The 57671-nt window shown below is 63.5% G+C and carries 47 protein-coding genes (2 of these 47 cut by a window edge); 24 read left to right on the top strand and 23 right to left on the bottom strand.

Annotation, left to right across the window (positions count from 1 at the left end; all coding sequences use genetic code 11):
• On the bottom strand, positions 1 to 212 hold the 5' end (the start) of the coding sequence (locus ACLFKU_RS09690) for a GlcG/HbpS family heme-binding protein (RefSeq protein WP_410848925.1). 520 nt of this gene lie to the left of the window's left edge; only the first 212 of its 732 coding nucleotides appear in the window; the start codon lies at positions 210 to 212; its stop codon lies beyond the left edge, outside the window.
• A gap of 297 nt (positions 213 to 509) precedes the next feature.
• On the opposite strand from ACLFKU_RS09690, the gene ACLFKU_RS09685 reads away from it, so the two are divergent.
• The 4 genes from ACLFKU_RS09685 to ACLFKU_RS09670 all read left to right on the top strand — a co-directional run bounded on the left by ACLFKU_RS09685 (position 510) and on the right by ACLFKU_RS09670 (position 2971).
• Entirely contained in the window at positions 510 to 905 is a 396-nt protein-coding gene (locus ACLFKU_RS09685) for a tautomerase family protein (protein WP_368582908.1), read from the top strand.
• Positions 906 to 968: 63 nt separating this feature from the next.
• Positions 969 to 1901: a hypothetical protein gene (locus tag ACLFKU_RS09680; RefSeq protein WP_410848924.1), complete on the top strand. Its 933-nt coding sequence runs from the start codon at positions 969 to 971 to the stop codon at positions 1899 to 1901.
• Positions 1902 to 2047: 146 nt separating this feature from the next.
• Positions 2048 to 2476, top strand: coding sequence for a YybH family protein (locus ACLFKU_RS09675; RefSeq protein WP_410848923.1), 429 nt, complete (start codon positions 2048 to 2050; stop codon positions 2474 to 2476).
• Between the two features lie 93 nt (positions 2477 to 2569).
• Complete coding sequence (locus tag ACLFKU_RS09670) at positions 2570 to 2971, top strand: GFA family protein (protein ID WP_152852128.1); 402 nt, start codon at positions 2570 to 2572, stop codon at positions 2969 to 2971.
• Positions 2972 to 3039: 68 nt separating this feature from the next.
• Here ACLFKU_RS09670 and ACLFKU_RS09665 read toward each other — a convergent pair whose 3' ends face one another.
• From ACLFKU_RS09665 to ACLFKU_RS09640, 6 genes are all read right to left on the bottom strand, one after another.
• Positions 3040 to 4035, bottom strand: coding sequence for a spore coat protein U domain-containing protein (locus tag ACLFKU_RS09665; protein WP_410848922.1), 996 nt, complete (start codon positions 4033 to 4035; stop codon positions 3040 to 3042).
• Positions 4026 to 6386, bottom strand: coding sequence for a fimbria/pilus outer membrane usher protein (locus ACLFKU_RS09660; protein WP_410848921.1), 2361 nt, complete (start codon positions 6384 to 6386; stop codon positions 4026 to 4028). The genes ACLFKU_RS09665 and ACLFKU_RS09660 overlap by 10 nt, the downstream gene beginning before the upstream one ends.
• A complete protein-coding gene (locus ACLFKU_RS09655) occupies positions 6337 to 7089 on the bottom strand; it encodes a molecular chaperone (RefSeq protein WP_410848920.1) in 753 nt (250 codons plus the stop codon). Before ACLFKU_RS09655 ends, ACLFKU_RS09660 begins: the two co-directional genes overlap by 50 nt.
• Positions 7090 to 7164: 75 nt before the next feature.
• Positions 7165 to 7677 carry a spore coat U domain-containing protein gene (locus tag ACLFKU_RS09650; protein WP_368582749.1) on the bottom strand — a complete coding sequence of 171 codons (513 nt, stop codon included), beginning with the start codon at positions 7675 to 7677 and terminating at the stop codon, positions 7165 to 7167.
• 35 nt (positions 7678 to 7712) lie between these two features.
• Positions 7713 to 8048, bottom strand: coding sequence for a hypothetical protein (locus ACLFKU_RS09645; RefSeq protein WP_410848919.1), 336 nt, complete (start codon positions 8046 to 8048; stop codon positions 7713 to 7715).
• A gap of 297 nt (positions 8049 to 8345) precedes the next feature.
• Positions 8346 to 9332, bottom strand: a complete 987-nt coding sequence (locus ACLFKU_RS09640) for an alpha/beta hydrolase family protein (RefSeq protein ID WP_410848918.1) — start codon at positions 9330 to 9332, stop codon at positions 8346 to 8348.
• A gap of 239 nt (positions 9333 to 9571) precedes the next feature.
• Here ACLFKU_RS09640 and ACLFKU_RS09635 point away from each other — a divergent pair, with 239 nt between their 5' ends.
• The 8 genes from ACLFKU_RS09635 to ACLFKU_RS09600 all read left to right on the top strand — a co-directional run bounded on the left by ACLFKU_RS09635 (position 9572) and on the right by ACLFKU_RS09600 (position 21142).
• The gene (locus ACLFKU_RS09635) at positions 9572 to 10684 is read left to right on the top strand and encodes an AI-2E family transporter (protein WP_368582751.1); all 1113 of its coding nucleotides are present in this window, start codon (positions 9572 to 9574) and stop codon (positions 10682 to 10684) included.
• 17 nt (positions 10685 to 10701) lie between these two features.
• Entirely contained in the window at positions 10702 to 12252 is a 1551-nt protein-coding gene (locus ACLFKU_RS09630) for an efflux transporter outer membrane subunit (RefSeq protein WP_410848917.1), read from the top strand.
• On the top strand, positions 12249 to 13385 hold the full coding sequence (locus ACLFKU_RS09625) for an HlyD family secretion protein (protein WP_368582753.1): 1137 nt from the start codon (positions 12249 to 12251) through the stop codon (positions 13383 to 13385). The genes ACLFKU_RS09630 and ACLFKU_RS09625 overlap by 4 nt, the downstream gene beginning before the upstream one ends.
• Before the next feature lie 7 nt (positions 13386 to 13392).
• Positions 13393 to 14406: a DUF2955 domain-containing protein gene (locus ACLFKU_RS09620; RefSeq protein ID WP_410848916.1), complete on the top strand. Its 1014-nt coding sequence runs from the start codon at positions 13393 to 13395 to the stop codon at positions 14404 to 14406.
• Between the two features lie 52 nt (positions 14407 to 14458).
• Complete coding sequence (locus ACLFKU_RS09615) at positions 14459 to 14839, top strand: potassium channel family protein (RefSeq protein WP_368582755.1); 381 nt, start codon at positions 14459 to 14461, stop codon at positions 14837 to 14839.
• Positions 14840 to 14962: 123 nt separating this feature from the next.
• Positions 14963 to 17653 (top strand): AAA family ATPase, encoded by a 2691-nt coding sequence (locus ACLFKU_RS09610; protein WP_410848915.1) that lies wholly within the window; start codon positions 14963 to 14965, stop codon positions 17651 to 17653.
• A gap of 220 nt (positions 17654 to 17873) precedes the next feature.
• The gene (locus tag ACLFKU_RS09605; RefSeq protein ID WP_410848914.1) at positions 17874 to 19610 is read left to right on the top strand and encodes a SulP family inorganic anion transporter; all 1737 of its coding nucleotides are present in this window, start codon (positions 17874 to 17876) and stop codon (positions 19608 to 19610) included.
• A 77-nt stretch (positions 19611 to 19687) separates the two neighbouring features.
• A complete protein-coding gene (locus ACLFKU_RS09600) occupies positions 19688 to 21142 on the top strand; it encodes a DUF2252 domain-containing protein (protein WP_410848913.1) in 1455 nt (484 codons plus the stop codon).
• 39 nt (positions 21143 to 21181) lie between these two features.
• On the opposite strand, the gene ACLFKU_RS09595 is transcribed toward ACLFKU_RS09600, so the two are convergent.
• From ACLFKU_RS09595 to imuA, 7 genes are all read right to left on the bottom strand, one after another.
• Positions 21182 to 21649 (bottom strand): DUF4440 domain-containing protein, encoded by a 468-nt coding sequence (locus ACLFKU_RS09595; RefSeq protein ID WP_410848912.1) that lies wholly within the window; start codon positions 21647 to 21649, stop codon positions 21182 to 21184.
• Positions 21650 to 21766: 117 nt separating this feature from the next.
• A complete protein-coding gene (gene glgX, locus ACLFKU_RS09590; RefSeq protein ID WP_410848911.1) occupies positions 21767 to 23863 on the bottom strand; it encodes a glycogen debranching protein GlgX in 2097 nt (698 codons plus the stop codon).
• Positions 23853 to 26348 (bottom strand): glycogen/starch/alpha-glucan phosphorylase, encoded by a 2496-nt coding sequence (locus ACLFKU_RS09585; protein WP_410848910.1) that lies wholly within the window; start codon positions 26346 to 26348, stop codon positions 23853 to 23855. The genes glgX and ACLFKU_RS09585 overlap by 11 nt, the downstream gene beginning before the upstream one ends.
• 286 nt (positions 26349 to 26634) lie before the next feature.
• Positions 26635 to 27594 (bottom strand): SOS response-associated peptidase family protein, encoded by a 960-nt coding sequence (locus ACLFKU_RS09580; protein WP_410848909.1) that lies wholly within the window; start codon positions 27592 to 27594, stop codon positions 26635 to 26637.
• Positions 27595 to 27642: 48 nt separating this feature from the next.
• Positions 27643 to 30792 carry an error-prone DNA polymerase gene (locus ACLFKU_RS09575; RefSeq protein WP_410848908.1) on the bottom strand — a complete coding sequence of 1050 codons (3150 nt, stop codon included), beginning with the start codon at positions 30790 to 30792 and terminating at the stop codon, positions 27643 to 27645.
• A gap of 32 nt (positions 30793 to 30824) precedes the next feature.
• Positions 30825 to 32294 carry a Y-family DNA polymerase gene (locus ACLFKU_RS09570; protein ID WP_410848907.1) on the bottom strand — a complete coding sequence of 490 codons (1470 nt, stop codon included), beginning with the start codon at positions 32292 to 32294 and terminating at the stop codon, positions 30825 to 30827.
• Positions 32224 to 32931, bottom strand: a complete 708-nt coding sequence (gene imuA, locus ACLFKU_RS09565) for a translesion DNA synthesis-associated protein ImuA (RefSeq protein WP_026228047.1) — start codon at positions 32929 to 32931, stop codon at positions 32224 to 32226. The genes ACLFKU_RS09570 and imuA overlap by 71 nt, the downstream gene beginning before the upstream one ends.
• 82 nt (positions 32932 to 33013) lie before the next feature.
• On the opposite strand from imuA, the gene ACLFKU_RS09560 reads away from it, so the two are divergent.
• Positions 33014 to 33298 carry a hypothetical protein gene (locus tag ACLFKU_RS09560; RefSeq protein WP_410848906.1) on the top strand — a complete coding sequence of 95 codons (285 nt, stop codon included), beginning with the start codon at positions 33014 to 33016 and terminating at the stop codon, positions 33296 to 33298.
• Positions 33299 to 33328: 30 nt separating this feature from the next.
• Positions 33329 to 33736, top strand: coding sequence for a GFA family protein (locus ACLFKU_RS09555; protein ID WP_410848905.1), 408 nt, complete (start codon positions 33329 to 33331; stop codon positions 33734 to 33736).
• Positions 33737 to 33745: 9 nt separating this feature from the next.
• On the opposite strand, the gene ACLFKU_RS09550 is transcribed toward ACLFKU_RS09555, so the two are convergent.
• From ACLFKU_RS09550 to ACLFKU_RS09535, 4 genes are all read right to left on the bottom strand, one after another.
• Positions 33746 to 34156 carry a GFA family protein gene (locus ACLFKU_RS09550; RefSeq protein ID WP_368582769.1) on the bottom strand — a complete coding sequence of 137 codons (411 nt, stop codon included), beginning with the start codon at positions 34154 to 34156 and terminating at the stop codon, positions 33746 to 33748.
• Positions 34157 to 34255: 99 nt separating this feature from the next.
• A complete protein-coding gene (locus ACLFKU_RS09545) occupies positions 34256 to 34570 on the bottom strand; it encodes a high-potential iron-sulfur protein (RefSeq protein ID WP_368582771.1) in 315 nt (104 codons plus the stop codon).
• Positions 34571 to 34661: 91 nt separating this feature from the next.
• Positions 34662 to 35936: a c-type cytochrome gene (locus ACLFKU_RS09540; RefSeq protein ID WP_410848904.1), complete on the bottom strand. Its 1275-nt coding sequence runs from the start codon at positions 35934 to 35936 to the stop codon at positions 34662 to 34664.
• Positions 35937 to 36052: 116 nt separating this feature from the next.
• Positions 36053 to 37780 carry a methanol/ethanol family PQQ-dependent dehydrogenase gene (locus ACLFKU_RS09535; protein ID WP_176119980.1) on the bottom strand — a complete coding sequence of 576 codons (1728 nt, stop codon included), beginning with the start codon at positions 37778 to 37780 and terminating at the stop codon, positions 36053 to 36055.
• A gap of 439 nt (positions 37781 to 38219) precedes the next feature.
• Between ACLFKU_RS09535 and ACLFKU_RS09530 the strand changes: the two genes are divergently transcribed.
• The 4 genes from ACLFKU_RS09530 (at position 38220) to ACLFKU_RS09515 (ending at position 41765) form a co-directional block, all read left to right on the top strand.
• Entirely contained in the window at positions 38220 to 40205 is a 1986-nt protein-coding gene (locus ACLFKU_RS09530) for a sigma-54-dependent Fis family transcriptional regulator (protein WP_410848903.1), read from the top strand.
• Positions 40186 to 40494 carry a pyrroloquinoline quinone precursor peptide PqqA gene (pqqA, locus tag ACLFKU_RS09525; RefSeq protein WP_368582774.1) on the top strand — a complete coding sequence of 103 codons (309 nt, stop codon included), beginning with the start codon at positions 40186 to 40188 and terminating at the stop codon, positions 40492 to 40494. Before ACLFKU_RS09530 ends, pqqA begins: the two co-directional genes overlap by 20 nt.
• 86 nt (positions 40495 to 40580) lie before the next feature.
• Entirely contained in the window at positions 40581 to 40862 is a 282-nt protein-coding gene (gene pqqD, locus ACLFKU_RS09520) for a pyrroloquinoline quinone biosynthesis peptide chaperone PqqD (RefSeq protein ID WP_368582775.1), read from the top strand.
• Between the two features lie 153 nt (positions 40863 to 41015).
• Positions 41016 to 41765, top strand: coding sequence for an SDR family oxidoreductase (locus ACLFKU_RS09515; protein ID WP_410848902.1), 750 nt, complete (start codon positions 41016 to 41018; stop codon positions 41763 to 41765).
• A gap of 26 nt (positions 41766 to 41791) precedes the next feature.
• Here ACLFKU_RS09515 and ACLFKU_RS09510 read toward each other — a convergent pair whose 3' ends face one another.
• The gene (locus tag ACLFKU_RS09510) at positions 41792 to 42241 is read right to left on the bottom strand and encodes a VOC family protein (RefSeq protein WP_410848901.1); all 450 of its coding nucleotides are present in this window, start codon (positions 42239 to 42241) and stop codon (positions 41792 to 41794) included.
• 12 nt (positions 42242 to 42253) lie between these two features.
• Positions 42254 to 43243: a glutathione S-transferase family protein gene (locus ACLFKU_RS09505; RefSeq protein ID WP_410848900.1), complete on the bottom strand. Its 990-nt coding sequence runs from the start codon at positions 43241 to 43243 to the stop codon at positions 42254 to 42256.
• Positions 43244 to 43351: 108 nt separating this feature from the next.
• Between ACLFKU_RS09505 and ACLFKU_RS09500 the strand changes: the two genes are divergently transcribed.
• The gene (locus ACLFKU_RS09500) at positions 43352 to 44269 is read left to right on the top strand and encodes a LysR family transcriptional regulator (protein WP_368582778.1); all 918 of its coding nucleotides are present in this window, start codon (positions 43352 to 43354) and stop codon (positions 44267 to 44269) included.
• Between the two features lie 236 nt (positions 44270 to 44505).
• Positions 44506 to 46710, top strand: a complete 2205-nt coding sequence (locus tag ACLFKU_RS09495) for a TonB-dependent receptor (RefSeq protein WP_410848899.1) — start codon at positions 44506 to 44508, stop codon at positions 46708 to 46710.
• Positions 46711 to 46803: 93 nt separating this feature from the next.
• Here the strand turns inward: ACLFKU_RS09495 and ACLFKU_RS09490 are convergent, their stop codons facing one another.
• Positions 46804 to 49608, bottom strand: a complete 2805-nt coding sequence (locus ACLFKU_RS09490) for a bifunctional YncE family protein/alkaline phosphatase family protein (RefSeq protein WP_410848898.1) — start codon at positions 49606 to 49608, stop codon at positions 46804 to 46806.
• Positions 49609 to 50066: 458 nt separating this feature from the next.
• Between ACLFKU_RS09490 and ACLFKU_RS09485 the strand changes: the two genes are divergently transcribed.
• Positions 50067 to 50909, top strand: a complete 843-nt coding sequence (locus ACLFKU_RS09485) for a helix-turn-helix transcriptional regulator (protein ID WP_410848897.1) — start codon at positions 50067 to 50069, stop codon at positions 50907 to 50909.
• An 83-nt stretch (positions 50910 to 50992) separates the two neighbouring features.
• Positions 50993 to 51370: a cupin domain-containing protein gene (locus tag ACLFKU_RS09480; RefSeq protein ID WP_410848896.1), complete on the top strand. Its 378-nt coding sequence runs from the start codon at positions 50993 to 50995 to the stop codon at positions 51368 to 51370.
• A gap of 9 nt (positions 51371 to 51379) precedes the next feature.
• Here ACLFKU_RS09480 and ACLFKU_RS09475 read toward each other — a convergent pair whose 3' ends face one another.
• Positions 51380 to 52126, bottom strand: a complete 747-nt coding sequence (locus ACLFKU_RS09475) for an SDR family oxidoreductase (protein WP_410848895.1) — start codon at positions 52124 to 52126, stop codon at positions 51380 to 51382.
• 73 nt (positions 52127 to 52199) lie between these two features.
• The gene (locus tag ACLFKU_RS09470; RefSeq protein ID WP_410848894.1) at positions 52200 to 53027 is read right to left on the bottom strand and encodes an SDR family NAD(P)-dependent oxidoreductase; all 828 of its coding nucleotides are present in this window, start codon (positions 53025 to 53027) and stop codon (positions 52200 to 52202) included.
• Between the two features lie 96 nt (positions 53028 to 53123).
• On the opposite strand from ACLFKU_RS09470, the gene ACLFKU_RS09465 reads away from it, so the two are divergent.
• Together ACLFKU_RS09465 and ACLFKU_RS09460 are read left to right on the top strand one after the other, a co-directional pair.
• Positions 53124 to 53990, top strand: a complete 867-nt coding sequence (locus ACLFKU_RS09465) for a helix-turn-helix transcriptional regulator (protein ID WP_410848893.1) — start codon at positions 53124 to 53126, stop codon at positions 53988 to 53990.
• A gap of 107 nt (positions 53991 to 54097) precedes the next feature.
• Positions 54098 to 57671, top strand: partial view of a PQQ-binding-like beta-propeller repeat protein gene (locus ACLFKU_RS09460; protein ID WP_410848892.1) — the 5' portion only. It continues 716 nt past the right edge of the window; 3574 of the gene's 4290 nt are visible here — the first part of the coding sequence; its start codon is at positions 54098 to 54100; the stop codon falls past the right edge of the window.

The raw sequence follows: 57671 nt of genomic DNA, 5'->3' as shown, positions 1-57671 counted from the left end.
ATGGCCGCCCACATCCGATTGGGTGTGAAGATCCCGCCGTTGCCATCTGGCAGGTTCACGACCGTACGCAACTGTCTTTCCACCAATGCGACCGTACCTTGCGGTAGCGTGCATCGGGCTTGTGGGACGTCATCGTCGCCAGTCGCGCGACTTTCGTGCGAAAACGACGCAATGCAAAACGCTGCGACAGCGAGGGTAAGCATCTTACGCATGACGATTCTCCTGACGATCGATTTGACAGCAGGCACGCTGTAGGCGAGAGGGTGCGCAAACAGTAGGACAGCCAATGAAATAAACGACTCATTGCTGTTGAATGCGGGCGCGAGCTCATGAGAGCGAACTCGTGTAAATAGTGAAGACCATCATGCAAAGCTGAGTGGCCAAAACAAAGTCCACCTCGGCCACGCGGCACGTCAGTAACGTAATAAGTGATGGCGATGGTTTTGATCGATTTGATGGTGCGGCATATAGTTGGCGCGTGCGAAACACTTTTCCCGGAGATCGACGCGATGCCTTATCTGCAACTTGATGTAAACGATCACTACTCTGTCGAGAGTAAAAGACTGCTCGCGGCGAAAATGAGTGAGACCTATGCCCGGATGATGTCGGTCGATGTCAGGCGAATCAGCGTAGCCATACGAGAGCTCGGTCCGGGCGGCGTGTGGCGCATTGCCGAGGAGAGCGGGGAGCCGGTGCCCGTTGCCTTGATGATGCTCGATATCAGAAGAGGGCGGCCGCCGGAGTTGCGCATGGAGTTGGCCAAAGCCCTTTGCTCGCTCTGCATCGAGATTCTGGGCCTGCGCGAAGACCGACTCAACGTCGAATTCACGCAGCACTCGGGCGACGAGATGTATCACCCGGCGCTCGGAGGTTATAGTCCGGAATGGGAGCCGGGCCAGAGATGAGTGTTCGCAGGATCGGATCTACGCCGGTTGCGCCACAACCTGATTCGAAATAGGAGAAGGGCCATGAGCAGGCTTGCCACATCGCTGGCAAAGAATCGGCGGACGCGACCGTGGTGGATGGTCTTGATCGCCACGGTGTTCTGTTTCCTGTGCCACAGCGTCGTCGCGCAAGCGGACGACAGCGCGGCTCGCCTGCGCGAGAAATATCAAGGTCTGACGCAGCAACTCGCGCACAACCCGTTTCATCGGCCGCTGTACCTCGAATCGCAGGAGCTGCCGTCGGCGCTCAAGGGCGATATCTACGGTGTGCTCAACTATCCTTTCGCGGTGGTCAGCGGCGCGCTCAGCGACCCTGCTCAGGGCCCGGCCAACTGGTGCGACGTGCTGATCCTGCATCTGAACACCAAATACTGCCACGCGTCGATCAGCGATAGCGGTACGGTCCTCACCGTGAACATCGGCAAGAAGACAGAGGAAACTCTTTCGTCGTCGTACCGCGTGCAATTCAACTTTAGCCCGGTAGCGAGCACCGCTGACTATTTTCGCGTCGAGCTCTCCGCGGCCACGGGTCCGCTGAGCACGAAGGACTACCGTATCGTGCTTGAAGCGATCCCGGTCGGCGATAACCGTACCTTTATTCACCTGACCTACGCATACGGATACGGCACCGCGGGACGGATCGCGATGAAAACCTATCTGGCGACGATCGGCAGCGACAAGGTCGGCTTTTCGTTGACGCCCGATTCGTCGCCGAGCGAGCCGCAATACATCGGCGGCGTGCGCGGCCTGGTCGAACGCAATACGATGCGCTATTTCCTCGCCATCGATGCCTATCTTGGCGCGCTTTCCAGCCCGCCCAACGCCCGGCTCGACAAACGTCTGGCCGACTGGTTCGATGCGACCGAGCAGTATCCGCGGCAATTGCACGAGGTCAGCCGCGCCGACTATATGCAGATGAAACACAACGAGTATCAACGTCAGCAGACCGCCCAGTGACGAGCGCGGCGTCTGATCAATGCAAGGCCATAACGCGTTGAAGATTTTTTTTCGCCTGGATGTCGATCGGGTGGTGCGTCGATCGTCGTTAGCTGGTAAGGCAATCGGTCAGGAACCCCTCGTAATCCGACTCAGGAGCACACACTGTGAACAGACTCGACAATCCAATCCTGCAAGTTCTGGAAGGCTACACAGCCGCGGTATGGGCCAAAGACGTGGACGCGTTCGTCGCGCTCTACGACCGTGATGCGGTGATCTTCGACATGTGGGGTACATGGTCGTACAACGGCATCGCATCGTGGCGTGCGATGGCGGAGGGCTGGTTCGGTTCGCTGGGTGCGGATCGCGTGATCGTGGATTTCAGCGAGGCGCAAACGATGGTCGCCGCGGACCTTGCCGTCATTCACGCCTTCGCGACATACAAAGCCGTCGACGCCGGCGGCGCGGAACTGCGTGCGATGGACAATCGCCTGACCATGACGCTGAGGCAGCAGCCCGACGGATGGAAGATCGTCCATCAGCACACCTCTTCTCCGATCGAGGCCGGCACGGCGCAGGTGATTTTCAGGCGCTAGCGGTTTGGCGGTTCGACAGCGCGCTTCGACTCGCGAATAATCATGGCTGCGCGACTTTCCCATTAGCGACGTACCTTCTGTCTGACAGCAGCCATGAAACCATTGCTTGCCGGCCAATGCCTTTGCGGTGCCGTCCATTACTCGGTAAAGGACGAATTCGTCTATGCGTTGAACTGCCACTGTTCAAACTGTCGGCGCGCAACCGGCTCGGCGTTCAAACCCTTCGCGGGAATCGAGCGCGGCAAGCTGCGTATCACTGAGGGCGAACACAGCCTGCTGATTTTCGGCGATCAGCGCGCGTCGCACGATGTGCGCTGCAAAATATGCGGAAGCCTGATGTTCTCGGTGGTTCGAAACGGTGAATACGTTCACGTCACACTGGGAACCCTCACGGACTCGCCTACCATCTCTCCCACTGCCCACATTTTCGTGGGTTCCAAGGCGCCGTGGTATTCGATCACTGATCAACTGCCGCAACACGACGAATTCGGGTAACCCGGCGCGGTCTTGCGAGTGGCGCGACCGCCTGCTCGTCATGCCCTATGAGAAGGATTTTTTCTCTCCTAGTAGTACAGCGTGACGACGATCGTATCGATGTAATCGCCGACCGCGAGATTGGGTTGCGCTGGCACGAGACCATAAACGGTCAGCGAGGCCGTGTTGCCGGCAACGTCGGTCGTTCCCGCCACCATGCTTGCATCATCGTTACCCCACACCTGCGTAGTGCTGGCGTCCTGATACAGCTGGTAGCGGACGAATCCGCCCGGTCCGGACATGCGGCGCATGGAGCCATCGAAATTCAGACCATTGTCGAGGCCCACGCGCCAGGACGTGCCCGGAGCACATTGGACACGGATGTTGCCGTTCTCGCGCAACTGGCTTTGAGGCGGCGCCACAGCCCCGAAGTCGATGTCGGTGGCGGCGACCCAGCAGCCGTATTCGAAGGTCGCGTTGACACCCGACGAGCTGAACGTGATGGAACCGCCGCCGGTCCCGCCGGCGCTGCAGTCCGCCGAAGTGGGAAAGCCCGTGGTGCTGTACCGGTAACCCAGAACGCCCGTTATGCCGGTCTCCTGGAACGGGTAGGTCGCGGGAACCGCCTGCCCCGGGTACACCCAGCCGTAGACGGAAGCATTGACGGTCTGTGGCGTTGCGGGTGGCGTCGCAATATGCACCTGATAGACGGGCGTGGTGCCCGGTGCGCCGATGTGTTGGGTATGGGCGGCATCGGAAAACAGGTCGTAGTTGAGATAAGCGTTGTTGTAGTTGCTCATGCGCCGTGTCGGCTGCCCGACACTCCAGTCACCCGGGTTCAGATAGAGGCAGACCTGGTAGTAGTAGGTCTGGCCGCCCGAATAGTCTGGCTGGCAGTTCACGGTTATCGCGGACGTGGCCGCGCGGCCGCTGCTGCTGACGGTGCCGAAGCTCATCCCGAACGCGCCGCTGACATAGCAGGACTGCGAGTGAGCCAGCGGCGCATGAAGCGCGAGAGCCACGACGATCACGAGCCAGAACATCAGTGCGGTCGGCTTGCGCGGCGAAGCGCGGGCTATCGGCATGGCTGATCTCCGAGGTCGATCCGGCCGTGTTGGGGCAGTTGGGCCGGCAGGGTCACGACGCACTGACCGGTGCTCAAGGGCACGGAAAGCCGTGCGTCCGCGGGCGGATTCTCGAGGAACACGCGGCCGTCATAGCCGATCGTCACAGGGACGTTGCCGGGGTCGAGCACGGCTTGCGTGCCCGCCGGAATCGCCTCGCCGGCGACGCTGTGCACGGAGAAGTCCAGCATCAGCATGGTCTGGATCTCGAAGCGCGCCAGCATGCCGCTTCCTGTCGAGGGTACCGCCTGCATACGCACGCGCTCCACGCTGACATCGGCCGGAAGCGCTCGCGGATCTATGGACAGATCGTTGTTCTGCCATGCGTTCAGTGGTGTGACCAGCAGCAGGCCGTGATCGTCGGTGCTGCCGACCAGCCGGTTTTCCAGTTTGACCGGGACACCGGCTATGCCATCGGTCGATACCAGCGCGAAGGCATCGTAGACTCGGCGCATGGGGAACAGATGACCTTGCATCAGCAGCAGCCCGCCGGTGACGTCGGCATACGCGGTACTATTGCCCGCGCTCTGGTTCGCCACGTACTGGCCGCCGACCCGCCATTCCCCAAAGCGGGTGAGCTGGCTGATCTCGGCCTGGCCGCCCGCATCTTCTCCCGCGCTGCCCTGCACGCGCCAGCCCCAGCCGTCGGCGTCGCCGGGCACATCGCGCGCGGCGCCGACCGTCGCGGTGTTGCCTCGACTCTGGTGCACGGCGCTGGCCCAGGTTTGAACCCGGTTGCCGAGGGGCAGCGACCAGTAGGCAAAGGCCGAGGTTCCGCCATGGCCTTCGAGGTCACGGTTCGCGCCCACGCTGAAATAGCCGAAGCGCCCAAACGACTGCGACCAGCTCAGGCCCGCATAGCTCGCGCTCGGGAGGTCCTGATATGACTGACGTACAAAGCTGGCGCCCAATTGACCCCGTCCCACGTTCCAGCCGACGAACGCCTGGGAACTGCTCAGAGGCAAGGTCGAGCCCTCGAGCGTGCCGATATCGACGAACGCGTCGTTGCGGCGCAAGGTCGCGAGATTGATGCTGAACCCGTAGCCTTGCCATTGATAGCCGGCGCCGTATTGCTGCCCGCGCTGGTGACCATAGTTGCTGGCGGCGAAGGACGCGCTCACCACGCCGGCCTGGCCGAGCCGGACGGCCGCGCCGACACCGCCCATGGTCAGGCCATGAGAGGTCTCGCCATGCGCTTCGAGCGTCAGATAATCGGTCACGCCATAGCGGCCGCTGCCGCTGAACATCGCGTTGTCCGCGTAGGAGAACGAGCGAATGCCGTAATCGAGGCGCAATGCGCCGACCTCGAACGACCAGTCGCTGAGACCCTTCTGTAGCAGGTTTGCGCTGTTGTAAAACGGGATGCTCACGACGCGCCGCTGGCCGGTGATGTCGGTGACGACTATCTGCGCGGTGCCCGCCCCGGTGACGACCGGCGCGCCGACGACCTGGAACTGACCCGGCGCCACGGGCCCCTGCGCCTGCCGCACGCCGTTGATGTACAGGTCGACGAGCGATGGAACCGCCGTTTCGCCGACGAAAGACGCGAGCGGGACCGTGACGCGGTAAGGCTGCAAGTCGAAGTTGCGGGAGATACGCAGGCCGCCGAAGCGCATCGTGCGTGTCCAGGACAATGCGCCATTGAAGGCGTCGCCCAGCGTCACCGTCACCATGGAGCCCGGAAAATCCAGCTGCCAGGACGTGTCGAGGCGGATGTTGCGTTCGCTGTCGCTGCCATAGCCTCTGGACAATTGCGTCAGGTTACTGGTGCGCCAGACGCCAGGCCCGACCCCGAACATGCGCAGTTCGGTCCAGCCACTGGCGCTGGTCGAATTGCTGTCCGTTTGCGTGTAGAAGTCGTAGTTCAACAACAGGCCGGGCGCCCGCGTCGCGGGGTCCAGGTACGGCACGGGCGGCGTCCTGTAGCCCACCTCCGAGGGCGGACCTCCCAACAATTCGATGGGCGCAAAAATCTCCAGACGCTGGTTGGCTACGTCGTATCGGGTTTGCAGGTTCGGCAGATCATTCAGGTCAATCAGGCCGCTCGCAGTCTGTGCGCCGGGCCAGGTCAAGCCGAGCCCTAGCAGCGTGTTGACATCGGCATAGATGTGTCCGTCGCGCACGACGAAATGTTCGATCCGCCGGAGTTCCACATGATTGACCGCCACTTCGAGATAGAGGCCTTGTCCACGCGAGGCGTCGATGTCTGCCGCAGGGGCCGCGGACCGGGCAGGTGATAGTGCAGCGGCGAAAAGGCTCAGGCTAACGGCCAGCACCGTCCAATGGCACCGCCTGCACTTCAGTGTCGTCATCGAATCGGGCCTTGAGCGTCATACCTGGGGGCAAAGGATAAGGAACGTTCAGAGGCCAGCTCATGCGTTGGCCGGACAGGACATAACCGACCAGACCGCTATCCACGAACTGCGTCTGGCCGCCGGATGCCGCAGTGCTCAAGGCGCTGATGCGGATGGCGTGGGTGCCGTCATTACTGACGCTCAATTCGGCCTTGCCGTCGTTGCCGGCAGCGACCTGGGCGTGGACGCGGCTGAGGTCGGTCCTGATAGGGGTGGTGCCGTGCTGTGGTCTTGGCACCGGCGTCGTGTGCGTGATGTTCACGAAGACCGGAATCGAATAGCGCATCAGCAACCTCAAGCCGGTTCCGTGCGGCATGCCTTGCTGAGGCAACTCGTCGATCAGCAGGCGGTAGCTGAGTTCGCTCGCGGGCGTCGTCGGGTGGAGGCGGATCACCCGCACCGTCTGCTGGCCGCCGGGCGCGATGCGCATGATGGGCGGGCTGGCCACGAGTTCGCTCGATGCCGCCGGGCTCAGTTGATCCTGACCATCTTGCTGGGTCCAGCGCATGATGCGCACCTGTGCCTCGACGGCGTCTTGCCCCTTGTTGGCTATCTGGACCGTCTGGCCTTGCTGCGTGGGTTCGAATTCCATCCGGACCGGTGCGACCTGCAGGATCGCGGCGGCTTGTGCCGGCGCCGCGCCGCCGACCGCGGCGACCATGGCCGCGGCGCTGCAGACGGCACGAAGCATGGGTGGCTGAACCAGTGATCGCATGGCGTGCATGGACGTCCCCCATCAGTAGGTGATCGTTGCGGTGACCGTATCGAGGTACTGGCCCGCTGGTTCCGTACCGCCCACGGTTGCCGCTGCGTAGACCGTCAGCGAGATCGTGTAGTCGGAGCCGATGCCGATCCCGGTGCCGGTGTACCACGACGGTGCGGTGTTCCCCCAGTTCGTTCCTGTCGGCGAGTCGCGCCGCAACGTGTAGGGAATCTGGGTGGTGCCCGCCGTGGCTTGCATCGCGCGTGCGTTGACGTCGCCGGTGACGGTGCCGCCATCGAGTCCCAGCGTGAAGGGCAGGCCATTGGTGCACTGAACCTGAATGGTGCCGGTCTGCGTATACGTGGTCGCGGCCGAGAGCTGTGAGCCGAAGTCGATGTCGGTGGTGGAGGCGATCAGGCAGGTGCCTTGGATTGTGATCCTGACCTGGAAGGTGCCGGTGGCGGTGGTCTGAGCCTGCGACGAGGCGGCTACCGCTGTGAGGGCGGCGGTTGCCAGCAGCTTTGACGGGTAAAGAGAGGCACGCATAGGTTCTATCTCTCCAAAGCCGGATCACGGACGATCTAACGAAGGCGGCGCTGCTTCATCCGCCCGCAGGTTTCATCGACGGCGCGCGTTGCAATCCGGAAAGGCCGGCGATGATCGGTGACACACGGACCACGCCGTGCGGGAACCTGGAGGAGGCCGCGCGGATCAGCAAAGCGTTGGGTGCAATGCCGTAGACGATGGGCAACAGGCAGCCACCGATGATGGGTGGAGCGGGGAATCGAGTTGCGCAGCCGCCGTGGGTGGTAGCCGTTCGTGCGCTTGCGGTGTTCGCCGCTCAATGCGCCGCGGCCCGCGGCGAATGACGGCCGGGAAAAGGCAACGTAATCCAATCGGTCGAGGATGCTATGCATCGACTCGCTCCTTTGGTGTTGTTGGTCGGCTAACCCTTCCACGCTCGGGGGGGCATGAAGCTGGCGCCCGAAAGCCCACCTCGTAGAGGGTAATAACACTTTTACGACGAATCAAGAAAATGTGAAGTTCTCCTATCCGCGATTGACGGCTTTGCGATTGACGGCGAATTTTTCGCGTAATAGCACCACGCGGACTGCAAAACTTGCGCCTGTGGGCACCCGTATGCTTTGCGTAGGTTTCCTGCACGACCATCGGCGCAGGCACGCAGCTGATCCTGCACACTAGTCGGTACTTTCCTATCGCAGCATCGCCTCGAAAGACCGAACCACCTCGGCATTGAATCGTTGATGGAACGCCGCCCGGTCGAAGCCCGGCGCGCTGTCGCAAATCTGCGGGCGCAGCCGCGCAAGACGCGCATCGCAGGGCGGCAGAAAGTCGTAGTGGCCTGCGTTGGCCACCACGCGATAGTCGGCAGCGCGGGGCAGGTCGTCCCGCACCGGCTCGTCGTACCACGGATGCGGCTGATGACGATCGTCGGCGGCGCTCCACAGCTGGAGCGCAGCGCGCACGCCGCTCAAGCCCGTGCGGCCGAACGCGAAGCCGAACGAAGGCGCGGCGATGACGACTGCCTTGATGCGCGCATCGTGGACCCAGACACCGGCTGGAACATGCGCGGCGAAATCGACGTCGACGCCCGCATGCCGCAATGCTTCGCACAAGTCATGGTCCGCGTGGACTTCGCAAAACGGGGCGATCTTCGACAGATCCGGGATGCCGCCCGCGGCCACGAGCACGGTGAAGCCACCGTTTGAAAAGCCGAATGCGCCGATGCGGTCTGCATCGAGCCGCTCGCGCCCCGGCCAGTCGTCGAGCATGTAGTCCACCAGCCGATGAAGCTGCGCGGGGCGGCGCCAGAGTTGCAGCACGCGGCTCTGGTCATCGAAGGTATCGCCGGCGTGGCTGACCGCCGCTGCGACGAAGCCCGCGCGAGCCAGCGCGACAGCCGTGTCGTAATGACCGCCGTACCAGCCGCCGCCGCCGTGCGACAACACCACCAGCGGCAGGTGATCGCCCGTGATCGGAGCGTCGGCGGCGACGGTCTGGGTAGCGCCGCCCAGCGCGTGCGGTGTGGCCGGCGCGTCGGTCGGATACCAGATTCCGGCAGTAAGCGGCGGCTCGGCGCCGTTCGGTATGTCGACCTTCTGAAAGCCGACCCCGGCGGCGCCGGCCGGCGCGCCGGGCATCAAGGCCAGCAGAACGGCGACGATCGCCAACCATTTCACGGCGTTCTCCTATGAGACCAAAGTCCAATTGAATCTTTGAGGTGCGGGTTCAATAGTAGTGAAACGCCGCGTTCTGTCGACGACAAGGCCGGCGCGATTCTCTTCCTGAAGATGCCGGAATTGCAGGCAGGCCTTGGTATTGGCGTCAAAAACGTTCCAGTGGGTTCGAGTTTTCGCGATTGCTGGCAAATCACGGTGTCGCCGCGCCACCGCGCCGCGACCTCGCCGGAGAGGAACCTATGCTGCTCACACCGCTTTCCCAACGCACGCCTGCGCGAGAGATGCTCGACGTGCTGATCCGCGCAGGACTCATTGCGATCCTGGCCGTGTTCTGCTTTCGGATCTTCGCGCCGTTTCTTAACCTGATGGCCTGGTCGGTGATTCTGGCGATCACGCTGTATCCGCTGCAGGTCCGTCTGCGCCATACGCTCGGCGGCAAGGATGGTCTGATCGCCACGCTGATCATCCTCGTCGCGTTTGCCGTGATTCTGGTGCCCACGTATGCATTGGGTCTCGCGGTCGCCGATTCGATCGAGAAATCGATAGCCATTGCGAAGAGCGGCAGCTTCCAGATTCCGCCTCCGGCCGAGTCGGTGGCGAGTTGGCCCATAGTCGGCCAGCGCGTGTACGACTTCTGGCTACAGGCATCGACGGACCTGACCGGCCTTGCGCATAAGTTCGCCCCGCAGCTGAAGGAGGCCGGCCTTGCCGTGCTGGCAACGGTGACGGGCCTCGGCGCCGGGCTGGTGATATTTTTTGTCGCGCTGATCATCGCTGGAATCCTGATGGCCCACGGTGAGAAGGGCTATCACAGCGCGGTGCAGATCGCCTCGCGCATCTCGGGACCCGAGAACGGGGTTCAGATCGCCGATCTGTGCACGGCGACGATTCGCGCGGTGGCTCAGGGCGTGGTGGGTATCGCGTTCATCCAGATGCTGCTGATCGGCATCGGCTTCATCGTGAAGGGCATACCCGGCGCGGGGCTGCTCGCGCTGGCCGTGCTGCTGCTCGGCATCATGCAACTGCCGGCCACGCTGATCACCATTCCGGTGATCGCCTTCGTGATCGTCACGGACGGTGTGAGCACCGCAAACATCATTTTCGCGGTTTATGTGTTCGTCGCGGGCCTCGCCGACAACGTGCTCAAACCCTTGATGCTGGGCCGCGGCGTTGCGGTGCCGATGCCCGTCGTGCTGATCGGAGCGCTCGGCGGCATGGTGACGGGCGGCGTGATCGGGCTATTCGTCGGGCCCGTGATGCTGGCCGTCGGTTATCAGCTGTTCTGGCGCTGGGTCCGTGACCAGCCGCAACCCGCGCAAGCCGCGCAGATCCACGAACAGAAGCAGACCTGAAGCGCGAGGATGGCTCCGTGTCACCGTTCACGCGTCCGTACGGGATCGCAGCGCTCTTGGGGGCGCTCGGCCTGAGCGGATGCATGCGGGTGGGTCCGGACTTCAAGCCGCAGCATGAAGCGTGGAGCGAGCACTGGAGTAGTGCGTCGATCACGCAGGTCACGCAGCAAAGCGCACAGCCCGACGTGCGCCAATGGTGGCTGATTTTCGGCGACCAGAATCTCGAACGTCTGATTGCGGAAGCCGACGCGAACAACGGCGACCTGAAGATCGCCGGACTGCGCGTGCTCGAGGCGCGCGCGCAGCTCGGCATCGCGCTCGCGGGACGCTATCCGCAGGTGCAGCAGGCGAGTGCCGATGTACTCGCGTCGGCGCGCAAGCGCTCGGGGGGCTCCAATCCGCGCTCGGGTCTCTTCGTGCAGTACGGCGCGGGTTTCGCGATCGGCTGGGAGCTGGATTTCTGGGGGCGTTTCAGCCGCGCGATCGAATCGGCCGACGCCGCGTTCTTCGCCGCGCAAGCGACCCGCGACGATGCGCTGGTTCTATTGCACGCCCAGGTCGCGGATACCTATTTCACGCTGCGGGTCGCACAGGCGCGGCTACGGATCGCGCGCGAGAACGCCCAGTTGCAAAAGCGCAGCTATGACATCGCTCAAAAGCTCTTCAAGGCCGGCGAATCCGATGAGCTCGACTTCCAGCAGGCAAAGACGCAGTACCTCGGGACACTGAGCAGCATCCCCGACCTCGAAAGCCAGATCGTGCTGGCGCGTCATGCGCTGTCGGTGCTGATCGGACGAGCGCCGGGTCCGCTGCCGGAACTCGACGTGCAGCCGGGCAAGGAAGGCGTAGTGCCGCTGGTGGATCATGCGGTGTTGCAGGACGTGCCGGCCGATCTGCTGTTGCGCCGCCCGGACGTTCGCGCGGCCGAGTATCAGATGGCTTCGCAGTCGGCGCTGATCGGCGTGGCCAAAGCGGATCTGTACCCGTCCATATCGTTGCTCGGCACGCTCACGTGGACCGCCAGTTCGCTCGCGGGCGCACCGAGCACACTGCTCTTTGCCGCGGGCCCGAGCGTCACGTGGAACGTGTTCGATTACGGCAGGATCACGAACAACGTGCGTGTCCAGGACGCGCGGCTGCAAGAGTTGACGGTCGCCTATCAGAACACGGTGCGCGAGGCGGCGCGCGAGGCCGACGATGCCGCGACCGCGCTGATCGCCGCGTTGCAGCGCGACACCATTCTGAATGACGCGCAACGCGCGGCGCGGCGCTCGCTGACCCTCGCCAATACGATCTATCGGGAAGGGTATTCGGACTTCCAGCGGGTGCTCGATGCGCAGCGCGCGCTGTTCGCGCAGCAGGACGCGTACGTGGTCAATCGCAGCAATGCGCTCGGCAGTGTGATCGCGCTTTACAAGGCGCTCGGAGGCGGCTGGGAGACCGAACAGCCGCTCGTCGATGCGGCGACGCGCGCGCAGATGCGGCAACGCACGGATTGGGGCGACCTGCTCGACGAAACGGCGCGGACTTCCGGTATGCCGGCGCAGGCCGAAGGGGCGTCACGATGAGCGATACCCAGGATACCCGCGAGCCGCAAACCGCCGCTTCGCCGAAGTCGCCGACGCCTGCCGCGGACCCTTCGCGTAGGGCGGTCAAGGTGGTCGTCTGTCTGATCGTGCTAAGCCTGATCTGGTATCTGCTCGCCGACCGTTTCACGCCGTATACGCAGCAGGCGCGGATTCAGGCCTATGTCGTGCCCGTCGCCGCAGAGGTGTCGGGGCGCGTGACCCGGGTGTTCGTCCACAACAACCAGGATGTCAACGCGGGGGACGTGCTGTTCGAAGTCGATAGCGAGCCCTACCGCATTGCCGCCGACCGCGCGCGCGCCGATCTGGAGTCCACGCGCCGTCAGGTCGGGGCCAGCACGGCCGGTATCGAGTCGGCTCTCGCGGCGTTGCGGGCCGCCATCGCGAACGAGGTCAAGGCGCGCCAGGACAGCGACCGTCTCGAGCGGCTCTATCGTGAAGACGAGGGCACCGTTTCGCTGCGACGTCTCGAGGTCGCGCGGGCGACGCATGCACAGGCGCTAAGCCAGGTCGACGGAGCGCGTGCCGAGGTCGAGCGCGCGCGGGAGCAGCAGGGCGGACACGAGGCGGAAAACGCTCAGTTGCGCAGCGCCGCCAGCGCATTGGAGAAGGCCGAACTCGATCTCGCGAATGCGCGGGTCAGGGCCCGTTCGAGCGGCGTCGTAACCGATTTGCGCACGGAAGTCGGTCAGTTCGCGGCGGCGGGCAATCCGGTGATGACGCTGATCGCGATCCGGGACGTGTGGGTTAGCGCCGACATGACGGAGAACAATCTGGGTCATCTGAAACCCGGCACGCGTGTCGAGATCGCATTGGACGTGCTGCCCGGTGAAGTGTTCGACGGGCGGGTTCGCAGTGTCGGCTACGGCGTGAGCGTGGGACAGACCACGCCGGCCGGCAGCCTGCCCACCGTGCAGAATAGCCGCGACTGGCTGCGTCCCGCGCAACGCTTTCCGGTGATCGTCGAATTCGACGACAGCGAGCGCGCGCGCCTGCGCGATCTGCGGGTGGGCGGGCAGGCCGAAGTGATGGCGTTTCCGACCCAGGGCAATCCGCTCAATCCGCTGGGACACGCGTTCATCCGGCTGATGAGCTGGCTTTCTTATGTCTATTGAGAAGCCCATGCAGCTCGTGACCCAGCGCCTCGGTTATCGCGCGATACGTGTTGCGCTGGGAACGGCGATCGCTGTTGCGGTCAGCTTTGGACTCGATTTCCCGATCCCGGTCGTCGCGCCGGTATTCACGGTCTTTTTGCTGGCCACGCAGAATCGGCCGCTGTCGTTGAAGGCTGGCGTGATTCTGTCGCTGGTCGTCGCATCGACCACCGGCAGCGGCTTGCTGCTGGTTCCGTTGCTGCGTCACTACGCGCTGGCCGGCGTGATGATCGTCGGCCTGATGTTGTTCTTCGCGTTTCGTTATGGCTTGCGCGGCGGCAACAATCTCGTCGCCACTTTTCTGGTCGCGGGACTGACGATGATTTCCGCCGCGGGCACGGCCGACTTCGAGCTGGCATTGACGGTCGTCGGCGCGCTGGCGAAGGGGCTGCTGCTGGCCGTGCTGGTGTCGACGCTCACGCACAGCTTGTTTCCCGAGCGCATGGATGCACGAGAACAGCCCGCCGCGGCAGCGATGGCACAGGACAAGGCGGCCTATATCGCGCTGCGTGCCGCGCTCGTCGTGATGCCGGCCTATCTGCTCGCGATGACCGATCCGGCGAATTACATGCCGATCATCATGAAGTCGGTCAGCCTCGGCAGACAAACCTGCACGACCTCGGCTCGCGGCGCCGCACGCGATCTGATCGGCTCGACGCTGCTCGGCGGTCTGCTTGCCATCGCCTTCTGGTTTGCGCTGAGGCTGTTCGTGCATCTGTGGATGTTCTTTCTGTGGATGCTGCTGTTCGGTCTGCTGGTGGGGCGCAAACTCTACGGCCTGCAACCGACGCGTTGCTCGCCGGGATTCTGGCTGAACAGTCTCGTGACGATGATCATTCTGCTCGGGCAATCGGTGCAGGACAGCGTGGCGGGCAAGGATGTCTACACCGCCTTTGCCGTGCGAATGGGGCTCTTTCTGGCCGTCACGGTCTACGCATGTTTGATGCTTCTGCTTTTCGAGCAACACCGCCGTGTGGAGTGAGGCGGTGCGTCATGCCGCAAAGCCGGCCCGGTGATCGCAACAGGAGCGTGCAATGGGAAATGCGACAGGCGAAGGCGCGGGCCGACCCCGGGCCGGCGAGATCCTGAAGGAAATGGCGATCACCGTGTGGTATCTGCGAGCGATTCTGATCGGCCTGCTTCTGCTATTCGTGCTGCTGACCATCGGCATGTACTACTGGGGCGCGCCTGTCGAGACCGCGAACCGCACACCGTCGCCACTGGGCGAAACCGTGTACTTCTGTGCGATCACGGCGCTTACTATCGGGTACGGCGACGTGGTGCCCACTTCGTCGTTTGGCCGGATCGACGCCGCATGCCTCGGGCTGATCGGCGTGGTCTTCACCGGCTTGATCGTGGCCGCCGCTGTGCGCGGGGTGCAGGAGGCCGCGCATCGGGCGCAAAGGATCGGATAGCGAGGTAAGGTATCGCGGGCGGGCAGAGTCCGGCCGTGCATGTCGGCGTCGCCGTCGCCGGGAAGACGGGCTGGCGCGCGGAATGCTTCCCTCGAAGTCTTGACGCAATGGAGACGACACACAATGGCACGCTTGCTTTGCGATATCTGCGGTGTCCGGCCGGCGACGGTGCGGCTTGCGGTACTTCAGAACAACCAGCGTCAGGTGCTCGACGTCTGTGATTTTCACTACGCGCAACTGACCCGCCATCAACGCTCTATTTCGCCGCTGGAAGCGCTGTTTCGCGCGCAGGCATCGGCCCAGGAGCCGTCCGCTGCCGATCCGTATGCCGCGCAGCAGCCCGTCGAAGGCGGCGAGGCGTTCAGCATCGAGCGGCATTTCAGCGACGTCGCGATGGAGATGCTGCAGCGCGCCGCTGAAACCGCGGCACAGTTCGGCCGTCGCGAGGTCGATACCGAACACCTGCTGTACGTGCTCGCCGACCATGCGGCCGTCGAAGCAATCCTCGCTTCGCTCGGCGTGAAGGGGAGCGATTTGCGCGCGTATATCGATGCGAACGCGGAGAAGCGCGAGCCCGCCGCACCGAGCCCGCGCGAGCCGATGGGCGTCTCGCCGCGACTGAAGAGCGCGCTCGATCGCGCGTTCCTGGCGTCCCGCCAACTGGGTCACAGCTCGGTCGGCGCCGAACATCTGCTGATCGGTCTGGCCGAAGTGCCGGAGAGCTTTGCGGGGCAACTGCTGGGCCGGCTCGGGGTTCAGGCGCCGGCGCTGCGTCAGCAGACGCTGCGCGCGGCCGGTGTGCAGAAGCCAGCGGCGCCGCGCCAACCGTCGCGCACGCCGCAGCTCGACAAGCACAGCCGGGACCTGACGGTACTGGCGCGCGAAGGCCGGCTCGACCCCGTGATCGGAAGGTCCAGCGAAATCGAAACGATGGTCGAAGTGCTCGCGCGCCGGCGCAAGAACAACCCGGTGCTGATCGGCGAGCCCGGCGTCGGCAAAACGGCGGTCGTCGAAGGGCTGGCACAGCGGATGGTCAACGGTGACGTGCCGGAGTCGCTGCGCAACAAGCGGCTCGTCGAGCTCAACGTGAATTCGATCGTCGCGGGCGCGAAGTATCGGGGCGAATTCGAAGAGCGCGTGAAGCAGGTGATCGACGAAGTGCTGGAAAACCAGGAATCGCTGGTGCTGTTCGTCGATGAAGTGCATACGATCGTCGGCGCGGGGCAGGGCGGTGGCGAAGGCGGTCTCGACATCGCCAACGTGTTCAAGCCGCCGATGGCGCGCGGCGAACTCAATCTGATCGGCGCAACGACGCTCGCCGAATATCAGAAGTACATCGAAAAGGATGCGGCGCTCGAGCGGCGCTTTCAGCCGGTGCTGATCGCCGAGCCGTCCGTCGTGCAGACCATCAACATTCTGCGCGGACTGCGCGACCGGCTGGAGGCGCATCACAAGGTGACGATCCAGGACGATGCGATCGTCGGCGCGGCGGAGTTGTCGGATCGCTATATCTCCGGGCGCTTTCTGCCCGACAAGGCAATCGACCTGATCGATCAGGCCGCGGCGCGTGTCAATCTGTCGTCGACGTCGCGTCCCGCCGCCGTGCTCGAACTCGAAGCGGAAATCGGTCAATTGCGCCGCGAGCAGGACTATGCGGCATCGCGCAAGCAATTCGATCGCGCGCATGCGCTCGGCAGCGAGATCACCGCGAAGGAAGAGCAGCTGCGCGAGTCGACCGACGCGTGGAAGAAGAGCATCGGCACCCACACATCGCATGTGAGTATCGGGCAGGTCGCCGAAATCGTCGCGCGGCTCACCGGCATTCCCGTCGTGCAGTTGACGGCCGAGGAAAAGGAGCGGCTTCTGAATATGGAGCAGCGCTTGCATCAGCGCGTGATCGGCCAGGATGAAGCCGTCGTGGCCGTCAGCGATGCCGTGCGGCGCGCGCGTGCCGGCTTGCAGGCGCGGCACCGGCCCACGGCCGTGTTTCTGTTTCTGGGGCCGACCGGTGTCGGCAAGACCGAGCTGGCGAAAGCGCTCGCCGAAGTCGTGTTCGGCGACGAGGATGCGATGCTGCGCTTCGACATGAGCGAATACATGGAGCGTCATACCGTCGCGCGTTTGATCGGTTCGCCGCCGGGATACGTCGGCTACGAAGAGGGCGGGCAACTGACCGAACGCGTGCGGCGCAGACCGTACAGCGTGATCCTGCTCGACGAAATCGAGAAGGCGCATCCGGACGTGTACAACGTACTGCTGCAGGTTTTCGACGATGGACGCCTGACGGACGGCAAAGGACGCGTCGTCGATTTCAGCAATACGCTGATCATCGCGACGAGCAATCTCGCGTCCGACGTGATCACCGGACAGAACCGCACGGGGCCCGGATTTTTCAGCCAGGCGGGTTCCGTCAGCGTGGAAAGCGGCGTGATGAACGTGCTGCGGCAGCATTTCAGGCCGGAGTTCCTGAACCGGATCGACGACATCATCGTGTTCAAGTCGCTGGGCCGCGACGAGACGCGTCAGATCGTGCGGATTCTGCTGGAGCAGGTGCGGCGCATTGCCAGCAGTCAGGACATCGAGCTGAGCTTCGACGACTCGCTCATCGACCATCTCGCGACCGAGGGCTACCGGCCCGAGTTCGGCGCGCGCGAACTGCGCCGGCAGATCCAGCAGCGCGTCGAGAATCCGTTGGCGAAGGCGCTGATCAATGGCGAAATCGGTGAAGGGATGCGGGTGGTTTGCCGCTACGATTCGCAGGAGCAGCGGGTGGCGTTCGAGCCGGTCTCCGAAGCAGGGGGATCATCGTCGTAGAAGGCGATCGAAACGCTTACAGAGCCTCCTCGCTGGGGGCTCTCGGCTATTGACTACCGGCGCGAAAAGGGGGAGCTTGTCTGTTTGGTTCAGGTTCGCTGTTGTCTCGATCAGTTCGACTATCCGAGGTGACCATGTGGATCTTGCGTTTAGGGCCGGCCATCCTTAACCGGTCCAATACCTCCGTCGGCAAGGTCACGACCTGAGTGGAGGTGGACACATGAAACCAGCGGCTTCCACGCGCTCTCATCTGCATCACTCGCCGTTTCTGCAAGGGCTTTTGCCCTTCAATTCCTCTCAACTGCCGCGCGACATCATCGCCGGGCTCACGCTGGCGGCACTCGGCATACCCGAGGTGATGGGATACACGAAGATATCCGGCACGCCCACCGTCACGGGTCTTTATACGATCCTGTTGCCGCTGGTGGCGTTCGCGGTTCTGGGTGCTTCGCGTCAACTGGTAGTCGCGGCGGACTCCGCGACGGCCGCGATCCTCGCCGGTACGCTGACGAGCGTCGCTGCATTGGGCAGCAAGGAATACATCGGCCTGACGAGCACGGTGGCCCTGACGGTCGCCGTGATGCTGGTGATCGCGCGTATCTTCCGGCTCGGCTTTCTGGCCGACTTTCTTTCACGTAGCGCGTTGATCGGCTTTCTGACGGGGGTAGGCGTGCAGGTCGCGGCGGGGGAACTCGCCGGGCTGCTCGGGCTCGCGAAGCACGGGCATGGCCCCGTCATGCAACTGGTGAGCGTGGTGCAACGTGTGGCCGAGGCGAACTATCCGACCACGCTCCTTTCGCTTGTCGTGCTCGCGGTGATCATCGGCTGCAAGCGTCTCGCGCCGCATGCGCCCGGCGCGCTGATCGCCGTGATCGGCTCCATCGTGGCGAGCGGGGTCTTTAATTTCGCCGGGCATGGCATCGCGGTGACGGGTGAAGTGCCCGGCGGACTGCCGTCGCTGTTCGTGCCGCCGTTGCACATGAGCGAGATCAACCAGGTGCTGGCGACGGCCGCCTCGTGCTTCATCGTCATCATCGCGCAGAGCGCGGCGACCGCGCGTGCCTACGCGACCCGCAACAACGAGAAGGGCGACGATAACGCCGACATCATCGGACTCGCGGCGGCGAACGCGGCCGCCGCGTTCACCGGCACCTTCGTCGTGAACGGTAGTCCGACCAAGACCGAGATCATCGACGACGCGGGAGGACGCACCCAGCTCGCCCATCTGACCACAGCCGTGATCGTGATGCTGGTGCTGCTGTTCCTCACGAGGCCGCTCAGCCTGATGCCGGCCGCCGTGCTGTCGGCAATCGTCTTCATGATCGGTGTGAAGCTGATCGACGTGAAGGGGATGGCCGAACTGTTTCGCATGCAGAAGGACGAATTCGTCGTTGCGTTGCTCGCGGCGGGCGTGGTCGTGTTCGTCGACGTGATGCACGGCATTCTCGCTGCCGTCGTGTTGTCGCTGATCGCGCATGCGCGGCATAGCTATCGGCTGCGCACGCGTGTGTTGACGCGCGGCCCCACCGGCCACTGGATTCCCCATCACGTCGAGCCGAACCTGCTCGCGGCACCCGGCATCGTCATCTACCGGTTCGAAGCGGATCTGTTCTATGCGAACACGGGGCGCTTCACCGAGGAAGTGCTGAAACTCGTCAACGAGGCGAGCGTTCCGTTGCGCTGGGTCGTGATCGACGCAACCGAGATCAGCAATATCGACTACACGGCAGGCAAGACCTTGCTCCAGCTAGGTGCGGAACTCGACCAGCGCGGCATGGGTATCGCCGTGGTCGCGGTGCCGGCTGGCGTGCGGCACGAACTCGAGCGGTACAAGGCGCTGCGGGTGAGCGGCGCGCATCGCGAGATCTTCGAGACGGTCGATGCGGCGATCGACGCACTGCGCGATCTGTCGCCGCCCGCGTGGGCGGCTGCACCGGACGCCGACAAGCCGCGATGAAGCAAAGCGAGCGAAGGCGAGTGAAGGAAGTGAGATGACAAGGCCGCTTGATCCCCGATCCGAAAAAGGAGTGACGCGTGTCTGATTCCGCTGCTGAGAAGTCCATCCAACCCGCCATGGATCACGCCGATCCGAAGACGCTGGCGGCACAGGAAGATCCGTCCATGCTGTTCGCCGGGCGGGGCTCGCTGGCCGCGCGCATGGAGCAGGGCAAGGCGGCGCGCAAGAAGGCGCCGCGCGCGCAGCTGGGAATCTGCAGGATCGCCGATCGCGATCCGATCGCTCTGCTCGATGCGTCCAATGTGGGCCGGGTGCCGGAGCTGATACCGATCCGCTACGGTCGGATGGTCGCGAGTCCGTTCGCGTTCTATCGGGGTGCCGCGCCGCTGATGGCGCACGACCTGTCGAAGCTCCCGCATTCGAACGTGACCGTGCAATTGGGCGGCGACGCGCATCTCGCAAATTTCGGGCTTTTCGCGAGTCCTGAACGGCGCATTCTTTTCGGCCCCAACGACTTCGACGAAACCCTGCCGGGTCCGTTCGACTGGGACGTGCGCAGGCTCGCCGCTTCGTTCGTGATTGCCGCGCGCGAACGCGGCTTTGCGATGCGCGACCAGCGCGCGGTGGTACGCCGGCTCTGCGAGACCTTCCGGCAACGGCTCGCCGGATTGAGCAGCATGGACACGCTCGACGTCTGGTATTGCCAGTTCAAGGCAGCGAGCATGCTGGCGATTGCCGATTCGGTGGAGGAAAGGCGGAAAGAACTGGCGGTCATCGAAAAGGCGAGGCAGCAGTCATCACGTTCGGTGCTGACTCACGCGACCGAGCTTGTCAACGGCAAGCTGCGCATCAAGGACTCGCCCCCGCTCGTGTACCACGTGCCGCTCGAGAGCAAGCACGACCAGAAACAGTACCAAACGCTGGTACGGCGCTTCTTCGCCGACTATCGGCTGACGCTTCCCGATGACAGGCGCGCACTATTCGATCGCTATGAACTGGTGGATATCGCCATTCGCGTGGTGGGCATCGGCTCGGTGGGAACGCGTTGCTACGAGACGCTCTTCATGGCCGACGGAGAATGCCCGCTGTTCCTGCAACTGAAGGAGGCACGGGCTTCCGTGCTGGAGGAGTATCTGGGGCCCAGCCGCTATGCCAATCACGGCCAGCGCGTGGTGAGCGGGCAGCGTTTGCTGCAGTCGGCCAGCGACATTTTCCTCGGCTGGTCGAAGATGCATCACACCGGCAACGACTTCTATGTGCGGCAATTGCGCGACATGAAGGGCGCGTTCGATTTCACCACGTTCGACGTCGAAGATCTGGGCGAATACGCGGTGTCCTGCGCTCACGCGCTGGCGCATTCGATGGCGAAAGCAGGCGACCCCGCATTGCTCAGCGGATATGTCGGCAAGTCGGACGCATTCGACGAAGCCGTCGTGCAATTCGCGCTCGCTTATGCCGAACAGAATGAGGCGGACTGGACGGTTCTGAAAGCGGCAGTCAAGGCGGGACGTATTCAGGTCGTTCGTGAGTGAGGTTCAAGTCCCAGCCTGATTTTTTCTCAACCACATCGCCTAATTGCCTTCCGGCATTTTCGACGAATGATGGCTGGTAATCAGCCACTTGTGCCCATTCCACGCGTAGGTGAACGTATAGCGCGCCTTGACGACGGAACCGTCCGCGAACTTGAACGTATAGAGCCCCGAGTCGATCGCCGTATTGCATTCGATCATGATGTCGCGGAAGTCGATCGTGCCGACCGGTTTGTTTTCGAGGAAGTGTTTGAAATAGTCGAGCTTTTCGTCGGCGGTCAAACGCGGCTTGTTCGAGACGGTCGGCAACAGGATCGAGTTCGGCGCGTAGTTCGCGACGACCTTCTGCGGGTCGCCGGTCTTCAGCGAGTCGTTCCAGCGATCGAACAGTGCGGAAATCTGCATCTCCGACGCGGGATGGCACGCTTCGGACCTCGCGAATGCGCTGCCATGCACCACGACCGCGACCGTCGCGAGGATGACGGACGGCCCATATACGCTGATTTTCATGATGCCCTTCGCGATGGGTGGCCGGTGGGTTGTTCCGCCAGTAGATCGAAACCGCGCGCCGCATATCCGCCACAGCATCGACATTAGAGGACAACCGACCGGGTAATTTGGATAACTTCAGCTCGCTTCTTCCAGGACCACGACACTGCGCGCTTCCACGCGACATTGCTCGCTTTCGATGGCGCCCTGCTGCGCAGCTTCCACGATGTCATCGGGACTATCGCGCGCGGTATCGACGATACGCCGCCAGTGCCGCGCGTCTGGCGCGGGCAACTCGACCGTGCGCGCGCGATCGCTCATGTTGAACACCATGTGCAGTGCCGGCTCGCCGGGTTTTTCGCCGCCCAGCGTGACGGCGAGAAGCCGCGCGCCGGCATCGTGCCAGCCGGGCTCGTTCAGGCGCTCGCCATGCCATGCGACATCCGGCCGGGTTTGCCCGGGCGATGGCCGGCCGGTCAGGAAATTTTGCCGGCGCAAACTTGCGTGGCGCATGTGCAGCGCAATCAATTCACGCACGAAGCGCGACATGGCCGAGCCGGCTTCAGTGGGTGTCCAGTCGAACCAGCTGAGCGCGTTGTCCTGACAATAGGCGTTGTTGTTGCCGCGCTGGCTGCGCAGCACCTCGTCGCCGGCGAGCATCATCGGCACGCCCTGGCTCAGGAACAGGATGGCCATCAGGTTGCGCGCCTGGCGCAGCCGCAGTGCGAGAATCGTCGGGTCGGGGGTCTCGCCCTCGGCCCCGCAGTTCCACGACAGGTTATTGGAGTTGCCGTCGCGATTCGCGTCGCCATTGACCTCGTTGAGTTTCGTCTCGTAGCTCACCAGATCGATCAGCGTGAAACCGTCGTGGCAGGTGACGAAGTTGATGCTGTTGTCGGGCAGCCTGCCGTCGTCCGCATACAGGTCCGAGCTGCCCGCGATGCAGGTGGCGACTTCCCCGATGAGGCCCGGGTCACCGCGCACGAAACGGCGAATCACGTCCCGATAGCGGCCGTTCCACTCGGCCCACGCCATGCCGGGAAAGGCGCCGACCTGGTACATGCCGGCGGCGTCCCACGCTTCCGCGATCAACGGCACGCGCGCGAGCACACGCGAAGACTCCATCGCCCAGGGCAGCGGTGGATCGGCCATCAGCTCGCCGTGCTGGTCGCGCGCGAACACACTTGCCAGATCGAACCGGAAACCGTCGACGCCCAGCTCCTCCACCCAGTATTCGAGGCAGTGAACGATGAACGCCGTCACCAGCGGGTGGTTGCAATTGACCGTGTTCCCGCAGCCGGTGTAATCCCGATAGCGACGCCGGTCGGCCTCGTCGAGGTGGTAGAAGATATCGTTGACGAGGCCCTTGAAGTTGATGACGGGTCCCGTCTCGCCCGCTTCCGCCGTATGGTTGAACACGACGTCGAGCAGCACCCCGATGCCCGCGGCGTGCATCGCGTCGGTGAGCGCGCGAAACTCCTGCGGCGCGCGCGCGGGGTCCAGGCAGTAGCGAGGATGCGGGCTGTAGAAGCTATGCGTGCTGTAGCCCCAGTAGTTGATCAGGCCGAGGGCTGCTGCCCCGGGCGGAACGTCCTGCTCGTCGAAGGCCATCACCGGCAGCAGCTCGACGTGGGTCACGCCGAGTTGCGCGAGATACGGAATCTTCTCGATCAGGCCGGCGAAGGTGCCGGGATGCTGGACGCCGCTCGACGGATGACGCGTGAAGCCGCCCACGTGCAGCTCGTAGATGATCGCGTTGTCGAGGCCGCGCGAGATCCGGTTGGGGGGCGCGCGCAGCGGTTCCGTCACGATCGCGCGGTGCGTGGCGTGCGCGTTGGGGTTCGGGTCGCCGGCCGGACGCCGTGTCCACAGAACGTCGCTGACCGCGCGGGCATACGGATCGAGGAGTTCGCGCTCGGGATCGAACGCGGAGCCGCCGGACTGCGTATCGCGCGGACCATCCACTCGCCACGTGTAGTGCGTGCCGAACGGCAGTCCTTCCACCATCACATGCCAGAAGAAGAAGGTTCGATTCTCATCGGTACAAAGAGGGACGATCTGAAACGGCTCCGGGCTGTCGGCGGCCTCGTACAGCAATAGCTCGACGCGCGTCGCGTAGCGGCAGAAGATGCAGAAATTGATGCCCCCGGGCACCACGCTGACACCCGTCGGAAACCGCGAGCCGGGGCGAACCGCATGAGCACGCAGCAATGCCGTTTCAGGGTCATTGGTCAAGGGTGATCCTTATCGGGCAGATCCTCCAGATCTTCTTGCAGTATTCGCCGATGGCCCGGTCGGAGGAGAACTTGCCCGAGCGCGCGGTGTTCATGATCGACATGCGGGTCCAGCGCCCCGTGTCCTGCCAGGCGGCGCTGACGTCGTCCTGACGCGCCACGTAGGCGGCGTAGTCGGCGAGCACCAGAAACGGGTCCGAGTGCAGCAGATTGTCGACGAGCGGGCGGAACATCTCACGGTCGCCGCGCGAGAAATGACCGTCGGCGATCAGTTGCAGCACTTCGCCCAGTTCCGCGTTGTCCTTCACGTAGTCCGCGGGGTGATAACCCGCGCGCTTCACGCCTGCCACTTCGTCGGCGGTCAGGCCGAACAGGAAGAAGTTTTCGTCGCCGACTTCTTCGCGGATTTCGACGTTGGCGCCGTCGAGCGTGCCGATCGTGAGCGCGCCGTTCATCATGAACTTCATGTTGCCGGTACCAGACGCCTCCTTGCCGGCCGTCGAAATCTGCTCGGACAGATCGGCGGCGGGGTAGATGAAGTGGGCATTCTTCACGTTGAAGTCCGGATAGAACACGACCTTCAGCCGGCCGTTCACGACCGGGTCGTTATTCACGACTTCGGCGATGCCGTTGATCAAACGGATGATCAGCTTGGCCATCACATAGCCGGGCGCGGCCTTGCCGCCGAAGACGAAGCAGCGCGGCGTCAGCGCGAGTTGTGGATCGCGCAGCAGGCGCCGGTACAGTGTGACGATCAGCAACGCGTTCAGATGTTGCCGCTTGTATTCGTGGATGCGCTTGACCTGCACGTCGAACAGCGCGGCAGTGTCGACGCCGATGCCGGTGACGCGGCGGATATGCTCGGCGAGCACCTCCTTGTTCGACTGCTTCACGCTGCGCCAACGCTGCTGGAACGCGGCGTCGTCGGCATAGGCTTCGAGCTTGCGCAAACGCGAAAGATCCGTGACCCAGCCAGCGCCGATGGTCTCGTCGAGCAGCCGCGCGAGGCCCGGATTGCAAAGCAGCAGGAAGCGGCGCGGCGTGACGCCGTTGGTGACGTTGTGAAAGCGCTCGGGCCACAATTCGGCGAAGTCCCGCAGCACGGTCTGCTTGAGCAGCCCGGAATGCAGTTCGGCCACGCCGTTGATCGCGTGGGCGCCGACCGTCGCGAGATGCGCCATGCGCACGAGCTTGTCTCCGCGCTCGTCGATCAGCGACATGCGTGCGATGCGCGCTTCATCGCCCGGAAAGCGTTGCCGGACTTCGTCGAGGAAACGCCGGTTGATCTCGTAGATGATTTCGAGCAGGCGCGGCAGCAGGTTGCGCATCAGCGGCAGCCCCCAGGTTTCAAGCGCTTCGGGCAGCAGCGTGTGATTGGTGTACGCGAGCGCGCGCCGCGTGATGTCCCAGGCCTCGTCCCACGGCAGCTCCTTGTCGTCCACCAGCAGACGCATCAGCTCGGCGACCGCGATCGACGGATGCGTATCGTTCAGCTGCACGTTGAACAGATCCGCGAAGTGTCCGAGCGGTTCGCCCTTGATTTCGAGCAGCCGCAGCATGTCCTGCAGCGAGCACGACACGAAGAAATATTGCTGCGCGAGACGCAGGCGCTTGCCGATCTCGGGCTCGTCGTTCGGATACAGCACCTTCGATAGCGTCTCGGAGATCACCTTTTCGTTGACGGCCTCGTAATAGTCGCCGGCGTTGAAGTCCTGCAGGTCGAACGACTCGACCGCCTCGCTTTTCCACAGCCGCAAGGTGTTGCAGGTGTTCACGCGATAGCCGGGCATCGGGATGTCGCACGCTACGCCTTTGACCTGCCGCGTGGGGGTCCAGCGCACACGCAGATGCCCGCGTGCATCGGTCTCGTTGTGCGTGCTGCCGCCGAACCCGACGTAGTACGCCACCTCGGCGCGCACGATCTCCCACGGATTGCCTCTTTGCAGCCACTTGTCGGTGGTTTCGACCTGCCAGCCGTCGCGAATCTGCTGGTCGAAGATGCCGAACTCGTAGCGGATGCCATAGCCGATGGCCGGGATTTCCAGCGTCGCGAGCGAATCCAGATAGCAGGCCGCGAGCCGGCCCAGCCCGCCATTGCCGAGCCCCGGCTCCTCCTCGATCTCGAGCAGCGTATCCAGGTCGACGCCGAGCGAGGCCAGCGCTTCACGCGCGTTGGCCTCGATGTCGAGGTTGGCGAGATTGTTGCCGAGTTGCGGGCCGATCAGGAATTCGGCGGAAAGGTAGCAGGCTACGCGCGCATCGTTGACGGCGTAGGTCTGGACGGAGGCGGCCCAGCGCGCCAGCATGCGGTCGCGCACACTGTAGGCGAGCGCCATGTACCAGTCGTGCGGCGAAGCGATGGCGGGATAGCGGCCGAGCAGACACAGCAGATTGTCGAGCACGCCGCGCTGCAGCGCGGCGGCGCTCAGGCCGGTGCGCGCCGCATCCGTGCTTTGCGGCGTGGTCGTGGTGGGAGCATCGTCCATGGAGCTTTCCCCGGTGCGTGCTGCGCGTGAGGTTCAGAAGGGCCGGACCCAGTCGGCGACCCCGGCGCGGTCCGTGGCGTGGGATGCGCATGGTGCAGGCGTGTCGGGCGCGCTGCGCAGGCGCTTCGATGATTGACGAAGTCCGGATCGCACCTGTAAGCGAACTTCTACGTCCGGGCATTTTTTGCCAGCCGACGAAGATTCATAACGCAGAATATGTTACTGCGCGAAGATTGCAAGGATGATCCGGCACCGTATTGCGCGGCCTGGAAAACCGCCTCTGGTATCAGGCCGCGATCCGATGTTCGTAGAACGGCCGGTCCCGATCGTCGAGAATCGCGTACAGCGTTGCCAGGTCGCGCGGATCGGGATTCAACCATGCGTCGATATGCTCGGGCTTGATCGGAATGATGCAGCGATCATGGCCGGCGGCGGCAATCTCGGGTGGCGGATCATCGGTGATGGCGGCGAAGGACAAGAGATCGGGCTCGCCTTTGCCGCTCCAGCGTGACCATAGGCATGCGACCAGCATGTCGTGAGGCGGATTGGGGCTGAACTCCAGCCGGACGTTTTCATCTTTGTCGCCGGGCGCCAGTTCACGGCCTTCCATCCGCGCGCGCGATACGTTCTCATAGAACGAACTGGCCAGCACGAGTCCGTGCGAGTAGCCGAATAGTGTTTTCCAGAAACCTTCGAGACTGTCCCGACGAGCGTTGTAGGTGCCCGGATAGCGGGTGTCGTACGATGCGGGCTTGCCGGCGAGGCGGCACTGATAGCGCATCGGTTTGACGACGCGCTGGCCGTTTTCCATCACCAGTACCGGCGCGTAGTAGCCTGGAAAGATGCGCGAGTCGGCTGCTTTGGGATCGACCCGGCGGAGGTCGTCGAGGCGTTCGAGCGTGCGGTCGATCTTGTCTTTGGCGATCCGTTGGCTCTCGGTCGCCGCTTTGGTGACTTTGGTCTGCAAGGAGCGCTCGGCATCGGCGAAGCGGGTGCGCTGTTTGAACAGTTCCTGTTCGAGCTTTGCGGTCTGCTGCGACCGGAAGCGTTCGATCAGCGCCCAGACTTCCCGTTCCGCGTCGGACTGCGGTTCCGAGAAGGCGTCTTCCATCGCTTTGGGAATCCTGGCCTGATTGTCCTCAGCGCGTTCGAAGAAAAGCCGCGCGAATTCCTCGATGCTCATCTGCGCGCCGAACATGCGGACGTAGCGCCGGTAGTCCGCCAGAATTTGAGCCGAATAGCACATGGATGCCCTCCGTTTGCTGTTCCGATGATACGCATTCGCGCGCTTGCGTCAGCAGAAGTTTCTGCTCGTCGTTTGCAACTTGCCCAGCAGATGGGACATATCGACGAGCCGCTGCGCGACGAGGTGCCGGACTTCTCCCTGACACTGCCACGTGCCGTACACGGCGAGCAGCGTGGCGCCCAACGCTTCCTTGCGCTGTTTTTCGAGCAGGCCCGGCCAGATGATCACGTTGACGTTGCCCGTCTCGTCTTCGAGCGTGACGAATACGACGCCCTTGGCCGTGCCAGGTCGCTGACGCACCGTCACCAGTCCACAGGCGCGCGCGAGGCGGCCGTCGCGATAGGTCCGCAGCGTCGAGGCCGGCATCAGCCGGTTCGCGAGCAATTGCGGCCTGAGCAGCTCCAGCGGATGGCGGTTCAGCGTCAGGCCGAGCGAGCGGTAGTCGGCGACGATGTCGTGCGCTTCGCTCGGTGCGCCCAGTTCGGGCGTTTCGTCCTGAGTCGCGGCGGCCGCGAGCATATCCTTGTCCGGCACCGCGGCGACCGACTGCCACAGCGCTTCGCGGCGGTTTCCCGCGAGCGCTGCCAACGCATTCGCATCCGCGAGCGCATGCAGGTCTTTGCGGTCGAGCTGTGCGCGGCGCGCGAGATCGTTGACGCTCGCGAACGGACGAACCGCGCGCGCGTTCTCGATCCGTTCGGCGGCGCCGTCCTTCATGCCGCGCAGCAGCGAAAGACCGAGCCGCACGGCAGGGCGCGTCGCCCCCGCACGGTGTTCGAGCGACGAATCCCAGCCGCTCACCGTCACGTCGACCGGCAATACCGTGACGCCGTGCCGCTGCGCATCCTGCACCAGTTGCGATGGCGAATAGAAGCCCATTGGCTGGCTGTTCAGCATCGCGGCGAGAAAGGCTTCGGGTTCGTGACACTTGAGCCAGCTGCTCGCATAGACGAGCAGTGCGAAACTGGCCGCGTGACTTTCGGGGAAGCCATATTCACCGAAGCCCTTGATCTGCTCGAAGATCGCCTCGGCAAAGGCCTGGTCGTAGCCGCGCTCCTGCATGCCGAGCACGATGCGGTCATAGTATTTTTCGAGCCCGCCTTTGCGTTTCCACGCGGCCATCGCGCGCCGCAGCTGATCGGCTTCGCCGGCGGTGAAGCCGGCCGCGAGAATCGCCACCTGCATCACCTGCTCCTGGAAGATCGGCACGCCGAGCGTGCGGCCCAGCGCTGTTTTCAACGCGTCGCTCGGATAGGTGACGGGCTCGAAGCCCTGGCGGCGCTGCAGGTACGGATGCACGGCGCCGCCCTGAATCGGACCCGGCCGCACGATCGCGACTTCGATGACGAGGTCGTAGAACGTCTTCGGCCGCATGCGCGGCAGCATGCTCATCTGCGCGCGCGATTCGATCTGGAATACGCCGACCGTATCGGCGGCTGAAATCATCGCGTAGGTCGCCGGATCTTCAGACGGAATGTCCTGCATTTCGAAGCGTTCGCCGCGCTGTTCCGACACGAGGTCGAGCGTGCGCCGGATCGCGGACAGCATGCCGAGCGCGAGCACGTCGACCTTCAGCAAGCCCAATGATTCGAGGTCGTCCTTGTCCCACTCGATCACCGAGCGCTCGGCCATCGCCGCGTTTTCCACCGGCACGAGCCGCGTGAGCTTGCCGCGGCTGATCACGAAGCCGCCCGAATGCTGCGACAGATGGCGCGGAAAATTCAGCAGCTGCGAGGCGAGCTTCGCCCAGGCCTGAATCAGCGGCTTGTCCGGATCGGGGCCGGATTCCGCGAAGCGCGCGAGCAGATCCTGGCGGCCATCGAACCAGTGATGCGACTTCGCGACCGCATCGACGATCTGCGGATCGACGCCGAGCGCCTTGCCCGTTTCCCGCAGCGCGCCACGCGGACGATAGGTCGACACCGCCGCCGCGATCGCCGCCCGGTCGCGGCCGTACTTGCGATAGATGTACTGGATCACTTCTTCGCGCCGCTGGTGCTCGAAGTCGACGTCGATATCGGGCGGCTCGCCGCGCTCCTTGCTGATGAAGCGCTCGAACAGCATGTTGCCGCGCGCGGGGTCCACTTCGGTCACGCCGAGGCAGTAGCAGACCGCCGAGTTCGCGGCCGAGCCGCGCCCCTGACACAGAATGTGCTGACTGCGCGCGAAGCGGACGATGTCGTAGACGGTCAGGAAATACGGCTCGTACTGCAAGTCCGCGATCAGTTCGAGTTCGTGCTCGATCTGCTGCTGCACGGGATGCGGAATCCCCGCCGGAAAACGCCGCTGCGCGCCGATATAGGTCTCCTGGCGAAGATACGAGGCCGGCGTATGGCCGGCCGGCACCAGCTCGTCGGGATACTCGTAGCGCAGCTCGTCGAGCGAAAACGTGCAGCGGCTCGTGATGTCGACCGTCGCGGCGAGCGCGTCTTCCGGGTACAGGTTGGCGAGCCGCAACCGCGAACGCAGATGCTGCTCGGCGTTCGGCGCGAGATCGTAGCCGCACTCATGGACCGGCTTGCCGACCCGGATCGCGGTCATCGTGTCTTGCAGCGGCTTGCGCGAGCGCACGTGCATCACGACTTCGCCGAGTGCGACGACGGGCACGTCGCGGCTCTTCGCGACGAATTCGACCGCGCCGCGATGCATGTCGTCCATCGCGCGTTGATGCAGCACGAGGCCGACCCATGCGCGGCCGGTGAAGGTTTCGTCGAGCCATTCGACCTGCGCGTCGAGCGCGTCTTCGCTGGCCGGGAAATCCGGCACCAGAATCGCGAGGCAGTCGGGCATGCCGAGCAGGTGGCGATATTCCTTCTCCGGCCGCGACAGATCCTGCGGCGTGAGCCGGTATTCGCCCTTGGGCGCGCGCATGCGCGCGAGCGTGATCAGCTCCGACAGATTGCCGTAGCCGTTGCGGTTGCGGGCGAGCAGGATCAGGCCGAAGGCCGGCGAACCATCGGCATTGACGAGCCGGAAATACGAACCGACGATGAACGGCAGCTTCGCTTCCTTCGCCGCGACATGCGCGCGCACGACTCCCGCGAGCGAGCATTCGTCGGTGATCGCGAGCGCGGAGTAGCCGAGTTGCGCGGCACGCTCGGCCAGTTCCTCGGCGTGCGACGCGCCGCGCAAAAACGTGAAGTTGGAAAAGCAGAACAGCTCGGCATATGCCGGCAGCATCGTGAAGGTGGTGTCCATGGCCGTTCATCCGCGCATATCAGCCGCGCCTGTCAGCCGAACAGGCCATGAAGGAACCAGCGTTGCTCTTCTTCCGCGTCGCGGCTGCTCACGCGCTCGCGGTAGATCCAGTAGCAGCTCTGGTCGTCCGCCTGCGCGACGAAGTAGTCGCGCGTGACGAGTTCGCCGTCGAACCAGCCGCTCTCGATGCGCTCGCCCGGCGACACCATGCGCAACGGCGAGCCATAGAACGGGCGGTGCTGGCGCATCAACAGACGCACCGGCGTGTCGAGCATCCACGTCGGGCGTGGCAGATTCTGCGGCAGCGGTCCGAGCTTGACCGGCTGCGACACCGGCAGCCAGCGGTTCGCGATCTCCGGGCGATGATCGGCGCTCGGCGCGGGCTTCAGCACGTTCTCTTCGCCGAGCCGCGCGACCAGCAGTTCGAGCAGGCGCTCGTGGTCTTCCTGCGAGCCGCCCGGTTCGGGAAAGAGGGTGGCGGACGCGGGCGCGGCCGATTCGACGTTCGATGCGTCGAGCCGCAACGCAATCACGGGCGCGGCGAGCTCGATGCGATGCAGCCGTTCCTTTAGCAGCCGCATCAGATGTTCTTCGCGCCAGGTCGGCTCGCCGAGCGCGATGTCGATCGTGGTCGGCTCGATCGCATTGCGTCCGCGCTCGTGTTCGAGCGACAGGCGGATGCCGCTGACCGCGAGCTGCTTCGCGCACAGCCATCCGCACAGCTGCACGACGAGCCGCTGCGCGCCGAACACCGCGCCATCCGCGTGTTCGAGCCGGTCCGGCATCTCGATGCGCGCCGAGAACGTGGGCGGCAGTTCGAGCCAGTCGAACAGTTCGGGCGCGGTGCCGAATGCGCGGTCGAGCGAGTCGAGCAGATGTTCGCCGCAGCGGCGCTGCAAGCCGGCGCGGGGCAGGCGGCGCAGATCGGCGATGCGCTCGCAGCCGAGGCCCGTGAACCAGTCAGCGAACGGACGGACTTCGGGCACGGCGAGCATCGGCAGCGCGCAGAGGCGCTGTTCGAGCGACGCGAGCTTCAGCACGCGGCGGTTGCCGAACTTCGCGAGCAGCCACGCGCCCTGGCCGGTCGGCGCGGCACTGATGCGCGCGGTGAAGCCGAGCGCATTGAGAATGGCCTTCGCGTCGCGGCACAGCGCGAGCAGGCCGCCGAAGAGCCGCAGACTCGCGCCGATCTCGACGACCACCGTCGCCTCATCGAGCAGCGCGACTTCGGGTGAGAAGCGCATCAGCGCGATCCCCACCTCGCGATGAGCCGCCGCCTCGCGGCCGCTGTCGCGCTCATACATCTCGGTTTCCGGCGACAGCGTCAGCACGCCGCCACGCTTCATGCCCGCACGCACGCCCGCCGAGCGCGCGGCGGGATCGGCCATGACCACCTTGTCTTTCTCCAGCACCGCGCAGCCATGCGCGGGCTCAGGCGACCACTTCGGTCTGAAGACCTCGAGCGGCAACTTTGGCAGATGAACGGCGAGAAAGACGCGCATGTCGGGAAAGCAGAACGGGTGTGGGTTGAAGGGGAATCGACAGGGGCTCTGCGCGAGCGGGCCCTCGTCGTTTCACGATGTCGATGGTCAGACCTTCGGCCGATGGCCTGAGCGCGAGCCGCAGCAGCGCGGGCGACGCGTCCTGCGCGGTGGCGAGCGGCCGCACCATGATGAACAGCGTCTCCGACGACTGCGCGGCCAGATGCAGACGGCGCAGCGACGACGCCTGCGCGTACTGCGCCCAGAAGATCAGCGCGCCGCAACTGCCGGCGCGCAGGATCTGCTCGGCGGACCACAGCGCGTCGGCGGTTTTCGGCGCATTGATGCGCAGCACCTGCTGCAGCGACAGGCCGATGTAGTTCAGCCCGAGGCCGTCCGGCGTATGCGGCGGCTGCACGAAGGCGACCGGACGCTCGCCGACGGCGCTGAGCGCCGGCTGCAACAGCCGCAGTTCGCCGACGCCGGCCTGCTGCACCAGCAGATCGACCAGCGCGCCGAGCGGCCAGCCGCCGCCGGGCAATTCCGCCGACAGGGCCGGATAACCGGTATCGACGCTGCGGCCGCGGCCAGCGCCAAGTTGGGACGCCCGCCACAAGGACGGGTGAATGGCTTCCGGTGCTGGCAGGGCGGTTGTCATTTGCGAAAATACCTGTATGGATATACAGTATCCTACATCGTTTTAAGATATGGCGAATAGGCACTTTTTCGGGAGCGGATGAATGGACATGCGAGTGCGCAAGCCGGCCGGGCATCCGATGCCCGAGATCGCGGCGTTCGTGGCCGAACTGAAGGCGGTGTTCGGCGAGCCGGGCATCGATGAAGCGATTCGCCGCGGCAAGGCGGGCGAGCCGAACTTTCATGCGCGGGAAAACGGCCGCTCGGTGGGAACGGCGCGGCCGGCCGAGGCTAACGTCTGGCGCGTGGATCGCGCGGTGCGCGACCGCCATTACTGCGAGGGTTGCGACGGCTCGTGCGTTGGCAGCGCGAAGTCGTGCCGTCCATAATTGCAGCTGCCCTCAACCTCGGAGAACCCCATGCTGCGCACGTACCTCGGAAGTTGCCACTGCCAATCCGTGAAGTTCGAGGCTCGCATCGATTTCGACAAGGGCACGTCGAAATGCAATTGCAGTTATTGCAGCAGGCTGCGGTTCTGGCACGTGCAGGTTCGTCGGGAGGACTTTCGTCTGCTTTCGGATGAAGCCACGCTCAGCGAATATCAGGGGAAAAATGCGGTTGCGCATCACCCGTTCTGCCAGCGCTGCGGGGTTCACGTATTCGACCGCATCGATATGCCGAACGGCACGGGGTATCCGTATATCAACGTCAACATCATGTGTCTCGATGAACTCGATCTCGATGCAGCGTTGAACGCGCCCGTGACCTATCGCGATGGCTTGCACAACGACTGGGGCAATCCGCCCGAGCAAACAAGGCATCTTTGATCGCGCGGGTCAGGGCGCTCTTCGCGGATGGTGGGGAATGTCAGGCAGGTGAGCGTCAAGTTGATGGCGTTCGCACACGAACTGAGTGAACTCGGGCTCGAACCGCGCAGGATCATCGAGCGTGCCGGCGTAGAGGGTCACTATGTCCGGTGCATGATGCGGCGTGCCGAACAGCAGGCTGCCGCAATGAGCGCAGAAGTTGCGCGTCGTCGGCATGCCGCTGCCGCCGGTCTTCGTATAAGGCCTGATGTCGCCTTTGAACGAAAAGCCGGCGGCTGTCACTACGACGACCGGCAACCCTGCGGAACCGGAAGCGCGCTGACAATCGCGGCAATGGCAGATCAGTTGCGCGAGTGAATCACCGTGAGCTTCGTATTGCACCGCGCCGCATAGGCACCGGCCCGTCCAGGGACTCGACATCGATCTTCTCCGGTTCAAATGCTCTCGCTGTTTGCGCTGTTTGCACTGTTTGGTTGGAGAGCCTAAGAATACGCGCGGCGGACGGTAGATTACCAGCGCTCAGGTTCTTGGCGCATAGACATTACACCAGCCGTCCGCCGCAACCGATTTGCCGGGGAACATCGGGCACGGTCCGGCGGCCTCGCCCGCTGCGCCGGTATAGAAGCGACAGTTCGCGCAGGTCTGGCCCGCGTGGTACTTGGGGAACTTCGCGGTGTCGACGCTGCTCGCTTTCGCACGATAGCCGAGCGAGCTGGCGGTGGCGTCGTTTTCGTCGACGGGCGGCGGCGCGGCGAGCGCGAGGTCGGCGCTGGCGAGCGCGGCGCACACGCCCGCGGCCTGAAGAATGAAGTGTCTGCGATTGTGAGAGACCATGATGGTGTCCTGAGAAAAGAAATGGGTCGTCCACGCCGCATTCCATTCGATCGAAGCGGCGTGGCGTTGCAATGCAGTGCGATGCAACGTGTCAGTGGCGCGGCCCCGCATTCAGCGGTGTGGTTGAGGATTGCGCGGCCTGCGCGGTCAGCTTCACGTTGCCGGTGTCGTAGCCATTCGTATAGAGCAGGAAGGCCATCAGATCGGCGTACTCCTCGTCGCTCATCTTGCCGGGATGATCCGCGGGCATGTTGGTCGACATGTACTGATAGATGCCGCCGATCGTCAGATGCGAGTTCGCCGCTGGCGCGAAGGCCGGTCCGCTCAACGAAGGCGCGGTGTTGCCTTCGAGCTTCTCGCCGTGGCATTTCGCGCACGAATCGGCATACAGATGTTCGCCGTGGGCGACCTGATCGTGATCGAACGACGGTGCCTCGGTCGTCGCCGCGACCTTGATGAAGCCGCCGGCGGCCGGCATGCCGCTCGCGCGCCATACGTCCGCACGCGGCGACGGCTGCGTCGGGCCGTCGAGATAGCGCGCGGCACTGCGCACGAGGCTCGCGTGAGGGGTCGCCGAATCGGTCGCGATCGTGGCTGGTAATGCCCAGTTGCGCGTCAGCGCCGCGAGCCGGCCATCGCTGCGCAAGCGCACGAGCGCTTCATCGATGCGCTTTTGCAACTGCTGCGTGCCGGGTCCCGATGCGAACACGAGTTTCCAGTCGGCATAAGGCGATTCGGCGGCGGCGACGTCGAAGTGCTGCTGCGGGTGCGCACGCCGATATGCGACCACGGCCGGGTACCAGACGATCGCGCGTTGCGCGCGTCCTTTCGCGACGGCGTCGACGGTCAGCCTGGAGGTGGTTTCCAGATCGAAGCGCGCGTTCTTCTGCTGGACCGCGATCAGTTGCGACGGGCTCGACCAGGTGGCCGCAATCGTGATCTTGCCGTCCGGCGCCGCGACGCTGGGGTTGGCCGCATGGGTGCCGCGCAGCGTGACGCTGACATAGCCAGAGTGCAGATAGCCCTCGGAAAAGAGCAACTGCGAGTCGGAGCCGTCGGCCACGCTCGAACGCGGAAAGCCCGCGATCACATCGCAGTCGCGCTGCAGCGATTTGGACAGCTCACGAGCGGAGATGCCGTCGTCGCCGCCGTCGTCGTCGATGCCGCGCGACGCGAAGTTCGCGGCGATGCCCGCGGCGTTCAACACCGCACGTGCAACGGACTTGTCCAGCTCGGCCGAAGGGCTGCCTGGCATCGTGCATACGCGCACGCTGGACGACGTCTGCGTGGCCGCATGGACGGCAACCTGCGCGGCGCCGGCGACGAGCGCGCCGGCGAGAGCAACCTGAGTGAGTCGAATGTTCATGATGGTGCGTTCCTGTGATGGCGGGAACACCGCGCCCGCCTGAACTGCGTGCGGGCGCGGAGAGATGCAGCTGCGAGAGTGCGAGGTGCAGAACGATGAGGATGCAGTGGCTGCGTTCAGCTGCGATCGAGCGCGAACACATACAGCGTGCCGCCGCGCGGGACGTCCTTCGCGACGTCGGCCATCGGGCCGCCCCAGATCGGATTCGCACCGCCGTAGCCCGCGAGCACGGCCACGTATTCCTTGCCGTCGACTTCGAACACCGAAGGTTGCGCGACGATGCCGCTCGCGAGTTGCGGGCTTTCCCACAGCACCTTGCCCGTGGTCACGTCGAACGCGTACAGATGGCCGTCGAGCGAGCCGCTGAAGGCGAGGCCGCTGGCCGTCGTGGCGACGCCGCCGTTCCAGGGCATTTTGGTCCAGTGACCCCACAGCTTCTTGCCGGTATTGACGTCGATGGCCTGAAGCTCGCCATAACCCTGGCTGCCCGGTTCAGGCTGGATCTCGAAGCCTTCGCCGAGGTAGGGCAGGCCCTCCATGTAGCTGACCGACTTGCCGGACAGGCTCATGCACGCATGCAGCGACGGCACCACCGCGATGTGCCGCTCGGGATCGTAGGAGGTCGACCACCAGTTCTTGCCGCCGAGAAAGCTCGGGCAGGTGTTGATCGTCGTGCCGGCCTTCGGAAACCGGCTGGCGTCCTGAACCGGTTTGCCGTCGGCGGTGTAGCCGGTCACCGACAGCGCCTTGACGAACGGCTCCGCGTAGATCAGCTTGCCGGTCTTGCGGTCGATCGCGTGGAAGAAGCCGTTGCGGTCGGCATGGATGATCGCGTCATACGGCTTGCCCTTGTAGCTGATGTTCGCAAGGACCGGCGTGTTGACGCCGTCGTAGTCCCACGTGTCGTTGTTCGTGTATTGGTAGTGCCACTTCAGCTCGCCGTTCTTCGGATTGAGCGCGAGCAGTGAATCGGAGTAGAGGTTATCGCCGGGACGCAGCGCGGCGAGCCACGGCCCCGGATTGCCGACACCCCAGTACAGCGTCTGCGTGGCTGCGTCGTAGGTGCCGGTCAGCCACGCCGCGCCGCCGCCATGTTCCTGCATGCCGTCGGGCCATGTGTCGCTGCCTTTCTCACCGGCACTCGGGATCGTATAGCGCTTCCAGATGATCGAGCCGTCGTCGGGATTGAGCGCGGCGATATAGCCGCGAATCCCATATTCGCCGCCCGACGTGCCGACGACGATCGCGCCGTCGAGCGCGAGCGGCGCAAGCGAGAACGCGTAGCCGAGACCCGGCTCGAACATCTGCTTCTTCCACACGAGGTTGCCGCTCTGCGCGTCGATCGCGGCCACCTCGCCGCTCAGCATCGCCACATAGACGTTCTTGCCATACAGCGCGACGCCGCGATTCACGACGTCGCAACAGGCGGTCTTGAACGATTCCGCGCCGAGCTTCGGCTCGTATTTCCACAGCTGCGTGCCGGTTTTGACATCGAACGCATAGACGTTGTCCTTTGGCGTACTGACAAAAAGGTATCCGCCGTTGACGATCGGGGTTGCTTCGAAGCCCTGCTTGAGTTCCGCGGGGAAGCGATAGCTCCAGGCCTGCTTGAGTCCGGCGACGTTCGATGCATCGATCTGCTTCAGAGGGGAATGCGACTGGCCGCTATAGCTGCGGTAATAGGTCAGCCAGCCCGGGTCGCTTTGCGCTTGAGCGAGGCGCTCGTAGGTCACCGCGGGATAGTCCGGGGCGGCGCCCACCGGAGCCACGTTCAGTGCCATCGCGATCGCGATGCTCGCTCCAAGGACAGCCAGCCGGCCAGCGGCGGGCGAACGGTTCTTCATGGTCGTCTCCTGAGTGTTTGTCGATGCAGTGCCGGGAGAGGCGTCGCCCCTTCGTTCCGTGCGATCCGGTTGCGATGCCGTTACTGCAAGTGGCATGCCATTTTTGTGAACGAGTCCGAAAGGGCGGCGCGCCTGAAACGCGCTGCGGGACATCTCGCCCGCATGGCGCTCCATCTGTTGCGTCCCGGTACAACGCCGGACGATGGAGTGTTGAGAAACAGCACAATCGCGGCGCTCGCGCGCATCGCTCGGGGCGGGGGCGACGCCAGCAGCGCGGATCAAGCGCCACTCGGGGTGACTCCGCATATCGCAACGCGTAGGGATTTGCGGTAATACAGCCTCTTCGCTTCGCGACCGTCGATGAAATGAATGGCCTGGAGCTTGCTTAAGGGAACGGAGAAAAGTCTGGCAAGGTACCAGGCTCTGCTGGAGGGAGACAATGCGCGATGACGTTCATCCGGCCGTGACTCAGACGGCCGTCCGGTCCAATGACTTTCCCGCACCGGCGATTCAGAAAGCACACGAACGGTCCGAGACGTTTGGTCTGTGCGCGTCGGCGCGACCGGATTACGAGGTTCTTTCGAACGCGGGACTCGTGCTCAAACGCGAGCAGAACCGGGTGCTGTGCGCGCACGCGATGCCGGTGATGGAGACGCTGCGCGAGCAGATCGCCAACACGCAAAGCATGATCGTGCTGACCAATGCCGAAGGGCTGATCCTGCATTCGATCGGCGACGACGACTTCCTCGCGCGCGCGGAGAAAGTCGCGCTGCGGCCCGGCGCGAACTGGGCCGAGGACCGCCAGGGCACCAATGCGATCGGTACGGCGCTGGCCGAGCGCTGCGCGATGGTCGTGCACGGCGACCAGCACTACCTCGCGGCCAACCGCTTCCTGACCTGCTCGAGCGTGCCGATTCTCGATCCGTATGGCGACGCGATCGGCGTACTCGACGTGACGGGCGATTACCGCAGCTATCATCAGCACACGATGGCGCTCGCCAAAATGTCGGTGCAGATGATCGAGAATCATCTGTTCACGACCACCTTTCACGAAACGCTGCAAGTGTCCTTCCATAGTCGTCCGGAGTTTCTCGGCACGCTGATGGAAGGCATCGTCGCGTTCACGAGCGACGGGCGCTTTCTGTCGGCCAACCGCAGTGCGCAGTTCCAGCTCGGCATGCCGCTCGCCGGGCTGCGCGCGCATACGTTGTCATCGTTGTTCCAGACCACCAGCGCGCAACTGATCGATCGTGCGCGCGCGAGCCTCGACCCGCACCTGCTGCTCAACCTGAGCAGCGGCGCGGTGGTCTGCGCGCGCGTGCAGTTCAGGCGGGCGTCGCTGGCCGAAGGCAGCCGCCCGGTCGCCGTGCACGAGGGCGCGCGGGCGGCGGCGCACGAAGAGCCGCCGCCCACCGCTGCCGGGCTTTCACGTCTGAGCTATCTCGACACGGGCGACCCGCAGGTCGCCGCGGTCATTGCGAAGGTCAAAAAGGTTATCGGCAAGGACATTCCGATCCTGATCAATGGCGAGACCGGCACGGGCAAGGAACTGCTCGCGCAGGCGATTCACAACGATTCGCCGCGTCACGCGGGGCCGTTCGTCGCCGTCAACTGCGCTTCGATTCCCGAGACGCTGATCGAATCCGAGCTGTTCGGCTACGAGGAAGGCGCATTCACCGGAGCGCGCCGCAAAGGCGCAATCGGCAAGCTGCTGCAGGCGAACGGCGGCACGCTGTTTCTCGATGAGATCGGCGACATGCCGTATTCGCTGCAAGTGCGGCTGCTGCGCGTGTTGCAGGAACGCGTCGTCAACCCGCTCGGCTCGACGCGCAGCATTGCGGTGGACGTCGCGATCATCTGCGCGACGCACCGGGACCTGCGCGTGATGATCGCGCAAAACCGCTTCCGCGAGGATCTCTACTACCGGCTCAATGGCCTCGTGGTGCGTCTGCCGCGGCTGCGCGAGCGGACCGATCTCGCGGTCGTGATCCAGAAGATGTTGCTGCGCGAATCGCTCGCCAGCGCGAACGGGCACCCGCTTCACGTCGCGCCCGACGTGATGGCGATGTTCGAGCGCTGTCCATGGCCGGGCAACTTCAGGCAGCTTGGCAATCTGCTGCGCACCGCGGCGGCCATGGTCGACGCGGACGGCGAGATCCGGCGCGAGCATTTGCCCGATGACTTCTTCGATGACCTGCGCTGTGACGTTGCGTCGAGCGGCGCGGCGGATACGCGAGGCGCGGGCGGTGCGTCCGTGCCGGAGTGCGCGCGCCTCCAGGACGTGACCGTGTCGGTGATTGCCGCGGCGCTCGCGCGGCATGGCGGTAATGTGTCGGCGGCGGCGCGCGAGCTCGGCGTGTCGCGCAACATGATCTACCGGAAGATGCCCGCGGTCGAGCCGGGTCGTGCGGTGGACGACTTTTGAGCCCATCGCGCCGCTTGCATCGGCACTTCTGTTTCGCTCACGTGCTGTCGCACCGCTGTTGCATCCCGCAACGGTGGTGCTCCAAAAATCAACACTGCCCGCCTCCCGAATGCCCCCCGCCTCGCGTGACGACACCGGCATATCCTTTGCTTTGAAGGGAGCGGCCGCGCATCGAGTGCGGTTTTTCATCCAATCGCAAACAAGGAGACATGCCATGCAATGGATCACCCCGTCGTATGCCGAAGTGCGTTTCGGCTTTGAGATCACGATGTACATCGCCAATCGCTGAGCGGGCCGCGGCGTGCCGCCCGCGCTGCACGTAGTGCGCCGCGGGCGGCGCACGCAACGAACGACCATGAACACACTGGGATCGCGATGAACAAGCGTGATTCGAATAGCGGCGTGCCGCTGCGCCCCCGTCTGAGCAGCGTCTTCCGCCTGCAGTGGGAAGCGGCGCAGGACGCCTACGTGCTGCTCTATCCCGAAGGGATGGTGAAGCTCAACGCTAGCGCCGGCGCGATCCTCGCGCGTTGCGACGGAGAACACGAGCTCGACGACATCATCGGCGAACTCGAACGGCTTTTCGGCACGTCCGAACTTGCGCCCGACGTCTACCGCTTTCTCGATCATGCGCGGCTGCGCGGCTGGCTGGATTGACCAGCCCCAGGACTTGTGCGCGTCCCACGCAGATTCGATCGAGAAAGATGTTCGATCATCTCGAACGATTTCAGCGCCCGGATCGTACGGCATTTCCATCGAAACGGCGCATCATTGAATCGCAGTAACTCACCTGACTCATTGGAGAAAGTTATGACGCGATTTCATGGCAAATCTGTATTGATCACTGGCGGTAGCAGCGGAATCGGTCTCGCCGCGGCAAAGGCGTTCGCCGCGGAAGGCGCACGGGTCGTCATCACGGGCCGTGACAGCGCGGCGCTCGAAGAGGCGAAACGAGGGCTTGGCGCCGACGCGGTGGCGGTTCGCAACGACACAGGATCGGTTGCGGCCGCGCGCGAGCTCGCCATCGCGATCGGCGATGCAGGCATCAAGCTCGATGCGGTCTTCATCAACGCGGGCGCTGCAAAGTTCGCGCCCTTCACTGACGTGGACGAAGCGCTCTGGGACGCGAACTTCAATATCAACGTCAAGGGCGCCTATTTTCAGATCCAGTCGCTGCTGCCGCATTTGAACAAGGGTGCTTCGGTGGTGATCAATGGCTCGATCAACGCGCACATCGGCATGCCCGGTTCATCCGTTTATGCGGCCAGCAAGGCTGCCGTTATTTCGCTCGCCAGGACCTTGTCCTCGGAGCTATTGCCGCGTGGCGTGCGCGTGAACGTGGTGAGCCCCGGGCCAGTGCAAACGCCGCTGTACGGCAAGCTCGGCCTGGATGCCGATACCCTGAAAGCGACTGCCGCTCAAATTCTCAATCAGATTCCGCTGGGACGCTTCGGCACGCCTGAGGAAATCGCCGCCACCGTGTTGCATCTGTCGTCACCCGAATCGGCGTTTATCGTCGGCACGGAGATCATCGCTGATGGCGGGATGAGTCAGCTTTAAACGACGCGATCGAATCTGATGCGCTCTCAGGTGCGGTCCAACAGCGGGCCGAAGATGTGAATCAGGTTTCCCTCCGGATCGCGCAGCATGGTTGAGCGCCGCTCGGCGCTCAACGGCTGGTCTGCCCACACCATGTCCACCCGATGCTCCTCCATCAAGGCCGTGGTCGCCTCCAGGTCGTCGGTTTCGAACACCATCGCCTTGAGGCCAAGCACCGCAAGATGATCCGGCGGGGGCGTGCGGTCCACCGGACGTTGCACCGCGCTTGCGCGTGCCACCAGTTCAATGCGCAAACCGGCAGCCTCGAGGATTGCGTAGTCCGCGCCTCCCGCGTCGAAACGGCCGCGCCCGGTCACGACGAAACCGAGCCGGGATTCGTACCACGCGACCATCGCGTTCAGGTTGCTCACGGCGAGCGCGACGTTATTGAGTCGCAGACCGCGAACCGGAGGCAGCATCAGATGAGCCTTGTACATGACCGAGGTTTCCTACTTTGCACGCGCGAAGCGCGCGCGATCGTGCGGGGTGGAGAAGTCGAGCACCGGTCCAAGCGGCACGATGCCCGTGGGGTTGATCCCACGATGGCTTTCGTAATAGTGCCGTTTGATGTGCTCGAAATTGACCGTTTCCGCGACGCCCGGCATCTGATAGATATCGCGCGTATACGCGGAAAGGTTGGGGTAGTCGGCGATCCGATGCAGGTTGCATTTGAAGTGACCGACATAAACGGCGTCGAAGCGTATCAACGTCGTGAAGAGACGGATGTCCGCTTCGGTGAAGGTGTCGCCAGTCAGAAAGCGTTGTGTCGAGAGCTGCTCCTCGAGCCACGCTAGCGTTTCGAACAGCGGCTTGACGGCTTCCTCGTACGCGCTTTGCGTTGTTGCAAAGCCGGACTTGTAGACGCCGTTGTTCAACGTGTCGTACACACGGCCGTTGATTTCGTCGATCTCGCGTCGCAATGGCGCCGGATAGTAATCGCCAGGCGTGGCGCCGAGACCGTCGAAGGCCGAGTTCAACATACGAATGATTTCCGACGATTCGTTATTGACGATCGTCTTCTGCTGTTTGTCCCACAGCACGGGCACGGTGACGCGTCCGGTGTAGTGCGGGTCGGCGGCGGTGTAGACCTGATGCAGCAAGCTTGCGCCGTTGACGGTATCGGGCACGGTGCCGGGCCCCTCGGCAAAGGTCCATCCGCGCTCGAGCATCAGCCAGTGGACCACCGACACACTGACCATCTCGTTCAAGCCCTTGAGCGCCCGCACGATCAGCGCGCGATGTGCCCACGGGCAGGCGAGGCTCACGTACAGGTGGTATCTGCCAGCTTCAGCGCGAAAGCCGCCACGCCCGCTGGGCCCCGGCGAGCCGTCGGCGCTCAGCCAGTTGCGAAACGCGGCGTCCTTACGGACAAAGCGACCGCCCGTCGACGCCGTGTCGTACCAGCGGTCTTGCCATTCACCATTGACCAGCAGGCCCATGTCGTTGCTCCTTGTTCGCGAGACGTTCAGGTTGGTTACAGCATGATGGACCATCAGGATGGTATTGCCGTACGATCGTCCAGATGAGCACGTTCGACGGAGTGGAACATGTTGTCGGCGGAAGAGCTTGCATTGCTGGAAGCGATTCGGGAAACCGGGAGCCTGTCGCGCGCGGCCGCGCAACTGGGCAAGGCGCCGTCAACCGTGTCGCATGCCGCGCGCCAGCTCGAGAGCCGCTTCGATGCATTGTTGTTCGATCGCCGGCGCTACCGGTTGCAGCTTACTCCGGCTGGGCATGCGCTGGCGGAGGAGGCGGGACGGCTCATGCAGGACGTGGCTCGCATGACTCAGCGGGTTCGGCAGATCGCGAGCGGCTGGGAGGACCGGTTATGGATCGTGACCGACGAGATCATCGAGTTCGAGCTTGTGATGCCAGTCGTCCGCGCATTCGACGCGTTGCAGTCGGGGGTAAAACTCCGGGTCACCAATGAAGTGCTCGGCGGCACGTGGGAGGCGCTGCGCGAAGGTCGAGGCGACCTGGTTGTCGGGGCGACGAACGAACCCCCGGCGATCCCCGGCCTGCGGTGGTTCGAGCTGGGTGTGATGGAGTGGGTGTTCGCGGTCGCGCCGCGTCATCCGCTGGCGGCAGCCAAAGGTCCGCTCAGGCGCGAAGATATCGCGGCCCATCGTGCCGTCGTCGTGGCCGATTCGTCGAGAATGATGCCGGGCCGCGCCTATGGCGTGGTTGGCGGCCAGGCTTCGCTGGCCGTTCCCAGCATGCGCGCGAAGATTCTGGCTCAGCGTGACGGGCTCGGGGTCGGCTGGCTGCCGAGACGCAGAATTGCGGCGCTGCTCAAGCGAGGCGAACTCGTCGAGAAAGGCACGGCCGATCCCCGTGAACCCAACGTGCTCTACGTTGCCTGGCGCGGCGACCACGAAGGCCGAGCGCTTCAATGGTGGTTGGAGCAATTGCGTCAACCGCGTCTGGCCAAACGACTGGTGAACGGACTGGATCTGTTTGCATAAGCGATCCGCATAGCTGGATGGGCAGCTTTCCCATGCGAGGTCGCGTAGGTCACCCCTCGATAGAAAGCGATAGCGTCGCGATGACACGACAACGATTCCGCATTCGTTGTCCGTGTGACCGTTCATGTCTGTGACACGCGCAAACGATAAATTTCGCGGGTCGAAGGGCAGGAACACTCGGAATTCATTTGCCACGGCATGAAGCCGATGCAATGCGCTGCATTGGAATGGAGTCAATGAGAACATCGCCATCCCGAATCGCCATCGCCGTCTCCGCTGCAACGTTGTCGCTCGCCACCGGGGCGAATGCGCAACAGACTGAACCCGCGGCCACTCAGCAGACCGAGGCGCCGGTCACTCTGGGACCCATCGTTGTCAATGCGACGAGACCAGCGGCCGCTCCCGATAACGTGGACGACCCGGAACAGATCGTGGGCGTCAGCAAGACCGGCACTCCGCTCGGCGACCTGCCGATGAGCGTGGAGGTCGTTCCGCGCGGCATTCTCGATGAACAAGGCGCCATGTCGTTGCAGGATGCGATCCGCAAAGGCAACGTGTCCGGAGTGAACTACGGCGGTACCGATTCGAAGGGCTTCACCGACCACTTCATGATCCGAGGCCTGCAGGCGCAGACCTATGACGACGGTTTTTCGGACGGCGACCAGGTCAACGGCCCAATGCATTCGCTGCTGGGCGTCGAGCGCATCGAGGTGCTCAAAGGTCCGGGCTCGGCGCTGCTCGGCAGCGGTCCTCCGGGCGGCTCGATCAACCTGATCCACTACACGCCGTCCGCGCAGTTCCATTGGGGCGGCGATATCCAGGCCGGCTCTTTCGGTACGGTCAACGCGAGTGGCTACGTCACCGGTCCAAGCGGCATCGACGGACTGAACTATCGTGTCGACGCCAGCGCCGGCCGCTCGGACGGCTACCGCGACCTGGCATCGTGGAACAGGGAAATCCGGCCCGATCTGCAATGGAAAATCGGCGACCACAAGGTTGAATTCTCGATCGACGCGCAGGAGTACATGGCAACGCCCGACTCATACGGGATCATCTACTACAAGGGTGCGCCGATTCGCAATGTCCCGTTCAACGCCAAATATTCGACGCCCTTCGCGAACGCGCACGGCAACTACGTCCGTGCCACGCTGACGGACGAGTGGCGCATCAGCGATTACCTGACGATCAATAATCGCCTGTCATACATGCACCACACACTGGACTTCTACAGCAATGGCGACAGCACGCACGCGAAGGTCAAGGGCAACGCATTCGTCGGCCGCCAGTTGCGCGATCAGAACGATTCGCTCAACACGGTCGACTACCAGTTCGAACCAGTCTGGAAATTCTCGACCGGCAGCATCCGCCATACGCTGCTGACAGGCTTCGAATACCTGAACCAGGATCTCAACAGCGCGAAGACGACAGCAGACCTTCCGGACATAAGCGACATCTTCGCGCCGGTGCCGCTGGAAACATCCATCGCAAGCCTGCACTTCCAGTGCGCGCCGTCTCACTCGTGCCAGAACGATCATGTGAGCGCGAACTTCTACAGCCTTTATGCGACCGATCAGGTGGACGTGACAGACAGGTTCAAAATCCGCGCAGGCGTGCGCAAGGACTGGTTCGGTACGTCGCTGACCCTGAACCCGGTCCCCGGCGAGCCGAATCGTACGGCCAACGACGGCATCACGCTGGTTCCCGGCAACACGTATACGCGCAACGATGCCCCGACCAGTTGGAGCGCCGGGATGTTGTACAAGCTGACGCCGTGGATGACGCCGTACTTCGGCGTATCGCGCAGCTATCTCGCGAACTTCAACTCCGAAAACACGGCTTTTTCCATCGGCCCACCGGAATCAGCGCTGCAATACGAGCTGGGCATAAAGTGGTCGTTCGACGACGGGCGCTACGTGCTCAACACCGCGCTGTTCGACGTAAAGCGGGAACACGTGGCGACCCCGTTCGGTGAAGACCAACTCGCGTTCGATTCGCAGCGCACGCGCGGCGGCGAGGCTTCGTTCGACGCGGATCTCACGTCGAACTGGCACGTGTACGCGAACTTTACCGGACAGCAGGCGCACATCACTTATAGTCCGGACACTCCCGGTGCGGTCGGGACCGCCCCGCAGGGCGTGCCGGCCTTTATGGCGAACCTGTGGACGACATACCGCTTCAGCCTCTTCGGCAAGACAGGTTTTCATGCGGGTGCCGGCATCGACTACATGAGCCGGATGACGAACGGCTTTGCCAACGGCTACGACTGGGCACCGGCCTCCGTGATCGCGAACCTGCAGTTCGGTTACGCGGAGCGTCACTGGGGAGCCGATCTGAACATCGACAACGTCACCAACCAGCGCTACTTCATCGCCACCAATGTGGTCGGTGCGTACCTCGGCTCGCCGTTAGCCGCGTACGTTCGCCTGCACGCGGACTTCTGATCGTGGACGACAGCGGGCGGCTGTCCATCTGGACAGCCCCCCGGCGATGGCAGCTACTGCGTGTGCAGCGCGACGGGCGATGCGAACCCTCGATCAATCGTCATCGTCGTCGGCAGCGGCGACCGTCTTCGTCCCTTCAGCAGACATCTTCGTGTAGATCGAATGCGGCGCCGGATACGGCTTGTCGCCCATCACGCCGGTCCACAGCACGCGGTTGAAGAGTTCCGGCGGAACGCGATCCTCCTTGGAGAAATCGAAGCCCTTCGTCACGCTTGCCCAGTAAGTCGCGTCATGCAGCGGATGAATGTCCGGACCCTGCGCGTACTGATTGCCGTCATTGCCGGCGGATGTCGGGCCGGTGGCAACGTTGCCCACGTTCGTACCCCTCAGGATCGTCGACGCGACGGCAGTGTAGGTCCACGAACCGTCCGAGCCAGTGTCGAAGACGTCGGCCATCGGTTGCGCATACGCGGTGTTCAGATTGATGTGCTGGGTGCCGAGCACGTCTTCCATGGTACGGATCGCGTTCACCTGGCTGTACGCGGTGCTGACAACGGCGTTCTTCTTCACGTATGCGCCAACGACGTAGGCCGGCGCGCGGTGCGAGTCGACGTGATCCGAACCGGCCTGCGAGTCGTCCTCGACCACCACGATCAGTGTGCTTTTCGCGTACGGGCTGTGTGCGACCGTCTCGATCAGCTTGCCCACCGCGAAATCGTTGTCCGCTTGCTCCTGTTCAGCCGTGCCCATCTGACCGACGTTCTGCGCATAGCTGCCGGTGTGATCGGAACCCATGCGGACGAACTCAAACGACGGCAGACGGCCGTTCGCGACGTACTGCTGGAACTCGCGGTTCCATTCGAGTTCGCGGAAGGTGTCCGGATAGGCCTGGTCGAAGCCGCGGTAGTACGGGTCCGTCAGCGTGACGAGCGACGGCTTGAGCGGGTACGCCTGAATGTTGCCGGCAGCAAACGGGTTGAGGAGGGGGCTCGCGATCGTGCCGATCGAGCCGCTGTTGTTGACCATGCCGCCGTAGTTGCGGACCGTACCGCCCGCTTGCAGCACCGCGTCATAGATGCTCGCCTTCTGGTAGCCGAACGGCGCATCCGGGACCGAAATATCGGCGATACCCGGCAGCGCGTTGGCAGTGCCGCCCGGCAGCGACGACGTAACCGTGCTGTAGGCCCCGCCGGAGGCACCGTCGCGCATCGCGGTGGTGGCGAGGCCAACCGGCAGACCGCGATTGGCGCCTTCGGATTCATACGACATGCCGCGGCTCACGCCAGCGTAGTTTTCCTGCTGCGACACTTCCTCGGTCGGCGTGACGTGCGCGTGCTGCACCCACGACCAGCCATCCATCGAGCCGTCGCCCGGATCGGCGAAGTTGTCGATCGTGACGAAATTGCTAGCGATATTGTGGAAGTTCGGCGTGGTGGCCTTGCCATACATCGTCAGCGACGGATCCCCGTTCGAGCCGTTGCCGAGGTCGCCGAGAATCTGGTCGAACGTCCGGTTTTCCTTGACGACATAGATCACGTGCTTGATGTGATCGTGCAGGAAATTCATCGTCTGGCGATCGCTTTGCGACTCTCTGACCGAATAGTGGTTGTTCTCGTCGACCTGGCTGGTCAGCCGCGCAAGCACGTCGCCCCTCGGGACCGGTGCGCTCACGAGGCTGCTCTGTTCGAGACCGAACTGGTACTGGGCCGTTGTGCCCGACGTGTAGAGCGGGTTCGGGCCGGTGTTCGACTTGCCGTTGATGATGTACATCTGCGAGCCGTCGGCGCTCAGCGTGACGTCCTTGGGCGCATACGCGGTCGGGATCAGGCCGGTGACGTGGTAGCCCTCGTTGCCATCGAGCGAGATCACGGCGATCGAGTTGTCGCCGTTGTTGACCGCATACAGGGTTCGCCCGTCGCGCGATACGGTTACGTTGACCGTGTCGCGGCCGCTGTACTTCCTGTTGCTGCCGCTGCCCTCATCATTGCCGTCGCCGGACTGGCTAGCGATGTCGATCGTCTTCTCGACCCGGTGGCTGGCCGTATCGATGACCGCGACCTGGTCGGTATTCGCCACGGCGACGTAGAGCTTGGACTGATCCGGCGAGAGGGTCATTCCGTACGCATTGCCTTTCACCGGAATGCGAGTGATGAATTGCGGCGCGGCCGGGTTCGACAGGTTGAGCACCACGACTTCACGGTCGCGCACCGACGAGATGAACGCCGTGTCGTCGGATTTCAGCGCAACGGCCCACGGGTATTCGCCGCCGGCAACGCCCTGCGTGCCCGACGTATTGAACGGGCGCAGATCGTATTCCGACATGACGGTGTTCGATGTCGTGTCGATGATGGTGATCGAGTCGTTGTAGTTGTTGGCAACGACGAGAATCCTGCCATTGCCGGAGAGAGCGAGACCCCCGGCGTTCGGCTTCACGCCCGACCCGACACCCTTGCTGTGGTTCAGGGCGATGGCTGCGGTTTGTGACCATTGGGCCGACGGAAGAGCCGACGGGCGGCTATAGACATAAACCGCGTCGTCCGCGCCACCGGTACCGTACAGGGTCTGGTTGCCATTCCATGCGAGGCCATCGAACGCATTGTTCTGGTGGATGGCCTGCACGAGCTTCGGGGTGGCCTTGTTGGCGCCCGACACGTCGTAGATGAAGATGTACTGGGTCGAGTCAGTCTTGTCCAGCGTGCTGTTGCTGGCACCCGTGTAGACGGTGTTATAGCCGGCCGTAATCACGGCCAGTGTGTTGCCGTCCGGGCTGAGTTGCGACTTGATCGCACCGCTGACGATCTGGGTCGGCTTGGCCGAAAGCTGCGGGTTGAGCAACTGCTGCACGGCACCTGGTATGGCTCGCGGAGAAATGAATTGCCCAGTCGGCAGAAGCTCCATGTCGCCCTGCGGCGCCGCAAATGCAATGCAGCTTGTCAATAGTCCTAATGCAAATCCAGATTGAATGAGATTTCGATGCATTTTGTTTCTCCCCAGATAATCAAAACAAAATAGCCAAATTGGATTGGAATGGAATCATTTGTCAGGTGGGTTGCCTCTGGTCGAGGATATGTGCGAGCGATTCGTCCAGGCGGGAAGCATTGAAACGGTGCCGCGCTGGAGCTTTCAGCACCGCAACATTTAGTCAGTTTCGAATGTCAGTGGAATGACATGTCTGAACCATGTGCATTCCGAATAAATTTTTACAAAAATTATCTCTCGATCGATATGTAATCGTAATTTAAACGTAAAAATATTCCTGAAATAAAGTGCTCGTCGTAAACATCGTGGCAAGAGGTGACTCGCAGGGCCCACCAGGTGTGTAATATGGACTGGAACGTCTCTTTGGGAGCAGTCCCATGCTTCGGGTACTTGAGCCGGGCGACTACTTCGGCACTACCGCCCTGCAATACAGGGATGATGGTATCTCGGTCGTGGAGACCCAATTCGCAACGGATCTCATCATTCCGCAGCACGAACATGTGAATCCGTTTTTCTGTTTCGTGCTGGACGGCTGCGGTACACGATCCTGGCCGTCACGCCGTGGCGAAGATGGGCCGATGTCACTGACGCTTTTCCCCGCAGGCGTACCGCACGCAAATTGCTGGTACGGGGCCGGCGGCAAGGCGCTCCATGTCGAATTCTCGTCCTCGTGGCTAGCGCGGCTTGGTGGTCGGACCCAAGTCCTCGATCGCCCGGATGACTTTGCCAGCGGAGCTCCGCTGTCGTTCATGCGCCGTCTGGTCCGCGAGTGCCATGAGCAGGATTCGGCTACGTCGCTAGCAGTCGAAGGGTTGGTACTCGAACTTCTTGCAGCGTGCGAGCGGGCCGCCCCGCGCACGGCGACGGTTGGCGGCTCGCGTCGATGGCTCGGTCGCGTGGAAGCACGACTGCACGATCGTTTTCGTGAGGCATTGACGTTGGACGAAATCGCTTCGGATAGCCATGTTTCCGCCGACCACCTCGCGCGGGAATTCCGCAAGCACTATGGCTGTACCGTCGGAGACTACGTGCGCCAGCTTCGGCTCGATTTCGCGTGCGCTCAATTGACCAGTGGACGCCATTCGCTCAAAGCGATTGCTCAGGCCGCCGGTTTCGCCGATCAAAGCCACTTTACGCGCGTGTTTCGGCGCAGGATGGGGCTGACACCAGGCGCGTACCGCGCGCAGTTGCTCGAAGATCGCTCCTGTACCAAAGATTGACGGTCCGGTACAAGACCAACAGAACTGGCAAGGGCTACAGTGGCTCGCATCTTCGACACGAACTAACGTTCATGGAGACTGATGTGAGCACCGATCCCTTTCCATATCTGACCCGCCTTAACGTTCTCTACTCCTTCGGCGAAGTCATCGACGTGCCTGCCCTCGTGGCGGCAAACGGCCATCCCTGGTACAACCAGACGCTGTGTCAGGTGAACCAGTCGGTAGTCCGGCTGGGTGTCGTGCAGGGCGAATATCATTGGCACAAACATGACGCGGAGGACGAATTCTTTTATGTTGTTAGCGGACGTTTCCTGATCGACCTCGAGGACCGGGTCGTCGATCTAGCCCCGGGACAGGCGTTTGTCGTGCAAAAAGGCCTGCTGCATCGCCCTCGAGCGCCTGAGAAAACGGTGATCCTGATGGTCGAGGCGGCGGGAATCGTTCCCACCGGTGACACCTGATGCAGATCGTCAGCGAGGATCGGTCAGCGGTACGGTCTGGCCAGTCGAATCCAGACCAATTCCGCCGTCGCATATGATCGTTTGCCCAGTCATGAAGGAGTTCGAAATCAGAAACTCGATCGCCATGGCGACGTCGTCTGGCTGGCCAATTCGTCCTACGGGCGTTCTCGCCGCATAACCGGCAAAAGCGGATTGCTTGTCTTTCTCCGGCAGGAAGTCCCACCACGGCGTATCAATGACGCCAGGCGAAACCGCGTTAATCCGCAACGGGCGTAGCTCTGCCGCCAGGATCGGCACGATCGCGGCAATCGCCGCGTTCGCTGCGCCGAGGCCCGCTGTTCCGGGCATGGCCGAGTGTGCCGACACGGCAGAGAGAAAAGTGATACTTCCGGTTTTCGCAATCGACGCAAGGGCCGCCTGGGCACACGCGAAATGAGGAAATACTTTCTCATCGAATCCCATACGAACCGCATCGAGACTGACGGCTGAAAACGGGCCTCCACCCTTGCCACTGCCGAGCGCGAGAACCAGGTGATCGATTGCGCCAATCTCGGCAAACGTGCCGGCGATGGTCGATGCATCGGATGCATCGAATCTCACCGTATTTGCAGCGCCGTGCAATGCTGCCTTCGCTTTGGCCAGTTTCGCGGAATCTCTCCCTGCAATCGTAACCGTGTATCTCCGATCCAATAGCCGGCTAGCTGTCGCGAAGCCAATGCCGGAGGAGCCGCCGACAATGAAGACATGTTGTGACATGGCTGAAGTTCCGCTTTTTGAAAAATGCCGGGTATCCGGAACCCAGGCGGGGCCGACATCGAAATTCGATGTGTCAATGTGCCAGCGACGGGTCCGTCAACTGAAAGCTGAGCTGACGCAGTCGCTTGCGAAGCGTGGGGTCGTAGGCGTCGGGATGAGCTCTGGCGAGCCTCGTGCCGTCGAAATAGAGGCCGGTACAGCCTTCCATTGCGGTTGTCGCCGCAAGATGAAGAACCGCGTCGGCGCCTTCCGCGACCGTGCTGAGCGGTGTGATTCCGCCATTCCTCACCATGGTTGTATCCATGTATGTGGCCGGATGCAGACAATTTGCCGTCACGCCGGTCTGCGCCAGTTCGTCGGCCAGATCGAAGGTGAACATGATTTGCGCGAGCTTGCTCTGGCAGTAGGCCGCGGTACCGCTATAGCCGCGGCTCAACATCACGTCGTCGAAATCGATCGGGCGTTGTCCCACGGAAGCGACATTGACAATCCGCGATCTCGAGCCCTTCAGCAAAAGAGGCAGCAGAAGCCTGGTCAGGGCACAGCCCGCGAGGTAGTTCACGGCAAACCGCAATTCGATTCCATCCGCCGTGACTTGCCTGGTCGAGCCACGCGGACCGGTGCCGATGCCGGCGTTGTTGATGAGCAGGTCGAGTCGATCGTGCGCGCGTCCGATCGCGCTCGCCAGCGATCTAACTTCCGCGAACGTAGACAAATCAGCCGGATAAAAAGTAGCTTTGCCTCCCGCATCCGCTATCTCGCGAACGACGTGTTCGCCCCTTTCGATATTTCGCCCGTGAATGAGCACATGCGCGCCCTGGGCTGCGAGTCGCTTCGCGACGCAGCGTCCGAGTCCGTCGGTCGAGCCGGTAACCAGCACAAGCTTGTTCGTCATGTTCATGATTGAATAGACTGAAAGTTGGTTTGGTCTTCATCCTGTGCGCTTTGCCGCGCGACAAACAGTGCTGGATCGATACTGGTATAGGGAGCTACCACGATGACGATGAACGTCAGAACGCTCGCCGCCGAACGGCGCCGTTGCGAGCTGGGTGCATTTCTGAGGTCGCGGCGCGAGCACCTGAGTCCGGCCGCGGTCGGATTGCCTGACGGGTTTCGACGACGCACGCCGGGGCTGCGCCGCGAAGAAGTCGCGATGCTCGCGGACGTCGGCATCACGTGGTACACCTGGCTCGAACAGGGGCGCGACGTCCGCGCGTCCGAAGAGGTGCTGATCGCAATCGCGAATGCGTTGCGGCTGGACGCCGTTGAGCGGCGGCATCTGTTCGTACTGAGCGATCGTCCGTCGCCGGAACTCCAGTCGACGAATCCAGAAAAGCTCGAAGAGCCGGTGCAACGGATGCTCGCCAGTCTGTCAGGCCAGCCCGCTTACGTCACTGGCCGTCGCTGGGATATCCTGGGCTGGAATCGGGCCGCCACCTTGGTGTTCGGTGACTACGGTCAGCTTTCGGTAGATGAGCGCAATCTGATGTTCATGGTCTTCGCGAATGCGCGGCATCGCCGTTTGCTCGTTGACTGGGAGGACGTGGCGCGTGCGTCGCTAGCGATGTTCCGCAACGACAGTGCACGCTATGTGGGTGATCCTGATTTTGAACGGCTGATATCGACGCTGCGACACAGGAGCGACGAATTCAATGCGTGGTGGCGCAGGCATGAGGTGCTCAATCCGTTATCGAACATCAAGCGCATCAGGCATCCGCGCAAAGGCCTGATGGTCTTCGAATACACCAGTTTCGCGCTGCTGGACGGCTCCGATCGCAAGCTCACCGTCTACACGCCGCTTGATGAATGCAGGACCGCGGACAAGCTGGACGCTCTCATCGTGTCCGCCAGGCGCGAACTGTAAAGCATTGACGCAATCAATTCAGCGCGCGGGATGCCAGACTCAAGCAAATGAGGTGGATGGTGTTCTTTCCGAGTGCAGTCAACTGAGAGACTGAAGTTTGCAGCGCGATGCCCAGGATCTTCATCAGCCACGCCAGCGCAAATAACGCTCTCGCGCTCGCGGTCGGACACTGGCTTGCCGATAACGGCTGGGATGACTACTTCGTTGACCTCGAGCCGGTCGAGGATTTGGCTCATGACGAACGCTGGCAGGAAGCGCTCAAGTCTGCGGCCGACCGCTGCGAGGCCGTGGTGTTTCTGATTTCGCCCGCGTGGTGCGACTCTCGCTCGTGCCTGGCCCAGTTAACCCTTGCCAGGTTTCTGGGCAAGACAATCTTCGGTGTGCTCGTCGAGGCGATGCCGCTCGACGCCTTGCCGAAAGAGTTGACGGTGCGATGGCAGCTCTGTGATCTCGCCACCGGGACTCAACGCCAGAGCTTCCGGGTCTCGCATGAGCCGCTTGTTCCGGCAACTGAAGTCTCTTTCGCCAAAGCGGGGCTTGCCCGGCTCGAGTTTGGGCTGCGACAGGCCGGGTCCTCTCCGTCGGGCTTTCCGTGGCCGCCGGCTAACGATGCCGAGCGGCCCCCTTATCCAGGACTGAGAGCGCTGGAGGCCGAGGATGCGGCCGTGTTCTTTGGCCGGGACACGGCGGTCTTGCGCGGGCTCGATACGCTACGCAGCGTCCGTGAGCAGGGGGGCGAGCGGATGTTGGTGATCCTCGGCGCGTCCGGAGCGGGCAAGTCGTCCTTCCTGCGGGCGGGCCTGTGGCCGCGTCTGAAGTGCGATGACCGAAACTTTTTGCCGCTACCTGTGATCCGGCCAGAGTGCGCTGTTCTTACCGGTGCCACGGGACTAGTCGTCAGTATCGAGCTGGCCTTTCAGGAACTCGCTGCACCCAGGACGCGCGCCGAGATCCGCCAGGCAGTTCAGACTCCTGATGGATTTGAGAAACTGCTTGGCCAGCTTCAAACGCTGCACTGCTCGCGGCTCGGATCAGATGCCGTGGCGCCGACCGTTCTGATCTGTATCGACCAGGGCGAGGAATTGTTCAGCGCAGAAGGCGAAGAGCAGTCTTCGCACTTCCTGTCCTTGCTTGCGAGGACGCTCGCGACCGCGGAAAACGGGGCGATTCAGGCGATCGGCAAACGGCAGCGTGCGCTTGCGGTCGTGGCGATCCGCACAGACGCTTACGAGCCATTGCAGAGCGCGCCAACGCTGCGCGGCATACCGCCGCGCGTCTTCAGCCTCCCTCCATTCGAGCGCGCGGAATTCAAGGCGGTGATCGAGGGGCCTGCCGCGCGGGCTACCGCCGCCGGGCGTGAGCTGACGATCCAGCCAGCGCTGATCGAGCGGCTTCTTCACGATACTGAAGGGACAGACGCATTGCCCTTGCTGGCCTTTTCGCTCGAGCGGCTATTTACCGACTATGGCGCCACAGGAAGCTTCAGCCTGGCCGACTATCAGGCGATAGGGGGTATGCGCGGTTCCATCGAGGCCGCGGTCGAATCGGCATTTGCCGATCCCGGACGGGCGCCTGCTGTTCCAGCAGATAAGGCTGAGCGCGAGCGTCTACTGCGCGATGGCTTGATCCCATGGCTCGCGCACGTCGAACCGCTGACGCAACAGCGCAAGCGCCGTGTGGCACGCTGGGATGAGCTTCCCGAGTCCGCCCATGCCGTGCTGAAGCGTCTCATCCGGTATCGATTGCTATTGGAAGACCGACGCAAGGCCGAAGCTGGCGATGAGGAAATCACCATCGTTGAAATCGCGCACGAGGCGCTGTTACGGCAGTGGCCTGTCCTTACCACCTGGCTCGACGCGGACGCAGATGCGCTCAAGACAGTCGACACCGTGCAGCGAGCGGCGCAGGAGTGGCAAAAGAACGGGCAGGGGACGGCCTGGCTAGCCCACGCCGGCGAGCGGCTGGCGAGCGCGGAAGCCATCCTGCAGCGGTCGGACTTCGAACGAATGCTGGGCGCGGATGGCCTTTCCTATTTGCGGGCTTGTCGCGGGCGCGAGGAGGGCGCACGCGCGGAGCGCGAGTCGCAGTTGCAGCAGATCGCTCACACACGGACAGCGTCTACGCAGCGAGTCATCCAGGTACTGATGGGCGCAATCGCGTTCATTCTGATTGCGACAGCAGGGTGGATCATTCACCAGACCCGGACGGTCGCGCGCCAGACTTCTGTTGTGCTGGCGTCGGCCGCGACGATGGCGAACGACGCGGGAATTTACGATCGCGCAATGCGCTTCGCGATACTGGCGATGCGCAAGAGTTGGCTTTCGCCGGGATCGGTTGACGCGGAGCTGGAGCTCATGCGCGGCGCGCAGGCGTCGATGCAAATTGCGGTGCTCGGTGGGCATCAGGATGCGGTCGATTCCGCCGCGTTCGGCCCAGAAGGCAAGCGGGTGGTGACCGCGTCCTGGGATGGGACCGCGCGGGTGTGGGACGCGGCTACCGGCAAACAGATCGTGCAACTCAGCGGACATCAGGGTCTGATTTATTCCGCCGTCTTCGGCCCGGACGGCCGGCGCGTGGTGACTGCGTCCGCGGACAGGACCGCGCGGGTCTGGGACGCGGCGACGGGCAAACAGATCGCGCAGCTCCGCGGGCATCGGGACCTGGTTTATTCCGCCGCCTTCGGCCCGGACGGCCGGCGCGTGGTGACCGCGTCCGCGGACAGGACCGCGCGGGTTTGGGACGCAGCTACGGGCAAACAGATCGTGCAGCTCAACGGGCATCAGGGGCCGGTTTTCTCCGCGGTCTTCAGCCCGGACGGCCGGCGCGTGGTGACCGCGTCCGCGGACAGGACCGCGCGGGTGTGGGATGCAGCGACCGGTCACGTGATCGCGCAGCTCAGCGGGCATCGGGACCTGGTGAGCTCGGCGGCCTTCAGCCCGGATGGCCGGCGCGTGGTGACCGCGTCCGATGACAAGACCGCGCGGGTATGGGATGCCGCGACCGGTCACGTGATCGCGCAGCTCACAGGGCATCAGGGACCGGTTTTCTCCGCGGCCTTCAGCCCGGACGGCCGGCGCGTGGCGACTGCGTCCGATGACAAAACCGCGCGGGTGTGGGATGCGGCGACCGGCCACGCGATCACGCAGTTCAACGGACATCAGGGACCGATAAGCTCCGCCGTCTTCAGCCCGGACGGCCTGCGCGTGGTGACCGCCTCCGATGACAAGACCGCGCGGGTGTGGGATGCGGCGACCGGACAGACGATCGTGCAGCTGATCGGACACCAAGGGCCGGTAAACGTCGCCGTGTTCAGCCAGGACGGTCAGCGGGTGTTGACTGCATCGCGTGACAGGACCGCGCGCGCGTGGGACGCGGGCAAGGGGATCTTGCTGCTCAGCGGGCATCAGGAGCCGGTTGTTTTCGCCGCCTTCAGTCCGGACGGTCAGCGTGTGGTGACTGCGTCCCGTGATAGGACCGCGCGGGTGTGGGACGTCGCCACGGGCAAGCAGATTGCGCTGCTCAGCGGGCATCAGGATTGGGTAGACTCCGCTGCGTTCAGCCCTGACGGCCAGCGGATAGTGACCGCGTCCGCGGATCAGACCGCGTGGATGTGGGATGCGGCCGCGGGCAAACAGATCGCCCAGCTCAGCGGGCATCACGGGGCAGTTTTTTCCGTCGTCT

It is taken from the genome of Paraburkholderia sp. EG304 (assembly GCF_046543485.1).
In the GTDB taxonomy this organism is placed as follows: domain Bacteria; phylum Pseudomonadota; class Gammaproteobacteria; order Burkholderiales; family Burkholderiaceae; genus Paraburkholderia; species Paraburkholderia youngii.
The sequence above is the reverse complement of the archived record's forward strand: the minus strand, read 5'-3'. Positions and strand labels throughout refer to the sequence as shown.

Coding starts and splice junctions, on each gene's coding strand:
- ACLFKU_RS09615 (WP_368582755.1), top strand. CDS start 14,459: ATGGGAAATGCGACAGGCGAAGGCGCGGGCCGACCCCGGGCCGGCGAG.
- ACLFKU_RS09585 (WP_410848910.1), bottom strand. CDS start 26,348: ATGGACGATGCTCCCACCACGACCACGCCGCAAAGCACGGATGCGGCG.
- ACLFKU_RS09510 (WP_410848901.1), bottom strand. CDS start 42,241: ATGTACAAGGCTCATCTGATGCTGCCTCCGGTTCGCGGTCTGCGACTC.
- ACLFKU_RS09545 (WP_368582771.1), bottom strand. CDS start 34,570: ATGGTCTCTCACAATCGCAGACACTTCATTCTTCAGGCCGCGGGCGTG.
- ACLFKU_RS09655 (WP_410848920.1), bottom strand. CDS start 7,089: ATGGTCGCCGCGGTCGGCGGCGCGGCGCCGGCACAAGCCGCCGCGATC.
- ACLFKU_RS09650 (WP_368582749.1), bottom strand. CDS start 7,677: ATGCGTGCCTCTCTTTACCCGTCAAAGCTGCTGGCAACCGCCGCCCTC.
- ACLFKU_RS09560 (WP_410848906.1), top strand. CDS start 33,014: ATGGACATGCGAGTGCGCAAGCCGGCCGGGCATCCGATGCCCGAGATC.
- ACLFKU_RS09540 (WP_410848904.1), bottom strand. CDS start 35,936: ATGAACATTCGACTCACTCAGGTTGCTCTCGCCGGCGCGCTCGTCGCC.
- ACLFKU_RS09465 (WP_410848893.1), top strand. CDS start 53,124: ATGACGATGAACGTCAGAACGCTCGCCGCCGAACGGCGCCGTTGCGAG.
- ACLFKU_RS09575 (WP_410848908.1), bottom strand. CDS start 30,792: ATGGACACCACCTTCACGATGCTGCCGGCATATGCCGAGCTGTTCTGC.
- ACLFKU_RS09610 (WP_410848915.1), top strand. CDS start 14,963: ATGGCACGCTTGCTTTGCGATATCTGCGGTGTCCGGCCGGCGACGGTG.
- ACLFKU_RS09500 (WP_368582778.1), top strand. CDS start 43,352: ATGTTGTCGGCGGAAGAGCTTGCATTGCTGGAAGCGATTCGGGAAACC.
- ACLFKU_RS09490 (WP_410848898.1), bottom strand. CDS start 49,608: ATGGAGCTTCTGCCGACTGGGCAATTCATTTCTCCGCGAGCCATACCA.
- ACLFKU_RS09550 (WP_368582769.1), bottom strand. CDS start 34,156: ATGTCGAGTCCCTGGACGGGCCGGTGCCTATGCGGCGCGGTGCAATAC.
- ACLFKU_RS09665 (WP_410848922.1), bottom strand. CDS start 4,035: ATGCCGATAGCCCGCGCTTCGCCGCGCAAGCCGACCGCACTGATGTTC.
- ACLFKU_RS09580 (WP_410848909.1), bottom strand. CDS start 27,594: ATGTGCTATTCGGCTCAAATTCTGGCGGACTACCGGCGCTACGTCCGC.
- ACLFKU_RS09495 (WP_410848899.1), top strand. CDS start 44,506: ATGAGAACATCGCCATCCCGAATCGCCATCGCCGTCTCCGCTGCAACG.
- pqqD (WP_368582775.1), top strand. CDS start 40,581: ATGAACAAGCGTGATTCGAATAGCGGCGTGCCGCTGCGCCCCCGTCTG.
- ACLFKU_RS09685 (WP_368582908.1), top strand. CDS start 510: ATGCCTTATCTGCAACTTGATGTAAACGATCACTACTCTGTCGAGAGT.
- ACLFKU_RS09485 (WP_410848897.1), top strand. CDS start 50,067: ATGCTTCGGGTACTTGAGCCGGGCGACTACTTCGGCACTACCGCCCTG.
- ACLFKU_RS09475 (WP_410848895.1), bottom strand. CDS start 52,126: ATGTCACAACATGTCTTCATTGTCGGCGGCTCCTCCGGCATTGGCTTC.
- ACLFKU_RS09625 (WP_368582753.1), top strand. CDS start 12,249: ATGAGCGATACCCAGGATACCCGCGAGCCGCAAACCGCCGCTTCGCCG.
- ACLFKU_RS09645 (WP_410848919.1), bottom strand. CDS start 8,048: ATGCATAGCATCCTCGACCGATTGGATTACGTTGCCTTTTCCCGGCCG.
- ACLFKU_RS09505 (WP_410848900.1), bottom strand. CDS start 43,243: ATGGGCCTGCTGGTCAATGGTGAATGGCAAGACCGCTGGTACGACACG.
- ACLFKU_RS09670 (WP_152852128.1), top strand. CDS start 2,570: ATGAAACCATTGCTTGCCGGCCAATGCCTTTGCGGTGCCGTCCATTAC.
- imuA (WP_026228047.1), bottom strand. CDS start 32,931: ATGACAACCGCCCTGCCAGCACCGGAAGCCATTCACCCGTCCTTGTGG.
- ACLFKU_RS09515 (WP_410848902.1), top strand. CDS start 41,016: ATGACGCGATTTCATGGCAAATCTGTATTGATCACTGGCGGTAGCAGC.
- ACLFKU_RS09535 (WP_176119980.1), bottom strand. CDS start 37,780: ATGAAGAACCGTTCGCCCGCCGCTGGCCGGCTGGCTGTCCTTGGAGCG.
- ACLFKU_RS09620 (WP_410848916.1), top strand. CDS start 13,393: ATGCAGCTCGTGACCCAGCGCCTCGGTTATCGCGCGATACGTGTTGCG.
- ACLFKU_RS09530 (WP_410848903.1), top strand. CDS start 38,220: ATGCGCGATGACGTTCATCCGGCCGTGACTCAGACGGCCGTCCGGTCC.
- ACLFKU_RS09555 (WP_410848905.1), top strand. CDS start 33,329: ATGCTGCGCACGTACCTCGGAAGTTGCCACTGCCAATCCGTGAAGTTC.
- ACLFKU_RS09605 (WP_410848914.1), top strand. CDS start 17,874: ATGAAACCAGCGGCTTCCACGCGCTCTCATCTGCATCACTCGCCGTTT.
- ACLFKU_RS09470 (WP_410848894.1), bottom strand. CDS start 53,027: ATGAACATGACGAACAAGCTTGTGCTGGTTACCGGCTCGACCGACGGA.
- ACLFKU_RS09570 (WP_410848907.1), bottom strand. CDS start 32,294: ATGCGCGTCTTTCTCGCCGTTCATCTGCCAAAGTTGCCGCTCGAGGTC.
- ACLFKU_RS09660 (WP_410848921.1), bottom strand. CDS start 6,386: ATGACGACACTGAAGTGCAGGCGGTGCCATTGGACGGTGCTGGCCGTT.
- ACLFKU_RS09595 (WP_410848912.1), bottom strand. CDS start 21,649: ATGAAAATCAGCGTATATGGGCCGTCCGTCATCCTCGCGACGGTCGCG.
- ACLFKU_RS09635 (WP_368582751.1), top strand. CDS start 9,572: ATGCTGCTCACACCGCTTTCCCAACGCACGCCTGCGCGAGAGATGCTC.
- ACLFKU_RS09680 (WP_410848924.1), top strand. CDS start 969: ATGAGCAGGCTTGCCACATCGCTGGCAAAGAATCGGCGGACGCGACCG.